The sequence below is a fragment of the Rhodococcus sp. NPDC059969 genome (assembly GCF_042738325.1).
Taxonomy (GTDB): domain Bacteria; phylum Actinomycetota; class Actinomycetes; order Mycobacteriales; family Mycobacteriaceae; genus Rhodococcus_F.
In genome coordinates this window covers 1-57,671 of sequence record NZ_JBHWUF010000004.1, presented here as the reverse complement: position 1 = coordinate 57,671, position 57,671 = coordinate 1, and the positions used below count along the sequence as shown (strand labels likewise).

Sequence of the window (57,671 nt, the reverse complement as noted above, 5' to 3'; positions counted from 1 at the left end):
CTGGGCGCAGAACGACTTTCGCTGCTCAGTGCGCGACGCGAGCCCGGAACAGTGGGCCGAAGCAGTAGTTCGGCTGAAGAAGTCGGAGGCCGTCGCGGTTCGTGACGCTGGTTTCACGGAAGTGGCACCAGGCTCCATGACAGTCATCGCGGTTCCGTAGAGACGTAACCGACCAGTCCAGTATCGGTAACTTGGCTATGGATGAACAGTCCAGTGGCCTTCAAGATGGTCGAGTGTTGATACGGAGATTCGCCTCGCTGTTCGTCGGTCTGTGGTTGTACGGCTTCTCGATGGCCATGATGATCACGGCCGGTCTTGGTTTGGATCCCTGGGACGTGTTTCATCAGGGTGTGGCCGAGCACGTTTCGCTCAGTTTCGGCGTGATCACTGCGATTACCGGTGCGGTGGTACTGCTGCTCTGGATTCCGATCCGCCAGCGGCCGGGATTCGGAACGGTCGCCAATGTCGTTGTAATTGCCATCTCGGTGGATACCTCACTGGCCTTCTTGCCCGTCTTTGATTCCATGCCAGTTCGAGCCGTGATCATGGTCGCGGGAATCCTCCTCAACGGACTGGCCAGCGTTCTCTACATCGGCGCGGGCATGGGGCCGGGCCCCCGCGACGGGTTGATGACCGGACTGGTGGCGCGCACCGGCTTGTCGGTCAGGCTCGTGCGTACCAGCATCGAAATCGCGGTCCTCTCTACCGGATGGCTTCTCGGTGGAACCGTCGGCGTCGGAACCGTGTTGTACGCCTTCGGAATCGGACCGACCATTCAATTCCTGATCAAGGTGCTGCCGGATTCCATGACAGCAGCGGTGACCGGCGGACGTGAAACCGAACGTAAGGCCAAGACCGTGGGTCCGGTCAACGAAATTTCGGTGCCGACGGAAACTTCCGCGGTCGAGGCAGGCTCTCCGGTGGGTGACGCCGAATCGAACGATGCAGTCAAGGTGCCGTCGAACCATTCCGGAGTTCCGACGGTGACTTGAGTCGGTCCGCCGGAATGCAGGATCAGGAGCCAACTGTCGTCACCGAGAGGACGCCCGGTCCGCGTGTGAGACCGAACGTCGGCGCCGTCGATCCAGGCCTGCAGGGTTCGGTGAGCCTCGTCGTACCACGCGGTGTCGTCGAACTCGATGCCGGCAGCGTCGAACCAGACGAGGTCCGGGTGGTCCAGTCTTCTTCTGCCTTCGAAGAATTCGGGCTGACGCAACGCCGGTGCCGCTCGGCGTAGTCCGAGAGCTCGGGAGACGAATCGCACCAACGACTGATCGGCGCTCGTCCAGTCCAGTGCCCACGACTGTGCAGGGGAGGCGAGAGCGGGAACACAGTACGCGTTGTTGTTCCCGCCCAGGCTGTGGCCGAACTCATCACCGGCGGTGAGCATCGGTGTACCTGTCGACAGCATGAGCGTGGCGAGCAGCGCCCGTACGTGGCGCGCCCTGGCGTCCTGAATTTCGGGATCGGTGCTCGGACCTTCGATTCCGTGGTTGAACGAATCGTTGTGATCGGCGCCGTCACGATTGTCTTCACCGTTGGCCTCGTTGTGCTTGTGGTCGTATGTCACTAGATCGGCGGCCGTGAACCCATCGTGCGCGGTGACGAAGTTGATCGATGCCCAGGGGCGACGGCCGCTGCCGGCAAAGATGTCCTCGGAACCGGCGAGGCGCGACGCGACCTTCCGGACGCTGGAGCCGCCGTTCCAGAACTGGCGAATGGTGCTGCGGTACTTGTCGTTCCATTCGGACCACTGGAGTCCGAAGTTTCCGACCTGGTATCCGTCGGCAGTCGCATCCCAGGGTTCGGCGATGAGCTTGCACCGAGTCAGTACCGGATCGGAGGAGATAGCCGACAGGATTGACGCGCGCTGGTCGAAGCCGCCGCCGCGCGGCCGACCCAACGCGCTCGCGAGATCGAATCGGAAGCCGTCGACACCCATTTCGGTGGCCCAGTAACGGAGGCTGTCGGTGATCATGCGGACGGCGATGGGGGAGCAGGCGTCGACCGTGTTGCCGCACCCGGTCAGATCGATGTCGCGGCCGTCTGTGTCGAGAAGGTAGTAGCCGGGACCGTCCAAACCTCGCCAGCTGACACTGATTCCGTCGACGCTCTGCTCGCAGGTGTGGTTGTAGACGACGTCGAGGATGACCTCGATGCCTGCCGCGTGAAGTGCGTCGACCATGATCCGGAACTCGGTGACTTCGCCGCCCGGAGTTGCCGCGTATCCGGGATGCGGGGCGAAGTACGACGCCGTCGAGTATCCCCAGTGGTTGCGCATCCCTCGCTCGCGGACGCTCTGTTCGGTCAGAAACGCCTGTACGGGAAGCAGTTCCACGGCGGTGACGCCGAGTGAGACGAGGTGATCGATCACGGCCGGTGCCGTCAGGCCGAGGTACGTTCCGCGGTGGGCGGCGGGTACTCCTGGATGACTGGCGGTGTACGAGCCCACATGCAGCTCGTAGATCACGCTTTCCTCCCACGGCGTCTCGAGGCGGGCGGCGGCGGGCACGAGGCCTGGAGTCACCACGGACAGTGGCACGTGGCCGAGCGAGTCGAGCGTCGACGGGTCGCCGAAGGGATCGTCGGCGTACGACAGCAGGGCACGGTGATCACCGAGTTCCCCCTCGATGCGGCGCGCCCACGGATCGACGAGCAGCTTGTGTGGATTCAGTCTCAGCCCGGCTCGCGGATTCCACGGACCGCTCGCCCGAATTCCGTATCGCTGCCCCGCACCGACCCCGGCGATGATTCCGTGCCAGATTCCGTACGTGTGTTGCCGAAGTTCGACGCGATCTTCGTTTCCGGCCTGGTCGATCAGGCAGATGTGGACGCTCGACGCGGCCGGGGCGTGGACCGCGAACTGGGTTCCGGAGTCCACGATGTGGGCGCCGAGGGGGAACGGAGACCCGGGCGTCGGGGTGTGAGTTTCGATGAGAGGCGACACGCAAGATGATCCTGCCGTGAACGGCCGGAGAATGTGCGGGAAGATGTTCGGGTGCCGCTACCTGATCCAGATCTGCTCATCGATTTCGACAATGTACTCATCCGCCGGGGAGGGTCCACTCTCGTGGGTCCCGTCACCTGGAAAGTGGAGCTCGACGAGCGATGGGTGGTGCTCGGACCCAACGGCGCCGGCAAGACGTCGCTGCTGCGCATCGCGGCCGGCGAGACCTTCCCGACCAGTGGTTCCGCCCACCTCCTCGGTGAAGTTCTCGGCAAGGTCGACGTCAACGAGTTGCGCCCGCGAATCGGTTTGTCTTCGTCGTCGTTGGCGAACCGCGTTCCCGGCGACGAGAAGGTCAGCGACCTCGTCGTGTCGGCGGGCTACGCCGTTCTCGGTCGGTGGCGCGAGGAGTACGAATCCATGGACACCTCGCGTGCTGTCGAGATGCTCGAAAGCCTCGGCGCCGAGCACCTGGCGGATCGTACGTACGGGACGCTTTCCGAAGGCGAGCGCAAGCGCGTCCTCATCGCGCGAGCCCTGATGACCGATCCCGAACTTCTTCTTCTGGACGAGCCCGCCGCCGGGCTCGACCTCGGTGGCCGTGAGGAACTTGTGGCCAGACTCGCCGAACTGGCTGCCGATCCGGACGCCCCGGCAACCGTTCTGATCACCCATCACGTCGAGGAAATCCCGCCGGGATTCACTCACGCACTCCTTCTCAAGGAAGGTGAGGTCGTCTCCCAGGGGCTTCTGGACGACGTCATCACCGCCGAAAATCTGAGCGCGGCATTCAGCCAGTCCATCAGCCTCGACAAGGCGGACGGCCGATACTTCGCGCGCCGTGCGAGGCCGTCCGGAGCTCATCGCGCGTGAGCTTCAGTGGGACCTGAAATGCGGCCCAGATCACAGATCGCGTAGGTTCGCGAAGCATGGCTAACGAGAATGCAAACGCTGTCCCCGACCCCAAGGATGCGTCCACCGTCATCTTGGTGCGCGATGCCGAATCCGGTATCGAGATCTTCCTGCTTCAACGAGTACAGGGGATGGCGTTTGCCGGGGGCATGACGGTCTTCCCCGGCGGCGGCGTCGACAAGTCCGACGCGACGGCCGAGGTCGAGTGGGCCGGCCCGTCGGTCGAGTGGTGGGCCGGGCGGTTCAGCACGGATGTGGCTCGGGCGAAGGCCCTCATCTTGGCTGCGGTTCGGGAAACGTTCGAGGAGTGCGGCGTCCTGCTCGCCGGACCGACCGCAGGCACCGTCGTGGCCGACACGGCCGGCTACGCGCAGGACCGGGTTGCCCTCGAAAAGCACGAGCTGTCGTTCAGTGATTTCCTGAAAAAGGAGAACCTGGTCCTGCGAACGGATCTGCTGCGGCCGTGGGCGAACTGGATCACGCCGGTGGGCGAGACCCGCCGCTACGACACACGCTTCTTCGTCGCGGCGTCACCGACCGGACAGATTGCGGACGGAGTCACCTCCGAGGCCGCTGAGGTTCGTTGGCAGAGCCCGCAGGACGCTCTTGCGCATTGGCGTGAGGGTGGCAGCATCCTGTTGCCGCCGACATGGAGTCAGCTGACCGAATTGGCCAAGTTCAGCTCGGTGGCGGAGATACTCGCAGCCGAGCCGGAGATCCCCGTCATCCTGCCTACGCTGATCACCGACGAGGAAACCCTGCGCGTGGAATTCCCGAACCAGGACGGCTACTACACCGCCGGACCGCATCCGTGGTCGATCAAGGCGGCAAAGTAGATTCTCGATCATGGCTGAATTTGTGACTCTCGAAGTTTCCGAAGGCATCGGCACCATCCGTCTGGCGCGCCCGCCCATGAACGCACTGAACCGTCAGGTGCAGGACGAGTTGGCAACTGCCGCACACGCTGCGACCGTCGACAAGACGGTCAAGGCCGTCATCGTCTACGGCGGGGAGAAGGTCTTCGCTGCCGGCGCCGACGTCAAGGAAATGGCCGAGATGGACTACGGCCAGATCCGTGACGCGATCGGTGGCATGCAGGCCGGGCTCGGCGCCGTGGCGTCCATCCCGAAGCCGACCGTTGCCGCGATCACCGGATACGCACTCGGTGGCGGACTCGAAGTTGCCCTTTCGGCCGATCGCCGGATTGTCGGAGACAACGCCAAGCTCGGAGTTCCGGAGATTCTGCTCGGAATCATTCCCGGTGGCGGCGGAACGCAGCGCCTCGCTCGCCTGATCGGGCCGGCCAAGGCCAAGGATCTGGTCTTCACCGGCCGTTTCGTCGGGGCTGACGAGGCGTTGGCCATCGGGTTGGTCGACGAGGTCGTCGCTCCTGACGATGTCTACACCGCAGCCCGTACGTGGGCCTCGCAGTTCGTCGGAGGTGCGTCGCGCGCGTTGGCTGCTGCCAAGGCGGCCATCGACGAGGGTCTGAACACCGACCTGGAATCCGGCCTCAAGATCGAGCAGCATCTGTTCGCCGGATTGTTCGCGACCAAGGATCAGACGATCGGCATGGAGTCGTTCATCGCCAACGGTCCGGGCAAGGCCGAGTTCACGGGCGAGTAGGCTCCCCTAAACTAGAACTTGTTCATCTCTTACCAGCGAGTAGGATAGCCGCCATGACAGCCAGCCCGAATGACGACGCAACCGTCACGCCGCCCGCCGCTACCGACACCTCGGTAGTCGACCCCGCGCCGCGGCCGCACGCCACGGCCGAAGAGGTCGAGGCCGCTCGTAAGGACACCAAGCTCGCCCAGGTGCTCTACCACGACTGGGAAGCCGAAACCTACGACGACAAGTGGTCCATCTCGTACGACGAGCGCTGCATCGACTACGCACGTGGTCGTTTCGACGCCGTCGCGGGCGACCAGCCGCTCCCGTACGAGCGCGCCCTCGAACTGGGTTGCGGCACCGGATTCTTCCTCCTCAACCTGATGCAGGGTGGAGTCGCCAAAACCGGCTCGGTCACCGACCTCTCGCCCGGCATGGTCAAGGTCGCGCTGCGCAATGCCGAGAGCCTCGGCCTGCCGGTCGACGGCCGTGTCGCCGACGCCGAGACCATTCCGTACGAGGACAACACCTTCGACCTGGTTGTCGGCCACGCCGTGCTGCACCACATTCCGGACGTGGAGAAGTCGCTGCGTGAGGTCCTTCGTGTCCTCAAGCCCGGCGGACGTTTCGTCTTCGCCGGTGAGCCCACCACTGTCGGCAACTTCTACGCTCGCTGGCTCGGCCGCGCGACGTGGGAAGCAACCACACGCGTGACCAAGCTGCCGTTCCTCGCAGACTGGCGTCGCCCGCAGGAAGAGCTCGACGAGTCCTCCCGCGCAGCAGCTCTCGAAGCTGTCGTCGACATCCACACGTTCGACCCCACGGACCTCGAGAACATGGCGAAGTCCGCCGGCGCCGATCAGGTCCACGCTGCCACCGAGGAGTTCGCCGCGGCTCTTCTCGGCTGGCCTGTCCGCACCTTCGAGGCGGCTGTTCCGCCGGAGAAGCTCGGTTGGGGCTGGGGGCGTTTCGCTTTCGGTGGTTGGAAGACGCTCAGCTGGGTCGACGAGAAGGTACTCCGCCACGTCGTTCCTCGCGGATTCTTCTACAACGTCATGATCACCGGCGTGAAGCCCGGCAACTGAATTGGGCTATGACTTCACCCTCGGCGACGTCGACTATCTCGGAAGTGATTCCGGCGTAGCGGCCTTGGCCGAAGTGGATCAGCTCGAACTGTCCACGCGTACGCGTCTGGCCGACATCGGCCGGGCGCGTACGCGTTTCGGTGATCACATGCCCGCGCTCGTGGACACCGTCCTACTTCGGCGCAAGGCGGCCGCCAAACTGCCGGGCAGTGAGCAGTGGTTGTTCACGGACGACGCGATGCAACAATCCACTCCTGGCGTTGTCGCGGCCCACCGGGCGCAGCGTCTGATCGGGCGCGACGTCCATGACGTGACGTGCTCCATCGGCGCCGAACTGCACGCATTGACCGGCGTTGCGCATCGCGTGATCGGCAGCGACATCGATTCCGTTCGGCTGGCGATGGCGCAGCGCAATGTGCCGAGTGCAGCATTGTTGCGCGCCGACGCTCTCCGCCCTACGAGCCGCGAAACCGTCGTACTGGCAGATCCCGCAAGGCGATCGGGCGGTCGCCGCACTCATGATCCCGCAGCGCTGATGCCGCCGTTACCAGACCTCATCGAGGCGTACTCCGGGCGAGATCTCGCCGTGAAGTGCGCTCCCGGACTCGATTTCGGCAATCTCGGTTGGGCGGGCGAAGTCGAGGTCGTCTCGCTCGACGGCGGTGTCAAGGAAGCCTGCCTGTGGTCTTCGGGGCTGGCCGAGTCCGGCGTTACGCGTCGAGCTTCGGTGCTTCGCTCCGACGGGACCGGTTGGGCGATCACCGACTCCGAGGACGACGTCATCCCGGAGCAGGCACCGGGGAAGTGGATCATCGACCCGGACGGGGCGGTAGTGCGCGCGGGCCTCGTGCGCCACTACGCGGCCAGACACGGCCTGTGGCAACTGGATCCGCGGATCGCCTATCTGACCGGTGACAGTGTCCCTGAGGGCGTTCGCGGATTCCGGATCCTCGAGCAGATCAAGTACTCGGAGAAACTGCTCAAGCAGACGCTGGCCAAGCGGGACTGCGGTGTCGCCGAAATCTTGGTGCGGGGAGTCGACGTCGATCCGGCAGTGCTGCGTCCGCGGCTCAAGCTGAAAGGCTCGCTCGCGCTGAGCGTCGTGATCGTTCGGATCGGACGATCGGCGTCGGCCTTCATCTGTGAGGCATCCCGCTAGATCACTTGAAGACGAACAGCTCACCGATTGCGCTGGGCGTCAACACTTCGCCCTTGGGGCCGATGGAAGTGCCGACGGTGAAGCCGACCGCGCCCGGCAACGTGTCCTGATCCACCGTCTCGCCGGTTTCGGTGTCGAAGGTGATCAGGCTCAGTCCGTTCTCGCCCTCACGTACGACGGTGTATCCGGTGTTTCCGGCGGTCTGTGCCGGAACACCCAGCTGCAGAAGGTCTTTACGCTCCCAGACGAGTTCGGCGTGATCCCCCTCGTCGCGCACGGCAAGGAGATGCCCCTTGTCGCCGCCGGCGGGGATGATCAGGCCGTCGTCGGACGTCGAGGCGCTGCCCGCCGAGTTGAAGCCGATGTCGTAACTCCACCGCGGGTCACCGGTTTCGGCGTCCACCGCCCAGAGTGATCCGTTGTTGTCGGTGGCGTACACGGTCTTGCCGTCCTTCGACAGGTCCGGGCTCGACGCAGTCCCACCGGGAAGCGCGTCGGTGGACCACTCACGAGTGATGGACGGGTTGTTGCCGCCCGTGTACTTCATGGCGACCAGATCGGCTGCCTGCGAACTGGGTCCGTAGAAGGTGAAGTAGAACTTGCCGGTGCCCAGGTCGACTGCCGGCGTATTGGCCACCGGGCAACCGGACGTGCCGAGGAAGCACTCGTTCAAACCCTTGTTGTCGGGAATGAGTTCTGCATTCGCGCCCTGGTCGATCGTCGGCGGCGGGATCAGGTCGAACGACGGAAGAACCTTTGCGCCGGTCTGCGGATCGAGCACGTTGATCTGGCCCAGTTGCGTGATGAAGAGCAGGTTCCCGTCGCCGGTGAACTGCGACGAGAGCGGGGTGCCGACAACAAGAGTGCGCCAACGTAATTGGCCGGTCTCAGTGAACGACATCATCGCGCCGCTCTCGCCGACGTAGACATTGGTGGCCGTGTCGACGATGGGCGTCGAGGCGACTACGCCGTCGTTGAGTCGAGCGCACCACTTCTTGCGACCCGAATCCATCTGGAACGAAAAGAGATTGCAGCCGTTCTCGGTGCGGGCGGTGACGAAGCTCTGACCGTTCGCGGCGACCGAGGCGTAGGCGGCAACAGGACCGCCGAGGGGCCGTGACCACGCGAACTCGATATCGCGTGATCCGGTGACCGGACTCGTGTCGCTGTTGCGTGCGTCGGCATGCATGGCCGGCCAACCCGCCGACGCGTACCGGTCCACCCGGCCGTCGTCGCTGCCGCAACCGGCGATCAGGACCGCAGCGATCGCCGTCGACACCATCACGGACGACCGTAGGACCCGCCGCATCACAATCTCCCTGCCTTCACTTCGTCAAGAGCCTTCGACAACTGCACAAGCCCGGACCAGAGACTATCCCGACCGGGGCAACGTGACGGGGCACACCCCGAGGGTCGGTGAGTCGGCCCCACGTAGGCTGAACACTCATGACGAGCATGTGGGGCGCACCGTTGCGCACTCGATGGCGGGGATCACGCCGAGGCGACAGCGATCAGGCCAAGTTCTTGACGGTCGATTCCCTCAAATGGGTTCTGGCGAACAAGGCGTACACACCCTGGTACCTGGTGCGGTACTACCGTCTCGCCAAGTTCAAGATGGCCAACCCGCACGTGATCCTGCGCGGCATGGTGTTTCTCGGCAAGAACGTCGAAATCCATTCCACCCCCGACCTCTCCCGCCTCGAGATCGGGCGCTGGGTGCACATCGGTGACGGCAATGCGATCCGGTGCCACGAAGGCTCGCTGCGCATCGGCGACAAGGTCGTCTTCGGCAAGGACAACGTCGTCAACACCTACCTCGACATCGAAATCGGTGCTTCGACGCTCGTAGCCGACTGGTGCTACATCTGCGACTTCGACCACCGCATGGACGACATCAACACACCTATCAAGGACCAGGGCATCGTCAAGGGCCCCGTCCGTATCGGCCCGGACACCTGGGTTGCCGCCAAGGTCACCGTGCTGCGGAACACCCGCGTCGGACGTGGTTGTGTCCTCGGGGCCCACGCCGTCGTCAAGGGAGACATCCCGGACTACAGCATCGCCGTCGGCTCGCCCGCGAAGGCGGTCAAGAACCGCAAGTCCGATTGGGAAGCCGGCGCTGCCGATCGCGCGAAGTACGTCGCCGCGCTCGAGGACATCGCGCGCAAGAAGGCTGCCGCAGACGCTGCCGACGCGTCGTCGACGTCGTAAGCCACTTTTCGACAGATCCCGCGATTACTTTCGGCGCCGCCACCGGTCTGTATCGGTATCGGCGCCGAAAGTCTGCGCCGGTGAAAGGAGTGCCGACATGAGCGAACAGACACCCGAATGGGTCGTGGCGCAGCGCCGCGAACTGGTGGGATTTCTCGAAGTCCTGAGCGCAGCGCAGTGGAACGCGCCGACCCTGTGCGACGGGTGGCGCGTCCGCGAAGTGATCGCGCACATCACCATGCCGTACCGATACTCGGCGCCGCGATTCGTCGTGGAGATGGTCAAGTCACGCGGAAATTTCAACAAGATGTCGAATCGGCGAGCGCTCGCCGACGCGTCGGAAGTTGGTGAGCAACAACTGCTCGCCTCGCTTCGTGACAACGTTGCACATCCGTGGAAGCCGCCGGGCGGCGGCTTCGAGGGCGCGCTTTCGCACGACGTGATCCACGGTCAGGACATTCGCGTGGCACTCGGTGACGATTACGTGGTGCCGGAAGACCGGCTCAGCCGCGTCCTCGGCGGCCTCTCACCCAAAACGGTGAAGTATTTCGGGACGGACCTCGACGGCGCGCGGCTGCGCGCCGACGACCGGGACTGGGAATACGGTGCGGGCGCCGAGGTCCACGGAGCGGCGCAGGATCTGCTGCTGGTGGTGTGCGGCCGGATGTTGCCGCCAGGCCATCTGCTCGGGGATGCGAGTTCTCGCTTCACCGCGCCGCTCCCGACTCCTTGAGGTCAGCGCCCAGGTAGCGGACGCTCGGGTATCTGCGGACGTGCCAGCGGCTGCCGGACCCGACGCTTTGCGCCCGCGTAGACGTGCGCAGTCTCCTCGGCGACCTGATGCCAGTCGAAGTCCGACGTCAGGCGTGCCCGGGCAGCCACGGCCCGCTCCTGTGCCCCGGCGGGATCGTCGAGAACCTCGCGAACTGCCGAGGTGAGGCCGGCGATGTCGCCTGGTTGGAAGGACATGCCTGTCACGCCGTCGACGACGGCCTCGCCCAGTCCGCCTGCGGTGGACGTGATCAGCGGTGTGCCGGCTGCCGCCGCTTCGAGTGCGATGATCCCGAACGGCTCATAGCGCGACGGCAGGACGATGGCATCCGCGCCGTGCAGCCAGCTGAGCAGTTCGGTGTGATCGAGGTTGCCGAGAAAGTCGACGGCCCGCGCGACGCGATGCGTGCGTGCCTGTTGGTAGAGCCAGGTGAACTGGGTACCTTCGCCTGCGATCGCGAGGGTCGTGCCGGGGTGGCTACGACGGATACGGGGGAGTGCCGCGATGGCGTCCTGTACGCCCTTCTCGTATTCCAGGCGGCCGACGAAGAGGAGTTTCGGCGGTCCGGATCGCGGTCCTCGTTCGCGAAAGTTCCACGTGGTCACGTCGATTCCGTTGCGGATGACGGTGATCGGTGGAAGCGTCGGGCCGTAGAGCTCGGTCACTTCTTCCTGCATTGACGCCGAACAGGTTATGAGAGAGTCGGATTCGTTTGCAAGCCACCATTCGACGGAGTGGACCTGACGGTTGATTCGGCCGGAGATCCAACCGCTGTGTCGACCGGCTTCGGTGGCATGAAGCGTGGAAACCAGTGGTACGTCGTAGAATTCGGCCAAAGCGATCGCCGGATGTGCTACCAACCAGTCGTGCGCGTGCACCACATCCGGTTGCCAACCTTCGCCGACGCCCGGCTTGTGCAGCGCCATTCCGGCACGGACCATCGCATGGCCCATGGCCAGGGTCCACGCGAGCATGTCCTCACCGAAGACGAAGTGCGCCGGGTCCTCGGCCACCGCGACGACGAGAACGCCCTCGGAAATGTGCGTGACTGTCGGGTGGGTCGATGAATCGGTGCCGGACGGGCGGCGTGAGAGCACCACGACCTCGTGGCCCGCCGCTGCCAATTCGGTGGCGAGATGGTGGACGTGTCGACCGAGCCCGCCGACGACGACCGGTGGGTACTCCCACGAGACGATGAGAATTTTCACGACGGACTCAGTTCTGTGTCAGGTAGACGGCGAGCATCCAGTCCCGGGAACAACCCGTCGGCGCGATTCCAGCCTTCGGCGAGTCGCACGGCGACGGCATCGCGGCCGGATACCAGCGCTTCGGAGATTTCCCTGGTCGCATGGGCGTGCTTGTGCGCACGTTCGCGGGCGTATCCCGCGGCCGAATCCTTGCTCACCATGAATGCCCAATCGCTCGAAACTGTCATCAGTGTCTCGCGAAGTACCTGATCGTTGACGCGGTTTCGCAGTTCCGGTCGTCCGGGTGCGTTGTCGCGTCCGCGAGACTTGTCCACGGTGCCGAGCGCGGTCTCCACCACTTCGGAGTTCAGTTGCACCAGGTCGGATACCTGATCACCGGCCCACACGCGCCAGTCCTTACCCGATCCCCAGGACGAGTCCTCGAGCTGAACGGGTTCGCCGACGTATCCCGATGCCTTGGCGTCGGCGAGGGTGCCGACGCGGATTCCGGCTTCGGGGAGCGCGCGCAGGAGTTTCTCGAGCCACTGCGGACCTTCGTGCCACCAGTGCCCGAACAGTTCGGTGTCGAAAGCGGCGACCACGAGGGCGTCGCGGCCGATGCGGGCGGATTCACTGCGCAGACGCGCCCGAACGGTGTCGACGAAGTCGGCGACATGCTTGTCGACGGCGGCAGCGGCGAGTTCGGGGTCGTACGGCAACTTGTCGGCGGAGTCGACGGTCCGTCCGGTGACCCGCGACGGCTTGAGGCCCGTCGCGTGGTCGTAGGTGTGGAAGTCGCGGTAGGCAGCGTGGCCCGGGTATCCGGACTTGGGGGACCAGACACGGTAGCTGACCTGCAGGTCGCGACCGAAAGCGACGACGTCGGATTCTCGAACCGGTCGGCCGAGGGACGTGTCGCCGCGCAGGGCGGGGCCGTCGACCATGAAGTGAGTGACGCCGGCTTCGGCGTAACCGCGCTCCATGCCCGGGGTGTACCCGCACTCGGGTCCCCAGATCCCGGTAGGGGTGTGGTTCCACCGGGCATGCGCGTCGGCGAGACCTTCGCGGAGGGAGAAGGCTCGCAAGCGGGGATCGAGCAGTGGTTGGAACGGATGGGCCAGCGGCCCGCCGAGAAGCTCGAATGCCTCCCGATCGATGAGGTCGCGAAATACCGGCGAGGCACCGTGCTGCCAGTGAGTCTCGAAATCTTCGAGAGCGGCTGCTGACGCCCGGTGTTCGCGCGCTCCGAGTTCGCGGTGCGCTGCGTCCGGCATGCCGGCGGCCTCGTGGGCGCGGATCTGCCAGTTGCCGAGCCAGTGATGCATTCCGGCGAGGCAGTGGGGATCGTCCAACTGGGCTGCGAGTACCGGCGTGATTCCCAGCGTCAGCAAGTGCGATCGGCCCTCGTCGGCCAGGCGTCGTAGTGCGGCGGCGAGCGGAATGTACGACGCAGCCCAGGACTGGTAGATCCATTCCTCGCCGACGGGCCATCTGCCGTGGTTGGCGAGCCACGGCAGATGGGAGTGCAGAACCAGGGCGAACATCCCCGGTTCGGTGACGGGTGTTGCGTTACTCACTCGCCGGTTTCCTTCACGGCAATAGCGACGAGGTCGAGGCTGTCGTCGATGTCGGGTTCGCTGATGCTGAAATCGTCGACGGTGATGCCCTCGACGTCGCGGGTGAGATCTTCCGGCCAGGGCTCACCGGCCAGCGCGCGGTCGATCTGCGCATTGATGAACGATCCGCCGTGCTTGGCGTCGAGTTCCTTCAGACGCGAACCGTGGTGCACACCGGTCATCAACTGAACGCGGAATCCGGCGTCTTCGAGCAATTCGGTCATTTCGGCGGCGTTGAGCTCACGAGTGTGGAAAGGGTTGAGCGGCGTGTCGCGGCCGGGGGAGAAGGTGATCCGGTTGGGGGTGCTGATCAGAAGTTCACCGCCGGGAGCGAGAACTCGGAAGCACTCGCGCAGGAACTGACCCTGATCCCACAGGTGCTCGATCACCTGGAAATTGACGACGACGTCTACGGAGTTGTCGGCCAGTGGAAGCTCGGCGAGGTTGCCGTGAAGCATCTCGACGCGGGGGTAGCGAGCACGGACGTGTTCGACCGCGGAGATGTCGTAGTCGAGGCCGGTAACCTTCGTTGCGACGTCGGCAATCATGTTGGCGCCGTAGCCTTCTCCGGATCCGGCTTCGAGGACTCGGCGATCCGTGCAGCGCTCCAGAAGTGCGCGGTACACCACTTCGTGGCGTCGGAACCAGTAGTTCTCCTCGGGGATTCCTGGCACCGTTCGTTCGCCCGTCAGGGGCAGGGGTGCGTCCTCGTGGTTGCTGACACTCGTTTCACTCACCCGTGCGAGATTAGTGCCATCCGAGTAGAACGTGTTCGCCGTGGTCCAGATCACTGCTGTCAATTCCTGTTCGTGCCGTTATGGTGGACGAGGTTCCACGTTAAGTTACCCACCGGTAACTTAACGTGGGGTAATCTAACGCACAGCCGACGTGAACCGAGAAATCCGCCCGTAGGGAGACCTGTCGGACTCTCTTTTCGGACGCTCGGACTGCGCGAGCACCACAGACGATTTATCAGGTGAATTACACACAGGAGGTCGACGAAGACCCATGACGAATATCGTTGTTTTGATCAAGCAGGTCCCCGACACATGGTCCGAGCGCAAGCTGACCGACGGCGACTACACGCTTGACCGTGAAGCCGCCGACGCAGTCCTCGACGAGATCAACGAGCGCTCCGTCGAAGAAGCACTCCTCATCAAGGAAGCTCAGGGCGGTGAGGTAACGGTGCTGTCCGCAGGTCCCGACCGCGCCACCGACGCTATCCGCAAGGCTCTGTCGATGGGCGCCGACAAGGCTGTCCACATCAACGACCCGGCACTGCACGGCTCCGACGCGATCCAGACCGCATGGACCCTCGCTGCTGCTCTCGGACAGATCACCTTCGAGAACGACGAGCCTGCCGACCTGATCATCGCCGGCAACGAGGCCACCGACGGCCGCGTCGGCGCTGTCCCGGCCATCATCGCCGAGTACCTGGGCATCCCGCAGCTCACGCAGCTGCGCAAGGTCGTCGTCGCCGACGGCAAGATCACCGGTGAGCGCGAGACCGACGAGGGCGTCTTCGGCCTCGAGGCTTCGCTGCCCGCGATCGTCTCGGTCACCGAGAAGATCAACGAGCCGCGCTTCCCGTCCTTCAAGGGCATCATGGCCGCGAAGAAGAAGGAAGTTCTCGTCTACACGCTGGCCGACCTCGGAGTCGACCCGGAGACCGTCGGAGTTGCCAACGCCGGCACCACCGTGACGTCCTCCACCCCGAAGCCCCCCCGTACCGCTGGTGAGCGCATCGTCGACGAGGGAGACGGTGGCACCAAGATTGCCGCTTACCTCGTCAGCAACAAGGTCATCTGATCGCGCCCTTCTAGACATCCAGCAGAAGAACTCAGGGAGAGTTAAGTCATGGCAGAAGTACTTGTGCTCGTAGAGCACGCAGAGGGTGCGCTGAAGAAGGTCAGCACCGAACTCATCACCGCTGCACGCGCACTCGGTGAGCCGTCGGCAGTTGTCGCCGGCCCCGCGGGCACCGCAGCAAAGCTCGCCGACGCGCTGGCAGCAGCCGGCGCCGAGAAGATCTACGTCGCCGAGTCCGACGACATCGACGGCTACCTCGTCACCCCCAAGGTCGACGTTCTCGCCGCTCTGGTCGAGTCCACCAGCCCGGCAGCAGTCATCACCGCAGCCGGCACCGAGGGCAAAGAGGTTGCCGGTCGTCTGGCCGCACGTCTGGGCTCCGGACTGCTGACCGACGTCATCGAGATCAAGGCTGACGGCACCGGCGTCCACTCCATCTTCGGTGGCGCGTTCACCGTCGAGGCCAAGGCCAACGGCGACGTTCCCGTCTACTCGGTTCGTCCGGGTGCCGTCGAGGCTGCTCCGCAGGCCGGCGCAGGCGAGCAGATCACCGTCGAGGTTCCGGCTCAGGACGAGAGTGCCGTCAAGGTCACCTCGCGTGAGCCCATCGTCGGCGGCGACCGCCCCGAGCTCACCGAGGCGTCGGTTGTCGTCTCCGGTGGACGTGGCGTCGGCAGCGCGGACAAGTTCTCCGTCGTCGAAGAGCTGGCCGATTCCCTCGGCGCTGCAGTCGGTGCTTCGCGTGCCGCTGTGGACTCGGGCTACTACCCCGGACAGTTCCAGGTCGGTCAGACCGGTAAGACGGTCTCCCCGCAGCTGTACATCGCGCTCGGCATTTCCGGTGCCATCCAGCACCGCGCCGGCATGCAGACGTCCAAGACCATCGTCGCGGTCAACAAGGACGAAGAGGCACCCATCTTCGAGATCGCCGACTTCGGCATCGTGGGCGACCTGTTCAACGTCGCACCGCAGCTCACCGAAGCTGTGAAGTCCCACAAGGGCTAAAAAGCACAATCTGCTGTGCGCCTTTATCAACCCCCCGCGGTTGATAAAGGCGCACAGTGCTTTATTCACCCGGCCTGCATCGGTATGTCACTTCGTCGATACCGGGATGCCGTTCGCGCTCGATAAACCTTGCGCATGACAATTACGTCAGTCCTTCGCTCCGCGAGTGACAATCTCGGCCGTGAGGTCGCCCAGCCGAGATATTCCCTGATCGTCTCCTCCGACCGCGAGCATCGTGTCGCTGCGCAGCGTCTTCGATACCGAGTGTTCGCCTCCGAGCCAGGCTTCTCCCTCCCGGCAACGGCTGGGGTGTTCGAACTCGACGCCGACGCCTTCGACGAATTCTGTGATCATCTTCTCGTTCGTGACAACATCACCGAGGAGTACGTCGGCTGCTACCGAATGCTGCCGCCGGATTCCGCTGCGGCGGCCGGCGGGTATTACACCGCAACGGAATTCGACATCTCCGCGCTCGACCCGGTGGCGAACAGGATCGTCGAGATGGGTCGCGCGTGCGTCGATCCCGCTCACCGCACCGGATCCGTCCTGAGCCTGATGTGGTCGGGCATCCTGCACTACCTCGAACTGACCGGATACGAGTGGGTGATGGGTTGCGTCTCCGTGCCCATCCTGCCGCGCCCCGATGCCATCGCCGGCGCAGATGTCCGCGGCGTGCGTGACTTCGTGATGAACAAGCACGCCAGCCCGGTTGCGCGACGGGTGACACCTCGAAACCCGGTGGTCCTCGGCGGCCGGACGCTCGACGAGATTGCCGCACCGGAACGCCTCACGATGCCACCCTTGCTCCGCGGCTACCTACGGATGGGCGCGACAATTTGCGGGGAGCCTGCTCACGATCCCGAGTTCGGCGTGGCTGATTTTGTTGCGCTGCAAGGCCTTCACTCCGCAAACAAGCGTTATCTCGAACGGCTGCGATCGGCGGCCGCCGCACACGAGTCGGGGATCGGCTGATGACCGCGGCGGCGCCGTACTGGGTACCTACGAGCCCCTGCGGCGACGGGTGTCTACCCGCGGACGAACCCGGTGTGTCGAGTATCACCGTGATTGCCCGCGGGGTCATGGTCGGTGCCGCCCTGGTGACAGCGCCGGTGCTGTCGGCCGGCTGGCTGCTCCCACGCACCTGGCGCACTGAGATGCAACGCGGATACTCGCGGGCGTTGCTGCGCTGTCTGGGGATGAAGCTCACGGTCGACGATCAACGGTTGGGGCGCGCCGAACCGGCGGGCGTGATGGTTGTCGCCGGTCACGTGTCCTGGACCGATGTACTGGTCGCGAGCGCCGTCGCTCCGGCCAACTTCGTCGCCCGCGCCGACCTGCTCGACTGGGCAGTGCTCGGCGGTCTCGCTCGGCGGATGCGCGTCGTACCCATCGATCGAGCACGACTGCGGGACCTCCCCGGAACCGTCGACGTCGTGCGCGAACGCCTGCAGCGCGGTGTCCGCGTGATGGTTTTTCCCGAGGGGACGACCTGGTGCGGCCGAGCGTACGGCGGTTTCCGCCCGGCGATGTTCCAAGCTGCCGTCGACGCCGAATGCCCGGTTCAACCGATGGCGATCCGATACGAGAACGCCGACGGTTCCCTGTGCACCGGACCGTGCTTTGTCGGCACCGAAACGATCGGTCAGTCCATCCGTCGGATCCTGCGTCAGAAGAACGTCGAGGTGAAGGTCAGGCTGGCTCCGCTCGAGGAGGCAGGGGAGTGCCGAGCCGATCTCGCGCAGCGATGCGAGAGAGCCGTACGCGGCGTCGACGTCATCGATCTGGCAGCTCACGACATCTTCGACCCCGCACCGGAACTCGTGACACAAGCCGTGGGACAAATCGATCCCTCCCCGGCGATGAGCGCTTAGCCTGCTGAGCGAGGCTGGGCGAGCTCTCGTGCTGGGCTATCCTTGTCAAGCCATGACTCTGCCTGCACACAGTGCCCACGCCGGATTTCCGGTGTACCTCGATCATGCCGCCACGACTCCGATGTCGGCAGCCGCTATCGAGGCGATGACCGATACCTTCAAAACCGTGGGCAACGCGTCCTCGCTGCACGGCTCCGGCCGGGCGGCCCGGCGCCGCGTCGAGGAATCGCGCGAATCGATCGCCGCCAGCCTGGGCGCGCGGCCGTCGGAGGTCATCTTCACCTCCGGGGGAACCGAGAGCGACAACCTCGCGGTCAAGGGCATCTACTGGGCTCGCCGTGACGCCGATCCACGACGCACTCGCATTCTGGCCAGCTCCGTCGAGCATCATGCTGTGCTCGACGCCGTCGAGTGGCTCGAGCAGCACGAGGGCGCGCGCGTGACGTGGTTGCCGGTCGACGAGAACGGTGTGGTCGATCCGCAGACGTTGCGCGACGAACTGTCCGTCCACGCCGACGAAGTAGCACTGGTGACGGTGATGTGGGCCAACAACGAGGTCGGCTCGATCATGCCGATCGTGGAGTTGGCGGAGATTTCGGCCGAGTTCGAGATTCCGATGCACAGCGACGCGGTCCAGGCCGTTGCTCAATTGCCCGTCGACTTCGCAGCGAGCAAGTTGTCCGCGCTGAGCATCGCGGCACATAAATTCGGTGGTCCCCACGGCGTCGGTGCACTCTTGCTCGGACGCCAGGTTCCCTGTGTGCCGCTCCTTCACGGCGGTGGGCACGAACGTGATCTGCGTTCGGGCACTCCGGATACCGCGGGAGTTGTCGGAATGGCTGCGGCGCTGCGCGCAAACGTCGAGAACTTCGATTCCAGCACAAGGGAATTGGCGCAGCTGCGTGACCGTTTGATCGAGGGAGTCCTGGAGATCCTTCCCGAGTCGGTGCTCAACGGCCCGACCGGTTCCGATCGGCTTCCCGGTAACGCACACTTCACCTTTCCCGGCTGCGAGGGCGATTCGTTGCTGATGCTCCTCGACGCAGCAGGTATCGAATGTTCCACCGGTTCGGCCTGCACTGCCGGTGTGGCCCGGGCCAGTCACGTGTTGATCGCGATGGGCGTCGAATCGCCCGTAGCGCGTGGCTCACTGAGATTTTCGCTCGGACATACGTCGAGTGTCACCGATGTGGATGCGCTGCTCGCAGCGCTTCCACAAGTAGTAGAGCGCGCTCGGGCCGCCGGTCTTGCCGGTGCCGGTTCGCGTGGAGGGGATCGCTGATGCGAGTACTCGCAGCCATGAGCGGAGGTGTCGACTCCGCTGTCGCCGCCGCCCGCGCTGTTGCCGCCGGACATGACGTCGTCGGCGTTCATCTTGCGCTGTCCACGGCGCCGGGCGCATTGCGTACGGGTTCGCGGGGTTGCTGCTCGAAGGAAGATGCCGGCGACGCCAGGCGCGCCGCCGACGTCCTCGGAATCCCCTTTTACGTCTGGGATTTCGCCGATCGCTTCAAGGAAGACGTGATCGACGACTTCGTGGCGTCCTACGCGGCAGGTGAGACCCCCAACCCCTGCCTGCGTTGCAACGAGAAGATCAAGTTCACCGCACTCGCCGATCGTGCGGTCGCTCTCGGCTTCGACGCCGTGGCGACCGGTCACTACGCACGCCTCGAAGACGGCGTGCTGCGCCGGGCGGTCGACGCGGACAAGGATCAGTCGTACGTCCTCGGTGTGCTGACGGCAGAGCAGCTTTCACGCGCGATGTTCCCGATCGGTGACACCCCGAAGGAACAGATCCGCGAGGAAGCGGCCGAGCGCGGCCTCGCTGTGGCGAACAAGCCTGACAGCCACGACATCTGCTTCATCCCGACCGGTGACACACGAGCATTCCTGGGTGCGCGCATCGGCGTTCGTCCCGGAAGCGTTGTCGACGCCGATTCCGGTGAAGTCCTCGCCGCGCACGACGGCGTCCACGGCTTCACGATCGGACAGCGCAAGGGTCTCGGCGTCGAAGGTCCGGCGGGTGACGGCCGCCCGCGGTACGTGACCGCGATCGAGCCCGAAACCGGAACGGTCCGAGTGGGTTCGGCCAAGAACCTCGACGTCTGGGCCATCTCGGCGCAGCGTGCGGTCTGGACTTCGGGCCAGGCGCCGGAAGGCCCCGTCGAATGCATGGTGCAGGTTCGTGCGCACGGCGGACTGGCACAGGCCGTCGCGGAGGCCGTCGATGACGGTACTTCGAGCGGCGGTATCTCGATTTCGTTGCGCGAACCACTGACCGGCGTCGCAAAGGGTCAAGCTGTCGTGTTGTATCGCCCCGACAGCGAGCTGGGCGACCAGGTTCTCGGCAGTGGCACCATCTCGGGCACCGAATCCGAGCCGAACACACTGTGACGCAGCAGGTTTCCATCGGTGGCCTCGTCACCGGAATCGGATCCTGGCCGGGCACGGATGCCCGCGAAAGTGCCGCAACCATCCTCGGAGAGCTTGGCGGTTTCCCACATCTGGTGGAGCTGCCGAGCCGGGGTCTCGGCGCAGACATGGTCGGCCGGGCAGGCGCCATTTTGGTCGACATCAACCTCGACGCCTCGACACGTGCCTATCGCGTCGTGCCTCGGCGGGGCAACGTCGCGAAGCGGGCCGAGGACTTCCTGAATCAGGATCTCGACGCACTCGAGGAAGCCTGGGAGTCGGCTCGCTTGGTCGGCGGAGATCACGTGATCAAGCTTCAAGCTGCCGGCCCGTTGACGCTCGGCGCCGAGATCGAGGTCGCGAACGGCTCACGAGTTCTCGTCGACCGCGGGGCGCTCCGCGACATCGCCGAATCACTCGGTGAGGGTCTCGCGCGTCATGCGGCCGAGGTCACTCGCCGGACCGGCGCCGCAGTGGTGATCCAGTTGGACGAGCCTCAGATCGCGGCCGTACTGGCCGGTTCGCTGCCAGGGCGCACCAAGATGGAGAGCGTTCCGGCTTTGCCCGAACCCGAGGCGCTCGCCGTTCTCGACTCGACGATCAGCGGTTGCGGGCTGCCCACGATCGTCCACAGCTGCGGCGCCGACATGCCGTGGGATCTATTGAGGCGAAGTCAGGCGTTCGGCGTGAGCTTCGACATGTCGCTCATCGGCTCACGCGATCTCGACGGTATCGGCCAGTTGTTCGACGCCGGCAAGGAATTGGCGCTCGGTCTGGTTCCGTCCGTGGAGCCGGAAAAGCCGGTGACGTGGAAAGAGTGCGCGATTCCCGCCGTCACGCTGATCGATCGTCTCGGATTCTCGCGTGAACTCCTGCAGAACCAGGTCGCGGTCACTCCGCGTTGTGGTCTTGCGGGTGCGAGCCTGGAGTGGGCTCGTGCCGCTCTTCGACTGAGCACAGACGTCGGCAAGGCATTGGTGGACGATCCGTCGGCGTTCTGATGCGTGGAGTCATGTGGTGTGTCGGTGTGACCCGATAATCTTCTAGCTGTGACTGAAACCGCGGATGCAATGCAGCCAGCGCCCAACGAGGCGCGCGAGCAGTGGACGGAGCTGGCCGAAGAGGTACGCCAGCATCAGTTCCGCTACTACGTTCGTGATGCGCCCGTCATTTCGGACGGTGCATTCGACACATTGCTCGGGCAGCTCAATGCTCTCGAAGAGCGGTATCCGGATCTGCGGACTGCCGACTCTCCGACGCAACTGGTCGGCGGCGGATTCGCGACGGACTTCACCTCCGTCGATCACCTCGAGCGGATGCTCAGCCTCGACAACGTCTTCGACGAGTCCGAACTGCGTGGATGGATCGCCAAGGTAGAGCAGGAAACCGGGCCCGAACTGCACTATCTGTGCGAAGTGAAGATCGACGGTGTTGCACTCAACCTTGTCTACGAGAACGGCAAACTCGTGCGCGCCGCTACCCGCGGCGACGGTCGCACCGGCGAGCTGGTCACACTCAACGCCCTGACGATCAACGACATCCCGGAGCGGCTCACCGCCACGGACGAGTACCCGATTCCGAGCCTGCTCGAGGTGCGCGGTGAGGTGTTCTTCCGCCTCGAGGACTTCGCTGCACTCAATGCCTCGCTGGTGGAGGAGGGCAAAGCGCCGTTCGCCAATCCGCGCAACTCCGCGGCGGGCTCCCTGCGTCAGAAGAATCCGGCCGTCACCGCGCGTCGTCGCCTCGGCATGATCTGCCACGGGTTCGGACGCATGGAAGGTTTCGATCCGGCTTCGCAGTACGACGCCTACGTGGCCCTCGCCGCCTGGGGTCTGCCGGTGTCCACGCACACCTCGCGGGTGGTCGGCGCCGACGCCGTGGTCGAGAAGATGAAGTACTGGGGAGAACATCGCCACGACGTCGAGCACGAGATCGACGGCCTGGTGGTCAAGGTCGACGAGATGTCGTTGCATCGACGTCTGGGCACCACGTCTCGCGCACCGCGGTGGGCGATCGCGTACAAGTACCCGCCGGAAGAGGTCACGACCAAGCTCCTCGACATCCGGGTCAGCGTCGGGCGCACGGGACGCGTGACGCCGTTCGCGTACATGGAACCCGTCACGGTGGCAGGTTCCACTGTGTCCTTGGCCACGCTGCACAACGGATCCGAGGTCAAGCGCAAGGGTGTGCTGATCGGCGACACCGTGGTGTTGCGTAAGGCCGGAGACGTCATCCCCGAGGTCCTCGGGCCCGTGGCAGACGTGCGCGACGGTACCGAGCGCGAGTTCGTCATGCCGACGCACTGTCCCGAGTGCGGCACGTTGTTGGCACCGGCAAAAGAGGGCGACGTCGACGTGCGATGCCCCAATCAGCAGTACTGCCCGGCGCAGTTGCGCGAGCGCGTGTTCCACGTTGCCGGTCGCGGGGCGTTCGACATCGAGGTGCTCGGATACGAGGCCGCGACCGGTCTGCTGGAAGCGAAGGTCATCGGCGACGAGGGTGATCTCTTCTCCCTCGACGCCGAGAAACTGATCGATGTTCCTATCTTCCGTACCAATGCGGGAGCACTGTCCGCCAACGGAAAACGCTTGCTGGCCAATCTTGATTCGGCCAAGGACAAGCCGCTGTGGAGAGTGCTTGTGGCACTGTCGATTCGGCACGTCGGCCCTACTGCCGCCAGGGCGTTGGCCGGCGAATTCGGTTCGTTGCAACGCATTCGGGAAGCGTCAGTCGACGAGTTGGCTGCAGTGGACGGCGTCGGATCCACGATCGCGGCGGCGGTCGTGGAGTGGTTCTCCGTCGACTGGCACCAGCAGATCGTCGACAAGTGGGCTTCGGCCGGAGTACGCATGGAGGACGAACGAGACGATTCGATTCCGCGCAATCTCGAGGGCCTCTCGATCGTTGTCACCGGTTCGCTCGAGACGTACTCGCGAGATCAGGCAAAGGAAGCGATTCTGGTGCGCGGGGGCAAGGCGGCAGGTTCGGTGTCGAAGAAGACAGCCTTCGTCGTCGTTGGTGAAGCGCCCGGTTCCAAGCACGACAAGGCCGTCGAATTGGGTGTGCCGGTGCTCGACGAGGACGGCTTCCGGCGGTTGCTCGAAGATGGCCCGGATGCAGTCGCTCCCACCGAATTGGACGCAGCAGAGTGACTTTGTCCGATTTCTGAGATTGACGTGTGGGGTGCCATAGTGACGCCATGATCGAGATTCGTGAAGTTCTGCCGGCTGAGTTCGAGACCGTCGGTGAGCTGACTGTGCAGTCGTACGTGGGCGGCGGATTTGTCGCCGACGGATCCCCGTACGCGGAGCGCCTGCGCGACACCGCAACTCGGGTGGAGCAGGGGCGGGTGCTGGTTGCCGTCCTCGGCGATCAGGTCGTGGGTTCGTTGACGATTGCCGAGCCCGGTACGCCCTTCGCCGACGTTGCGCAGAAGGGTGAACTCGAATTCCGCATGCTCGCGGTCTCTCCGCAAGCTCGAGGATCGGGCGCCGGAACCGCATTGGTTCGCGCAGTGATCGCCGACGCATACGATCGCGGCGATCACTCGGTGGTCATTTCGACGCAGCCCGAGATGGTCGATGCGCGTCGTATCTACGACCGAAACGGTTTTGTCCCCGATCCCGAGCGCGCGTGGGAGCCCATTCGCGGCATGGAACTGACCGTCATGGTTCGCGGTCTGGCCTGACTATCCAGCCTGGCTAACCCAGCACCGTCGCTACGATTCCTGCAAGGTAGCCGAGGCGGGCTATCTCCGAGGGGCGGAATTCGGGTCCACCGGGGCGGCCGAGCATGAGGACTCGATTGCCGGAACCGAGAGGTGCGGCAGCGAGGCTGGTGTTCATGTCGCGCCATACGTCCGGAACCCAATCCGCCTCGCCGTCGAGGGCGGTGGGCTTGTCCAGCGGCATCCACGGAATATCGGTCGCATGAGTTTCCGGAGCGCCTGCGCTACCGACGACACGGTAAGCCCCGTGCTTGCCGATGTCCGCGATGACGCACCAGCCGACACGGAGGACACGCGGCGCGCCGTCGACGAGAACCTGTAGTCGATCGTTTTTGGCGGTGGCGACGGAGTCGATCAGCTCGAGTTCGCGGTGAGTGTCGAGAATCCCGGCGTAGGGGCGGATCGAATCGACCAGCACGTCGGGCAGATGCTCCGCAGCGGTGATCAAAGTGTCGGGCAGTGCGCCGGGTTCGACGTCGACCACGAGGTCGTCGATGGCAAATCCGTCGCCCCGTTCCACGACGTCGAGAGAGAGGATGTCTGCGCCGACGGAACCGAGTGCCACGGCGAGAGCGCCGAGGCTACCGGGTCGGTCGGGCAGTTGGACGCGAAGCAGGTACGACACGTGCGTGCCTTTCGCTGATCGGTTCTCGCCCGGATCACGTCGACCCGGGCCACACCCATCTTTGCACTTGCTCAGCACCCGTTGGTGGGCGCCGCGGCGGGGTCACACCGGGTGCACATGCTTGTCACACGAGCGAAACACGAGGTGGATTCGACGTGGCGGTGGACACAGTGGGCGCGCATACCGGTCGACACAGCAGGCGTGCTTACAGGTCTGTGTCGGTGAGGAACTAGGCTGGACCGGCAATGTTCACGTCCTCTTCCGAAAGGGGCCCCGCGGTGCCTGCCATCTCCCGTGACGAGGTCGCGCACCTCGCGCGGCTGTCCAGACTCGCCCTGTCCGATGCCGAACTCGACGAGTTCGCCGGTCAGTTGGATTCGATTCTCAACCACGTCAAGGTGGTCACCGAGGTTGCGGCCGACGACGTCCCGCCCATGGCGAACCCCAATGCCGTCACCAACGTGACGCGCCCCGACGTGATCGTGCCCGGGTTGACCCCCGAGCAGGCATTGTCCGGAGCACCCGCAGTCGAACAGGATCGCTTTGCGGTTCCGCAGATCCTTGGAGAGGGCGAATGACCGATCTGACCACGCTGGACGCCGCTGAGCTGGCCGGCAAGATCCACTCGCGTGAGGTGTCCTCGGTAGAGGTCACGCAGGCGCATCTCGACCGCATCGCTGCCGTCGACACCGAGTACCACGCATTCCTGCACGTCGCCGGCGAGCAGGCTCTCGAAGCCGCCGCAGCAGTGGACAACTCGCTCGCAGGCGGAAACGAACCCGCTTCGGCACTCGCCGGCGTTCCGATCGCGTTGAAGGACATCTTCACCACGACGGACATGCCGACCACCTGTGCGTCGAAGATTCTCGAAGGCTGGGTTGCGCCGTACGACGCGACCCTGACGTCCAAGCTGCGCGCTGCCGGCATCCCGATTCTCGGCAAGACGAACCTCGACGAATTTGCGATGGGCTCCTCGACGGAGAACTCCGCCTACGGTCCGACACGCAACCCGTGGGACGTCACCCGCATCCCCGGCGGATCCGGAGGCGGTAGCGCGGCAGCACTCGCATCCCGTCAGGCTCCACTGGCGATCGGTACCGACACCGGCGGATCGATCCGTCAGCCGGCTGCGGTCACCGCGACGGTCGGAACCAAGCCGACGTACGGAACCGTCTCACGCTTCGGACTCGTCGCGTGCGCGTCCTCGCTCGATCAGGGCGGCCCCTGTGGTCGCACCGTGCTCGACACCGCACTGCTGCACGAGGTCATCGCCGGACACGATCCGCGTGACTCCACCTCCATCGACGCCCCCGTGCGTCCGGTGGTTGCCGCAGCACGTGAAGGTGCAAACGGCGACCTTCGCGGCGTGAAGGTCGGTGTTGTCAAGGAACTGCACTCCGACAGCTACCAGCCCGGCGTCATCGCCTCCTTCGACGCCGCAGTCGAGCAGCTCAAGGCTCTCGGCGCCGAGGTTGTCGAGGTCTCGTGCCCGAGCTTCGAGCACGCGCTCGCGTCGTACTACCTGGTGCTGCCGAGTGAGGTGTCGTCCAACCTGGCTCGCTTCGACGCCATGCGCTACGGACTGCGTGTCGACGAAGGCAACATGAGCGCCGACCAGGTCATGGCCGCAACTCGTGCCGCCGGTTTCGGCCCGGAGGTCAAGCGTCGCATCATGATCGGTACCTACGCACTGTCCTCGGGCTACTACGACGCCTACTACGGCTCGGCGCTCAAGGTCCGTACGCTCATCGCGCGCGATTTCGACAAGGCCTACGAGAAGGTAGACGTATTGGTGTCGCCGACCAGCCCGTTCACCCCCTGGAAGTTGGGCGAGAAGGTCGGCGATCCGCTGGCCATGTACCTCTCCGACCTGTGCACGCTGCCGACCAACCTGGCCGGACACTGCGCGATGTCGGTGCCCTCGGGTCTGTCCGCGGACGACAACTTGCCGGTGGGCCTGCAGATCATGGCGCCCGCCATGGCTGACGAGCGCCTTTACCGTGTCGGTGCCGCCTACGAAGCTGCACGCGGCCCGATCGCGACTGCAGTCTGACCTGTTTGCTGTGCGCCTTTATTAACCCCCCGCGGTTGATAAAGGCGCACAGCAGTTTCAGGAGCAAGTTCTCAGGGCCGTCCCCTGATCAGTTCCGTAGCGATGGCCGTGGCCGGCGGGAACACCGAGCGAACCGAGCATGTCTGCGGTCGTCTGCAAGAACGTGACGCCTGGAATCCACTGCGGGATCGGGGCATCCTGGACGGCGCGGCTCAGGTCCGGCTTCTGCGTCGCGAGGGCGGGGGACCACCACACCACCGGGTCGGACGTGTTCGCGAGAACGGTTGCGCCCTCCGTCCGCGTCGCGCCCGCCGGGGGACCGGCCCACAACACGTCGCACGCGGTGGTGGGGCTTTTCTCCATCAACGCAGCACTGCCCCCGACGGCGCCCAGGCTCTGTCCGTAGAGGAACAGGTCCGGTCGCTCTTCGGTCGGCATCGAGGCGATGTGTGTACCGATCGCAGTAAACAGAGCGGTGGCTGAATCTTCGGCTTCGTCCCGGCTGAACAGGAACGTCGCCCAGCTGGGTGCGTCGGAGTATTGCTGGCCGACTATCGCGACGTCGCCGCCGAACCGTTGCTCGATACCGTCGACTGCGTGCGTGTCGATCCACCCCGAGCCGGTCGGAACCGCCACCACGACGCTGTTGCGGGCAAACCCACCGACGCGATCGAGTTCACTCACGGCGAGAGCGGCACGCGATGCGGCATCGGGTGCGGAATCCAAACCGGCGTAGACGCGCACCGAGTCTTCGCCTGCTGCGACGAATTTGCGTCCCTCCGCCCCCATCGACGTCCAGGAGATAAGAGATTCGGGGCTGCCTGACACGGAGGCCGAAAGTGGCTGCGTCAGAGCAGTGTCGATGTACGCGTTGGACTTGTCGAACGAATCGGCGAGGCCGTTCCACACGACGGGACCGACGACCAACTGCACTCCGAGAACACCCATGACCAGTGCGCCGACGCTCCGCGCGAAACCCATCCACCGCAGCGCCTTCGAAATTCCGACCCCGATGCCCCAGAGACCAAGTGCGGTCAGTGCTGCAATGCAACCCGCCTCCGCCCAGTGGAGAAGTCCGGCAGACGGTGCGCCCATCGCCGCTCGCAACGAGTTCTGCCAACTGGAGGCGGCGAAGACAGCAATCGCGGCGGCGGCCGTCGACAACCCCAACGCGCTGATGCGCCAATGATGTTCGTCGAATCGGGCCTTCACGCGATCAGAGACGAGCCGACGCGCAACCGCGGAGAACGCCCACATCGCCAGTAGTCCGGCCGCGACGAGCAGACCGCTGAACACACCCTGGAGCACGGCTGATCTCGGCAGCAGTCCGGGAGCAAGTGAGATGGCGGACATCGCTGCCACGGCGACGCTCGTCGACACTCGGGGGAGTGCGGGCGCCCCGACTCGGGCGAGGGCAGGGGTCCGTGACGCATTCAGAACGCTCATGCTGCAACCGCTTTCGGAGAGGAGGAGAACCCGTTCGACGGATCGAGACGCCGCGACCGCACGAGGGTGAAGCCGAGGGCGGAGACAGCGAAGACTCCGGCCGCGCCGTAACCGAAGCCTGATTCAGCGACCGGTGTCAGATAGCTTTGGCGCCAGGAATTTCCGTTCACGGCTGTGACGGCTACATCGGCCATCGCGAAGCAATACCCTCGTGAGACAAAAGACGTCCGCTCTTCACACGCGGCATGCATTCGCTCGTCGAGCTGACCGTCGAGGACCTGACGTGCCCACGGCCCCAGTTCAGTTCCGTGCGAATGCGCGTAGCGGAGCAGGTCGTAGCCGAGATCGTGCGCTTTGCAGGCCGAGTCGAATTCGTCGGGAAGTGGGACCGGCGACGAGCAGTCGCCGTGAGGATTGGCGAGATATCCATCGACGACGGTGGGGGTGTAGCCCGCGAATGCCGCAAAGTCTGCCGGGATGGTGGTCACAGCGTCAGAGGCATCCGCGGTAGTCACGGCGGCGATCGCCCTGGATGCGTTCGAGTTCTCGGTGCGCGGCGGCTCGGCGCCGCTCGATCCGGCAGTGACGATGATTGCCGCCGTTGCCGCCAAGGCCATGGCAGCCCAGGTGCCGCCGCTTCGAGAGAGGTCTTTCACTCGTGTGATCCGCATGCCGTTCACGCTATGAACGGACAATCCTGGCGGTCATCGCTCTGTGGAGGGGTTCTCCGACGCCGATTCGGGTGAGAATTCCCTCCCCTGTGATACCTCGGAGGTAGGGGGATCTCACACTGCAGTATGAGGACTTTCGGGGTTCGCCTTCATAGGCTTGACGGGTGATCAAGGTCCGAAGGAAGAACAGGGGCGCACCGGATGCGCCCGCACCGACATTCGCCACTGCCGGGTCGATGCTGTCCGGCCTCGACGGGGCGGTAGTGCATTCGGAGAAAGTGCGCCGCGCAACCCGTTTCGTGGCCCACGGTCAGTTCTGGAACTTCGTCATAGTCGCGGTCACCTTGATCCTCTACGCGATCGCGTGGCCGACACTGCAACTGACGCATCATGTTTCGCCGCCGATCATGCCGTTCGTCGCCGCGTTGGCCGCCTTTCCGTTTGTCCTGATCCGGATCAACGCACCGTTGGGGTGGGCGGTGTCGGCGGTGTCGGCACTGATCATTCCGTTGGTGTTCGACAACACGCCCGGTTACGACTATCCGTGGCAGGTCGTCCACATCATCGTGCTGATGTGTTTGCTCGCCGCGGTGAGTCTGCGAGCGCCCATTCAGGTTGTCGGTGTCGCCTGGATCGCCACGGTGCTGCTCTTCCTCGGCAACGCCCCGGGAAGCGACGGAGCGGGTTGGGCTGTCGGGCTGAGTGCCCTGGTGGTCTTCTGCCTGTTGATCCGCTGGTTGGTTCTCTCGCGCCGCCAGTTGGCCAAGCAGGAGGAAGTCAGTGAACTCGAACGCACTCGGCGAACGATCCTCGAGGAGAAGGCGCGGATCGCCCGCGACTTGCACGACATCGTGGCCCACCACATGTCGATGGTGGTCGTGCAAGCGCAGAGTGCGCCGTACCGACTCGATGCCGTCACTCCGGAGATCCGGACCGAATTCGAATCGATAAGTGAGACAGGGCGAGCCGCGCTCAACGAGATTCGTGGTCTCCTCGGAGTGCTGCGCAGCGATGGTGACTCTGTGGTGACGGCCCCGCAACCGGGCGTCGACCAGTTGGACGAACTGCTGCTCGGCAGTACACGTGCCGGACTTCCGGTGTCGTGGCGAGTCGACGGAGATCGAGCGTCGGTCTCGGAATCCACGGGACTTGCGCTGTACCGGATCATTCAGGAGTCGATCACCAATGCGGCCAGGCATTCACCTGGCGGACCCATCGAAGTCGCTGTGGCGTTCGGCCCGCAATCGGTGAGCGCGCTCGTGAACAACGGACCTTCGCCACTGGGTGGCAATCAGCACTCGGTGTCGGAAACCACTGGTGGCAATGGAATACGCGGAATGCGTGAGCGGGCTTCGGCCGTGGGTGGCATGCTGTTGGCAAACCGGCGCGAGGACGGAGGGTTCGAGGTCCGGGCCGAGTTGCCGTCGATGCCCGCCTAGGCTGTCCGAGTGCCCATCACAGTATTCATCGCAGACGACCAGGCGATGGTTCGACAAGGGTTCGGAGCCCTACTCTCCGCCCAGCCCGACATCAGCGTGATCGGCGATGCGCCGGACGGCAAGATCGCCGTCGCCGAGGTCGCGCGATTGCGTCCGGATGTGGTGTTGATGGATGTTCGCATGCCCGAGATGAACGGACTCGACGCTGCCCGCCAGATTCTGTCCGCCGGATGGGAACCGCCGGTGCGAGTCCTCATGCTCACCACTTTCGACATCGACGACTACGTCTACGAGGCACTGAGCGTCGGGGCGAGTGGGTTCATGCTCAAGGATGCACCGGCCGAGGAACTGATTCGGGCGGTACGCGTGGTCGCCGAAGGGCAGGCCTTGCTGGCGCCGACGGTGACGCGTCGGCTGATTGCCGATGTGACCAGCCGGCGGGCGGCCCCGCGCGCACGGCCCGCAGCGCTCGACGCCCTGACCCCGCGTGAGCGCGAGGTCCTCGAACTGATCGCCCGCGGATTGTCCAACATCGAGATCGCCGAGCGGCTGTTCGTCGCCGAGCAGACCGTCAAGACCCATGTCGGGAAGGTGCTGTCGAAGCTCGATCTGCGAGATCGCGCCCAGGCAGTCGTGTTGGCGTACGAAAGCGGGCTCGTCACGCCAGGTTAGCGATCCCGTACGGCGCGGCGTTGCGGCTCGGCAACGCCGCTATCCTGCGGCAATACGGTGACTGGGGGAAGATGGACACCAAGATCCACAATCCGGTCACGAGAGGTGCTGCACTATGCGAATCGGAATCCTCACGGGCGGCGGCGACTGCCCGGGCTTGAACGCGGTCATCCGCGCCGTCGTACGTACGTCGGCCGGTCGTTACGGCAGTACCGTGGTCGGATTCCGGGACGGCTGGCGAGGACTTCTCGAGGACCGCAAGGTCCCTCTCGATGCGGACGATCGCATCAACCGCATCCTCACTCGCGGCGGCACGATCCTCGGCACCGCTCGCGTGAACCCCGACAAACTGCGCGCGGGTCTCGATCAGATCAAGCAGACCCTCGACGACAACGGGATCGACGTCCTGATCCCGATCGGCGGCGAAGGCACACTCACTGCGGCCAGTTGGCTTTCCGAGAGTGGCGTGCCCGTGATCGGCGTGCCCAAGACGATCGACAACGACATCGACTGCACCGACGTGACTTTCGGTTTCGACACCGCCTTGGCCGTCGCCACCGACGCCATCGACAGACTCCACACCACGGCCGAATCACACCAGCGGGTCATGCTCGTCGAGGTCATGGGCCGGCACGCGGGCTGGATCGCGCTGCAAGCCGGACTGGCGTCGGGGGCACACCTGACGCTGGTTCCGGAACAACCGTTCGACGTCGACGAGGTGTGCGCGATGGTCAAGAAGCGCTTTCAGCGCGGTGACTCCCACTTCATCTGCGTCGTCGCCGAAGGCGCGATGCCCGATCCCGCGTCGATGACTCTGCGCGAGGGTGGCATCGACGAGTTCGGTCACAAGATCTTCACCGGAGTCGCGCAGCAGCTCGGTAACGAGATCGAGCGTCGGATCGGCAAGGAAGTTCGCACCACCGTCCTCGGACACATTCAACGCGGCGGCACCCCGACGCCGCACGATCGCATCCTCGCCACCCGCTTCGGCGTACATGCCACCGACGCAGCTCACCGCGGAGATTTCGGTCAGATGGTCGCCTTGCACGGAACGTCCATCGACCTCGTTCCGCTCGCCGAGGCGACCCGCAAACTCAAGACGGTGCCCAAGGAGCGCTACGAGGAGGCAGCCGCATTCTTCGGCTGAGCCGCAGACGCATAAACTGATCACCATGACTGCTGTCGATGCGCCCGACATCCTCGATTACGACGAAGTACTGACCAAGTACGAGCCTGTGATGGGTATGGAGGTGCACGTAGAACTCGGCACCGCGACCAAGATGTTCTGCCCGTGCCCCACCGAGTTCGGTGCCGAACCCAATACCCAGGTGTGCCCGGTCTGTCTGGGCATGCCCGGTTCGTTGCCGGTGGTGAACGCAGCTGCTGTCGAATCCGCGATCCGGATCGGCCTTGCGCTCAACTGCTCCATCACACCGTGGGGTCGATTCGCGCGTAAGAACTACTTCTACCCGGATCAGCCGAAGAACTACCAGATCTCCCAGTACGACGAGCCGATCGCGACCGAGGGCTACCTCGACGTGATCCTCGACGACGGCACGACGTGGCGTGTCGACATCGAGCGCGCGCACATGGAAGAGGACACCGGAAAGTCCTTGCACGTGGGCGGTGCTACCGGCCGTATCCACGGCGCAAGCCACTCACTACTCGACTACAACCGTGCCGGTGTGCCGTTGGTCGAGATCGTCACCAAGACCATCCACGGTGCCGGCGAGCGCGCTCCCGAGGTTGCCCGTGCCTACGTGACGGCGCTTCGTGATCTGCTGAAGTCCCTCGACGTCTCCGACGTGCGGATGGATCAGGGATCGATGCGTTGCGACGCCAACATTTCGCTGATGCCGATCGGCGCCGAGGAACTCGGAACGCGTACCGAGACCAAGAACGTCAACTCCCTCAAAAGTGTCGAGGTCGCGGTTCGCTACGAAATGCGCCGTCAGGCAGCAGTTCTCGACGCCGGCGGTGAGGTCATCCAGGAGACCCGCCACTTCCAGGAAGCCGACGGCACCACCGCCGCCGGACGCCGTAAGGAAACGGCCGAGGACTACCGCTACTTCCCGGAGCCCGATCTCGAGCCTGTTGCCCCGAGCGCCGAGTGGGTGGAAGAACTGCGCGGCACCTTGCCGGAGCTTCCCTGGATTCGCCGCGCGCGGATCCAGAAGGACTGGGGAATCTCCGACGAGGTCATGCGCGACCTCGTCAATGCCGGTGCCATCGATCTGGTGATCGCGACCACCGAGGCCGGTGCGTCGCCCGAGGCAGCGCGGTCGTGGTGGCTGTCCTACCTGTCACAGCAGGCCAACACCCGTGGCGTCGAACTCGGTGCTCTGCCGATCACCCCGGCGCAGGTTGCGCAGGTCGTCGCTCTCATCGACAGCGGCAAGCTCAACAACAAGGTCGCTCGCCAGGTCGTCGATCACGTCCTCGACGGCGAAGGTGATCCGGAGCAGGTTGTCGCGGCGCACCCGGAGTTGGTCGTCGAACGTGACGAAACCAAGCTCAAGGCAGCCGTCGACGAAGCGCTCGCAGCCAACCCCGACATCGCGGACAAGATCCGCAGTGGCAAGGTGCAGGCCGCCGGAAAGATCGTCGGCGACGTCATGAAGGCCACCCGTGGGCAGGCAGACGCGGCTCGTGTGAAGGAACTTGTCATCGAGGCGTGCAGCTAATCCTCGGTAGCGAACGCTGATGCCCGGCCGAATCGAATTCGGCCGGGCATCAGTGTTTTACCGCTGTCGATCTGGATACTGTCGATCTACAGACCAGGGACCACAACCGCGCGGCCGCTGAGCGTTCCGGCGGCCAGTCGTCGATACGCTTCGGCTCCGTTGTCGAGGCTGAAGGTCTCCACCGCTATGTCGAAGATGCCGGCGTGGGCGAGGTCGATCAATTCGATCAATTCGTTGCGGGCACCCCAGTAAGGAACGGTCACCGAAGCCTCGTAAGGACTTTGGAAGAACCCGACCTTGGCATGCGCCTGCCCATCGCCGATCCCGACGATGGTGACGTCGGATCCGACGCCGGCGACAGCCATCGCGGTGTCGATGGTGGGCTGGTAGCCGACGAAGTCGAGAACCAGTGCGGCGCCCTGACTTCCGGTGATCTTGCGGACGTTCTCGGCCGCATCCTTGTCGGAGAGCACCACTTCGTGGGCGCCGACCTTGGTTGCCAGTTCGAGCTTGTCCGCGCTCACGTCGAGTGCGATGACCGTGGCTGCCGAGAGGTGGCGGAGGAGCTGAATGGCGACGTGGCCGAGACCACCGGTGCCGATGACAACCGCGTACGAGCCTCCGCGAAGTTTCGGCAGAGAACGCTTTATCGCGTGATAGGGCGTCAGGCCGGCGTCGGTCAGTGGCACTGTCTTGATCGGGTCGAGGTCGCCGATCGGGACGAGATGGCGAGGTGAGTCGACGATCATGAACTCGGCCAACGCGCCGGGGGCGCCGAGACCGGGAGGATTGATGCCGAGTTCTTTTGCGCGAGAACAGTAGTTCTCCAGTCCCTGCGAGCAGTGCCAGCAGTTGCCGCAACCCCAAGGCCCGTAGACGACGACATTGGTTCCGATGTCGAGTCCCTCGACACCCTCGCCGACGGCGGCGACCCGGCCGGCGCCTTCGTGACCGAGAGTAAGCGGAAGGCCGTAGGTGTACTGCTCTTCGGGCAGGCTCATGATGAAGTCGTCCGAGTGGCAGACGCCGGCCGCCGTGACTTCCAGGAGCACTTCACCGGGACCGGGCGCGGGTTTGGGAATCTCCGTGAGTTCGGGCTCTGCGCCGATTCTCGTGTACTGGATTGCCTTCATTCCGACTCCTTTGTCGTGGTTGGCCAACCGGTCCTGGAAGTGCGTATGGAAATCAGAGGCTCAGTCGATCCCGCCACTGCCACTCGGCATGGGGATCTTGACCACCTTGTCGTCGTTCGGCCCCGGCTCGCCCGCAGTCTTGTTGATCGTGCTCGCCCACATCAAACCGTCGGATCCGAGTGCCAAACCGCCCAGTTGGCCGTACGTGTCTTTCGCCACTGCCGACGGCGCGGTCGTGACGGCACCTGTTCCTGGATCTGCGGCCAGCGCCGAGATCGCTTTGCCGGCCCCCAGCGCGACAGCTACCACTCCCTGCGCCGCAATGCACCCTCCGACGCCGGGTCGGTCAGGCCACGTCCAAGCGGGGGACGTCACCGTTCCGTCGGAGCCGACACGTTGGAGGCGATCCTCGAGAGTGGTTCGGTCGGTCACCCACGTCGCGATACCCGGATCCACACAGACGCCGCCGCCGTTCCCGATTCCGGACAGAACAACTTCCGGGCGAGGCGGCGCTGCGGTGGGCGTCAACGATCGGACTCGCAACAATTTCCCCGCCAACGAGCCGGGATCCTGAGCAACCGCAGGGTTTCCGGTATCGCCCGTCAGGACCATGAGCTGGTCCGGGGCCGCGAACTCCAGTGACCCGCCGTTGCCACTCGCGCCGCGTGGAATTCCACCGAGGACTTCCTTTGCGGTGTCGCCCGGAGCGATGCGGACCACCCGGTTGTCGGTACCGGTGGTGACGTAGGCATAGATCAGATTGTCTTCGACAAATGTGGGGGAGAGGGCGATGTCGAGCAGTCCGCCGTCGCCGCTACCGTCGACGTCGATCTTGGCAACCTCGACGGGCGTCGTGTTGGGCGCTACCTGCATGATTCGACCGGTCCGACGTTCGGCGACCAACCCCGAGTTCCCGTCCGGGAGTGTGACGAGCCCACCCGTGGTGTCGAGACAGGTTGCGATCACGGCAGTGTCGGCGTCCTGACAGGGGCCGAGAGGGCCGGTACGTGGCGCCGGCGGCGTGGTCGAGGGCGGCGGATTCTCGGGCTGCACTTCGGCGCTGGCCTGGTTGGTCGGCTCGGGTGTGAACGGCGAGGCAGTCGATTCGTCGAAGTCGGCGCAACCTGCGAGCAACGATGTCCCGAGCACCAGAGCCAGTGCGCCCAGCGCTGCATGCCTACCCGTAGTCATGCCCAAGACGTTACGTAACCCACGGCCGATGCCGCCACGCCGGACCAAGGTTCCCCGTCGAGTTCGTGAATCGGTCATAGGCTCACCTACGTGACTGACGAGCGAAAAGATCCCAGCGAGTTGTCGGATGCGGACAAGCCGACGGGCAATGTGTCCAGTCCGTATGATTCGCCCACCGAACAATTTCCGACGGTGAGCGCCAAAAACCCGTTGCCGCGTACCGACGACGATCTTGACTTCGGTTCCACGAACGCCAACTCCCTCACCGAACAGATACCGACGTATCGCGCACCGGGCGCGGATCAACCGACGGTGGCTCTCGAGCGTGAGACGGCGTACGACGCTCCGATCGCCGCTGTCCCCACCGCCGAAGCGGTGGCAGGTACAACGGAGGCTCCGCGGAGTCGAGGCACTCTCGACCTCGGCTTGCTTGCCTTGCGGTTGGCCGTCGGTGGAACTGCGTTGGTGCACGGTCTGCAGAAGTTGACCGGTATCTGGAACGGGCCGGGTCTGGGCGGGTTCGAGACGATGCTGGCGGATGCCGGGTTCCAGCAGGCGAAGTGGATGGCGATACTCGGCGCCGTCGGTGAGGTCGCGGGTGGCGCGCTCCTCATCCTCGGGTTGCTGACTCCCGTTGCGGCAGCGTCGGTTCTGGCCGTGATGATCAACGCGTGGGCGCTGCGTCAGGCGAGCGCCCCGGGTCTCGAGTACTTCGCCCCGGCCGGTACCGAATACGAGATGCTGCTGGGAATCTGCGCCGGCGTCATCATCTTGACGGGTCCTGGCCGAATCGCACTGGATGGTCGTCGGGGCTGGGCCACCCGCCCGTTTGTCGGGTCACTCGTGGTCTTGATTCTCGGCATCGCTGCCGGCGTCTGCACTTGGATCTTCCTGAACGGTGCCAATCCGCTCATCTGAAATTCGCACAACCAAAACGAACCGCCGCCTTCCGAATCGGAAGGCGGCGGTTCGTTTGTGACAGATCAGTCCTTGACGAGTACCGGATCGGCATTCGCAGACGGGATGGCCGTTCCGTCCTTGAGCTTGCGACCGAGGACCGACTTGCGGTGTCCGTACGCGAAGTACACGAGCACACCGATGGCCATCCAGACGAGGAAGCGGATCCAGGTCTCGACCGAGAGGTTGAGCATCAGCCAACCGCAGGCGAGCACGGCGACGATCGGAACGAACGGAACCAGCGGGACGCGGAATCCGCGCGGCAGGTCGGGGCGGGTGCGGCGCAGGACGATAACGCCGACGCAGACCAGGACGAACGCGAAGAGCGTGCCGATGTTGACCATTTCTTCGAGCGTGCCCATGGGGAAGAAGGCTGCCAGGACGGCGACGATGCCGCCGACGATCAGCGTGATGCGCAGTGGGATGCCCTTGGCGTTGGTCTTGGCCAGGCTGCGCGGCATGAGGCCGTCACGGGACATGGCGAACAGGACGCGGGTCTGGCCGAGCATCATGACCATGACGACTGTTGTCAGGCCGGCCAGGCCACCGAAGTTGATGGCCGTCTGTGCCCAACCGATTCCGTTTGCCTCGAATGCGGTGGCAAGGGTGGCGCTGGAATCGCCGACCAGCGGGCTGCCGTCCTTGAGTTCGGTGTACTTGACCATGCCGGTGAGGACGAGTGTGACGGCAACGTAGAGCACGGTGACGATGGCGAGCGAGCCGAAGATTCCGCGCGGCAACGACTTCTGCGGGTTCTTGGTTTCCTCGGCCGTGGTCGCAACCACGTCGAATCCGATGAATGCGAAGAACACCAGGCTGGCGGCGGCGAGCAATCCGTATGCGCCGTAGCTGCTTCCACCGGCGCCGGTCAGCCAGGAGAACAATGTCTGGTGGATTCCGCTGGCAGAGCTCTCGGCCCCCTCGGACGGCGGGATGAAGGGGGAGTAGTTCTCCTTTTTGATGTAGAACGCGCCGACGACGATGACGAGCAGTACTACCGCGATCTTGATTGCGGTGATGACTGCGGAGACTCGCGAGGAAACCTTGGTGCCGATCGCGAGGATCAGCGTGATCGCTCCGATGATGAGCAGTGCGCCCCAGTCGAAGCTGATCGATCCGATGTGCGCGGTGGTACTGCCGCTGGCACCGATGACGTTGCCGAGATAGAGCGACCAACCCTTGCCGACGACAGCGGAGGCGAGTGCGAACTCGAGGATGAGGTCCCAGCCGATGATCCAGGCCGCGAACTCACCGAACGTCGCGTAGGAGAACGTGTATGCGCTGCCGGCGACCGGAACAGTGGAGGCGAACTCCGCGTAACACAGTGCGGCAAGGCCACAGGCAATGGCAGCGAGAACGAATGCCAGTGAAATGGAGGGTCCTGCGACATTGCCTGCGGTTCGAGCAGTGAGCGTGAAGATGCCTGCGCCGATGACGACGGCGACTCCGAATACCGTGAGGTCCTTCGCGGTCAATTCCTTCTTGAGCTTTGTCTCAGGCTCGTCGGTGTCCGCGATCGATTGCTCGACGGATTTGGTGCGCCATATGCCGACTCCGGGCATGTATTGCTCCTTGGTTGTTTCCTCGTCGACCTTGTGGGTGACGGGCGGTGGCTGACTGTCGTCGTTGTGATGTGCGTCTCAGCGACCTGATGAGGGAACCACTGGTGAGCGCCGTGTGCAAGTCAGCTCGCTCGAACTGACCGAAATGATCACCTGACTGAAAGTCATCCCCCCTCATGTATCTGAATTGATCAGCTGGTGTCTGGAACCCTACGTCCAAGTGAATTCGCTCACGAGCCGGACGCGCGATTCGGTCTGAAATGTCTGATAGCTCATATCGTTCCGTTGGTGCTCCGCGTGTCGCCCGGTTATTCGGTACCTGTCGGTCGGTCTTGCTCTCGATGAGTTGCATCAACCCAACTGGTTTCACCTCGCCGGAGCAACACCGCGTACCTGGATGCACTCGAGCGTCAATCAGGTGTCGTGGCAGAGTGTGTCGGCGACGGGATGATCGGATTGGGTTGTGGTTCAGGCTCATACACCACCGAAGGGGTATGGCGTGTTCGGACGCGGTCGGTCCCGCGTTCTTCTCCGACAGCGTCAGGCGTGACATGGCGAACTCCGAGGCGAGATGAACCCGACTCTGTCGCGAGCCGCACGCACACTGACAGAAAAAATCCCCGGCCGAAAAGCGGCCGGGGATCTTTTCTCGATTCTTGGCAGAACTTACGGAACGTAGCGAACCGCGCCCTTGTCGGCGGACGTTGCCAGAGCGGCGTAGGCGCGCAGCGCTGTCGTCACGGTGCGCTGACGATCGACCGGCTGCCACGGGCGCTCCGAGGTCTCCATCTTGGCGCGTCGCTCGGCGAGGACGTCGTCCTCGACAAGGATCTCCAGCGTGCGAGAGGCGACGTCGATGCGAACCTGATCGCCGTTCTGGACGAGTCCGATGACTCCGCCTGCGGCAGCCTCGGGGGAGATGTGGCCGATGGACAGCCCGGAGGTTCCGCCCGAGAAACGACCGTCGGTGATCAGTGCGCATTCCTTACCGAGGCCCGCGCCCTTGAGGAAGGCGGTGGGATGCAGCATTTCCTGCATGCCGGGTCCGCCCTTGGGGCCCTCGTAGCGCACGACGAGAACGTCGCCGGCCTTGATCTTCTTCTGCAGGATGACCGAGACGGCTTCTTCCTGAGATTCGACGACCAGCGCCGGGCCCTGGAAGGAGAACAGTTCCTCGTCGATGCCGGCTGTCTTGAGGATTGCGCCGTCGAGTGCGATGTTGCCGCGCAGGACAACCAAGCCGCCTTCGACGGTGTAGGCGTTCGCGACGTCGCGGATGCAGCCGCCGGCCGCATCCGTGTCGAGGGCAGACCAACGGTTGTCCGTGGAGAACGGTTCGATGGTGCGCACGCCGCCGGGAGCCGCGTGGAACAGCTCGATGGCCTCGTCGGTTGCTTTGCCGGAGCGGATGTCCCAGTCGTCGAGCCACTGATCGAAGCTCTTGGTGTGCACGGTGGAGACGTCGGTTTCGAGGAGTCCGCCGCGGCGAAGCTCACCGAGCAGTGCGGGGATTCCGCCGGCGCGGTGGACGTCTTCCATGTGATAGTCCGAGTTGGGGGAGACCTTGGACAGGCACGGCACCTTGCGGCTGATCGTGTCGATGGTGTCGAGGTCGAAATCGACCTCGCCTTCCTGCGCCGCAGCCAGCGTGTGCAGGACGGTGTTGGTGGAACCGCCCATGGCGACGTCGAGAGCCATTGCGTTGCGGAACGCTGCCGGGGTCGCGATGTTGCGCGGCAGAACCGACTCGTCGCCGTCGCGGTAGTACTTGAGTGCAGCCTCGACCACTGTGGTGCCCGCACGAGAGAAGAGTGCGTGACGCGCTTTGTGAGTTGCCAGCGTGGAGCCGTTGCCCGGCAATGCGAGACCGAGGGCTTCGGTCAGGCAGTTCATGGAGTTGGCGGTGAACATGCCGGAGCAGGACCCGCACGTCGGGCACGCGCTGCGCTCGACCTCGTCGAGGCCTTCGTCGGACACGGCATCGTTGGCAGAGGCGGAGATCGCGGTGATGAGGTCGGTGGGGGCTTGGGCTACGCCGCCGACGACCACTGCCTTACCAGCCTCCATCGGACCGCCGGAGACGAAGACGGTCGGGATGTTCAGACGCATCGCGGCATTGAGCATGCCGGGAGTGATCTTGTCGCAGTTGGAGATACACACCAGTGCGTCGGCCGTGTGGGCGTTTGCCATGTACTCGACCGAGTCGGCGATGATCTCGCGGCTCGGGAGTGAGTAGAGCATTCCACCGTGGCCCATTGCGATGCCGTCGTCGACTGCGATGGTGTGGAACTCACGAGCGACGCCGCCGGCTGCACTGATGGCCTCGGCAACGATCTCGCCCACGTTCTTGAGATGCACGTGGCCGGGTACGAACTGGGTGTACGAGTTCGCTACGGCGACGATCGGCTTGCCGAAGTCGGAATCCGTCATTCCTGTGGCGCGCCACAGGGATCGGGCTCCGGCAGCATTACGTCCGATGGTGGTGGTGCGTGACCTCAACGGGGGCATGGGCGTGTTCCTTATGTGATCGTTGCTGGTCCACTCAAATAGAAGCGAGGGCCTTTCAACGCTACTCGCGTGCTATTGGCGCTTCTCTTCGGGCTGGACCGAACCGTTGTCGGCGTTGTCGGACTCGACCTCGGCTTCTGCTTCGGCTTCTGCCGCTGCGTCTTCCTCTTCGGCTTCCTTGGCGGCGAAGGCTTCTGCGGCCGATGCATAGGGATCAGTGATGCGGCCGCCGCTGGCGATCGCGATCTCGGGAAGCCTGACGAAGCTGACCGCAGGCAAGGTCACCTCGGTTCCGTCGGTGAGTTCTGCGCGCGCCCAGCTGCGCTTCGGGAAGCGGAAACCCTTGACGTCGTCCCAGGCGAGGGTGCGCTTGGAGAACGTCGAGCGGACCTCGAGACCGTCAGGGCTGACGGTGGTGCGCAGTCGCGCGACGAGATAGACGGCGATGATCGGAAGGATCAGCAACCAGCTGAAGGCGACGGGCCACCCGAAGATCGGGAAGCTGACCGCGAACAGAAGGAACGCGCACGCCATGTAAGCGAGCTGCGAAATGCGGATGACGTGCCGAAGTGGTTTCGGCGTGTGGGATGATTGAGCCGGTGGCACGGGCTGCTGCGAAGTTGACACCTCTACATCTTCGCATTGCAGCCGATGTATCTCAGATTCTGGGACGGTCGACTCACCAAGTTTGCCGTTCGCGACTAGCGCCTCTACTGTCGAGTGCGTGAAACAGAATGAGTTGCTCGTAATCGGCCGGCGCGTCGTCGCCTGAGTCGATTTTTCAACTCACCAGATAACGACGCGCCACCCTCGCTCAGCAGATGCTGACGGGGGTTTTTTGTTGCCCGGAGCCAAATCAGAGGATTTCCCAGTGAGCGCACCAACAGCACGGCCTCAACCAACGCCGCGCAAGTCAGGGACACCGAGCCCGACAACCGCGGCTGCCGCAACCCAGACGGCCAACCGTCGCCAGCTCCCGCCTGAGCGGGTAACCGGCGCGCAGTCTGTGGTTCGAGCCCTCGAAGAGCTCGAGGTCGACACGGTATTCGGTATTCCCGGCGGTGCCGTGCTCCCGGTTTACGACCCACTCTTCGATTCGGTCAAGGTCCGCCACGTGCTCGTGCGCCACGAGCAGGGTGCAGGCCACGCTGCCACCGGTTACGCCCAGGCGACCGGCAAGGTCGGCGTGTGCATGGCTACCTCGGGTCCCGGTGCGACCAACCTGGTCACGCCGCTGGCCGACGCGCAGATGGACTCCGTTCCGATCGTCGCGATCACCGGACAGGTGGCGCGCTCGCTGATCGGTACCGACGGCTTCCAGGAAGCCGACATCTCAGGCATCACGATGCCGGTCACCAAGCACAACTTCCTGATCACCGACGCGATCGACATCCCGCGAATCATGGCCGAGGCGTTCTACCTCGCGGCGAGTGGTCGCCCCGGCGCCGTCCTGGTCGATATCCCGAAGGACATCCTGCAGTCGCAGACCACGTTCTCGTGGCCGCCGGAGATGCGTCTGCCGGGATACCGCCCGGTCACCAAGCCGCACGGCAAGCAGGTACGTGAAGCTGCACGTCTGATCGCCGACGCCAAGTCACCGGTGCTGTACGTCGGTGGCGGCGTCATCAAGTCCGACTCCTCGCCGGAGCTGCTCGAATTGGCCGAGCTGACCGGAATCCCCGTCGTCACCACACTGATGGCCCGCGGCGCGTTCCCGGACAGCCACGACCTCAACTGCGGTATGCCCGGTATGCACGGCACCGTTGCCGCGGTCGCCGCTCTGCAGCGCAGCGATCTCCTGATCACCCTCGGCGCGCGTTTCGACGACCGCGTCACCGGTCAACTGAATTCCTTTGCGCCCGATGCCAAGGTCATCCACGCTGACATCGATCCGGCCGAGATCGGCAAGAACCGCTACGCGGACGTCCCGATCGTGGGCGACTGCAAAGAGGTCATCACCGAACTCATCGAGGCGATCCGTGCCGACATGGCCACGGGTACCACGTTCGACCTCACCGTGTGGTGGGCGTACCTGAACGACATCCGTCGTACGTACCCGCTGAGCTACGACCGCCCCACCGACGGTCAGCTGAGTCCGGAGTACGTCATCCAGACCGTCGGCAAGCTCGCCGGACCGGATGCCATCTACTGTGCCGGCGTCGGCCAGCACCAGATGTGGGCTGCGCAGTTCGTCGGTTACGAGAAGCCCCGCACGTGGCTCAACTCGGGTGGACTCGGCACCATGGGCTACGCGGTTCCCGCAGCCATGGGCGCCAAGATGGGCATGCCTGACACCGAGGTGTGGGCGATCGACGGTGACGGCTGCTTCCAGATGACCAATCAGGAACTCGCAACCTGCGCACTCGAAGGTATTCCGATCAAGGTTGCCCTGATCAACAACGGCAACCTCGGCATGGTGCGTCAGTGGCAGACACTCTTCTACGAAGAGCGCTACTCCAACACCAACCTCGGAACGCACGGCGCCATCCGCATCCCGGACTTCGTCAAGCTCGCAGAAGCATTGGGCTGCCACGGAATTCGTGTCGAGCGCGAAGAAGACGTCGAAGCTGCGATCCGTGAGGCGCAGTCCATCAACGACAAGCCTGTCGTGATCGACTTCATCGTCACCGCCGACGCACAGGTGTGGCCGATGGTCGCTGCCGGAACGAGCAACGACGAAATCATGGCGGCCCGGGGCATCCGGCCGCTGTTCGACGACGACGAGGCAGTTGCCGAGCCCGCCGTCATCCACGAAGCCATGTCACGCGAGCAAGCCGGACCCGCCGCGGGCACAGGGGAGGATCAGAAGTGAGCACCAGTCACACCCTCAGTGTTCTCGTCGAGGACAAGCCAGGCGTGCTGGCTCGCGTCTCCGCACTTTTCTCCCGCCGCGGATTCAACATCGAATCCCTTGCGGTGGGCGGAACCGAGATCCCCGAGATCTCACGTATGACCATCGTCGTCACGGTCGACGAGTTCCCTCTCGAGCAGGTGACGAAGCAGCTCAACAAGCTGATCAACGTCATCAAGATCGTCGAGCAGGACGGTGAAGCATCCGTCGCTCGCGAGCTCGTGCTCATCAAGGTGCGCGCAGATGCAAGCGTGCGCACGCAGGTCATCGAAACGGTGAACCTGTTCCGCGCCAAGGTGATCGACGTCTCCCCGGAGTCCGTCACCATCGAGGCGACCGGTACTCGGTCCAAGCTGGATGCACTGCTGCGGATGCTTGATCCGTACGGTATCCGGGAGATCGTTCAGTCCGGGGTCGTGGCAGTCGGTCGAGGGCCGAAGTCGATCACGGCCACCCGCTAGTACTTTTAGACACGTAAAAATCCAAGGAGAGGTTGAGAACTGTGGCAGTCGAGATGTTCTACGACGACGATGCCGATCTGTCGATCATTCAGGGCCGCAAGGTTGCTGTGATCGGCTACGGAAGCCAGGGCCACGCCCATTCGTTGAGCCTGCGTGACTCGGGCGTCGATGTGCGCATCGGCCTCAAGGAAGGCTCGAAGTCCCGTGAAAAGGCTGAAGAGCAGGGGCTGACGGTCGGTACGCCGGCCGAGGTTTCCGAGTGGGCCGACGTCATCATGGTGCTCGCACCTGACACCGCTCAGGCGAGCATTTTCACCAACGACATCGAGCCGAACCTCAAGGACGGCGACGCGCTGTTCTTCGGTCACGGCCTGAACATTCACTTCGACCTGATCAAGGCTCCGGAGTTCGTCACCGTCGGCATGGTCGCGCCCAAGGGACCCGGCCACCTGGTGCGTCGTCAGTTCGTCGACGGCAAGGGCGTTCCCGCGCTCATCGCCATCGACCAGGATCCCAAGGGTGAGGGCCAGGCTCTCGCTCTGTCCTACGCCAAGGGCATCGGTGGAACGCGCGCAGGCGTCATCAAGACCACGTTCAAGGAAGAGACCGAGACGGACCTCTTCGGCGAGCAGGCCGTGCTGTGCGGCGGCACCGAGGAACTGGTCAAGACCGGTTTCGAGGTCATGGTCGAGGCCGGCTACGCACCCGAGATGGCGTACTTCGAGGTTCTGCACGAGCTCAAGCTCATCGTCGACCTCATGTACGAGGGTGGCATCGCCCGCATGAACTACTCGGTGTCCGACACCGCTGAGTTCGGTGGATACCTCTCCGGCCCGCGCGTCATCGACGCCGACACCAAGGAGCGCATGAAGGCGATCCTGGCCGACATCCAGTCCGGCGAGTTCACCCGTCGTCTGGTTGCCAACGTCGAGAACGGCAACACCGAGCTCGAGGGCCTGCGCAAGGCCAACGCCGAGCACCCCATCGAGGTCACCGGCAAGAAGCTGCGCGACCTGATGAGCTGGGTCGATCGTCCGATCACCGAAACCGCGTAATTCGCAGTTTCACGCTCTACGTCTCCACTGGCCTGATGTCGCGCCGGTTCAATTCCGTTGAACCAGCACGGCATTGGGCCGGAGTCGTTTTCCGGGTCGGCTGAGTCCGGATTCATATTCCATCGAGAATTTGCCCGCGCAAGTGTCCACTATGTGGTATTGCCTACCGCGTTGTGGATTCGAAGTCAGCGCGCACTAAACTATCGGTGGTTAAACCACCTTCACACCCACCTAATCAGGGAGTTTGCACGTGAGCCAGCCTGGCCGTCCCGTTGTTCTGATCGCCGACAAGCTCGCGCCGTCCACAGTCGAGGCGCTCGGTGACGGTGTGGAGGTGCGTTGGGTCGACGGACCCGACCGCCCGGCGCTGCTCGCCGCGGTACCCGAGGCCGACGCGATTCTCGTCCGTTCCGCCACCACCGTCGACGCCGAGGTTCTGGCTGCCGGCACCAAGCTGAAGATCATCGGCCGCGCCGGTGTCGGCCTGGACAACGTCGAGATCCCCGCAGCCACCGAGCGCGGCGTGATGGTCGTCAACGCACCGACCTCCAACATTCACTCCGCTGCCGAGCACGCTGTCGCGCTCCTCATGTCGACCGCTCGCCAGATTCCCGCAGCAGACAAGACCCTGCGTGAGAACACCTGGAAGCGAAGCAAGTTCAACGGTGTCGAGATCCTCGGCAAGACCGTCGGTGTCGTCGGACTCGGCCGCATCGGCCAGCTCTTCGCGCAGCGTCTCGCTGCGTTCGAGACCACGATCATCGCGTACGACCCCTACCTGCCCGCAGCGCGCGCAGCGCAGCTCGGCATCGAACTGGTCACCATCGACGAGCTCGTCGAGCGCGCCGACTTCATCTCCGTGCACCTGCCCAAGACCAAGGAAACGGCCGGCCTGATCAACGCCGAGCGTCTCGCCAAGGCCAAGGACGGCGTCATCATCGTCAACGCCGCCCGCGGTGGTCTGATCGACGAAGATGCGCTCTACGACGCACTGGTCTCCGGCAAGGTTCGCGGCGCCGGTCTCGACGTGTTCAGCACCGAGCCGTGCACCGATTCCAAGCTGTTCGGTCTCGACAACGTCGTTGTCACCCCGCACCTCGGTGCATCGACGTCCGAGGCTCAGGACCGCGCAGGCATCGACGTCGCGAAGAGTGTTCTCCTCGCTCTGGCAGGCGAATTCGTTCCCGAGGCCGTCAACGTCTCCGGTGGCCCCGTCGGCGAAGAAGTTGCTCCGTGGCTCGAGCTCGTCCGCAAGCTGGGTCTCCTCGCTGCGACGCTGTCGCCCGAGGCAGTTCAGACCGTGCAGGTTGTCGCCACCGGCGAGCTGTCGGCCGAAACCGTCGACATCCTCGGCCTGGCTGCACTGCGCGGCGTGTTCTCCGCCAGCAGCGACGAGGCTGTCACGTTCGTCAACGCTCCGGCACTTGCCGAGCAGCGCGGCGTGACCGTGTCGGTCGAGAAGCACTCAGAGGCTCTTGCTCACCGCAGTGCGGTCGAGGTTCGTGCGGTTGCCGCCGACGGCACGGTCACGTCGGTCACGGGCGCACTCACCGGCCTGCAGCAGGTCGAGAAGATCGTCAACATCAACGGACGCAGCTTCGACCTGCGCGCCGAGGGCCACAACATCGTCGTTCACTACAGCGATCGTCCGGGCGTTCTCGGTGTGCTCGGCACGGTTCTCGGTAACGCGGGCGTCGATATTCTCGCCGCAGCGTTGAGCCAGGACGCCGAGGGCGAAGGCGCAACGGTCATCCTGCGCGTCGATCGCGTCGTCGGTGACACCGAGGTCGAGGCAATCGTCTCGCAGCTCGACGCTCGCGTCGCCCAGGTCGACCTTTCCTGATTTGTTTTTGCTGTGCGCCTTTATTAACCGCCCGCGGTTAATAAAGGCGCACAGTTCTACTGAGATGAGGACTCCATGAAGCTTGCGGTCATTCCGGGTGACGGAATCGGCGTCGAGGTCACAGCCGAAGCGCTCAAGGTGCTCGGCAAGTTGGTTCCGGATCTGGAAACCACCGAATACGATCTCGGTGCCCGTCGCTACAACGCCACCGGCGAGTTGCTTCCGGCCGACGAGCTGGACCAGATTCGTCAGCACGACGCAATCCTGTTGGGCGCCATCGGGGATCCGCGGATCGTCGCACCCGGCATCCTCGAGCGTGGACTGCTGCTGAACATGCGTTTCCAGCTCGATCATCACGTGAATCTTCGCCCCGCACAGCTGTATCCGGGTGCTTTGTCGCCGTTGGCGGCTCAGCCGGAGATCGATTTCGTCGTGGTTCGTGAAGGAACCGAGGGTCCGTACACCGGAAACGGTGGAGCGATCCGCGTCGGTACCGATCACGAGATCGCGACCGAGGTGTCGATCAACACCTGGTTCGGTGCCGAGCGCGTGGTGCGTTACGCATTTGCCTTGGCGCAGACCCGGTCCAAGCACCTCACCTTGATTCACAAGACCAACGTGCTCTCCAACGCGGGCGCGATCTGGACGCGTGCAATCGAGACCGTCGGCGCCGAGTTCCCGGACGTCGAAACCGCGTATTGCCACATCGACGCGGCCACGATCTACATGGTCACCGACCCCTCGCGCTTCGACGTGATCGTCACGGACAACCTCTTCGGTGACATCATCACCGACCTCGCCGGCGCGGTGACCGGTGGAATCGGTTTGGCCGCAAGCGGAAACATCGACGCGTCGGGTACCAATCCGTCGATGTTCGAGCCGGTGCACGGTAGTGCTCCCGATATTGCAGGCAAGGGGATCGCCGACCCCACTGCCGCGATCCTGTCCGCTGCACTGCTCCTTCGTCACCTCGGTCGCGAAGACGACGCCGCTCGGGTCGAGGCAGTAGTTGCCGCGGACCTGGCAACGCGAGGCGAAGGCCCCATCTCCACCACGGAGATCGGTGACCGGATCACCGCAGCACTGTAGGGATTCTTCCAACGAGACTGACGCGCGTAAGCCTTTCGGCTTGCGCGCGTCAGGCGTATCCGGCACCCGGATAGACTTGCGTTCATGCGTCTTGGTCGAATTGCCAGTCCCGATGGTGTTGCGTTCGTCAGTATCGAAGGTGAAGAGGATGCCCTCGTCGCCAAGGAGATCGCGGAGCACCCGTTCGGGAATCCCACATTTACCGGCCGAAGTTGGCCACTCGCCGATGTTCGCCTTCTCGCCCCGATTCTGGCGAGCAAGGTGATCTGCATCGGTAAGAACTACGCCGACCACATTGCCGAGATGGGCGGCGAAGCTCCCGCGGATCCCGTGATCTTCCTCAAGCCCAATACGTCCATCGTCGGTCCGGGTGCCCCGATCGTCTTGCCTCCCACCTCCAACGAGGTGCACTTCGAGGGTGAACTCGCGATAGTCATCGGTCAGCCGTGTAAGGACGTTCCCGCGGCGAAGGCGTTGAGCGTGGTCCTCGGCTACACGATCGCCAACGACGTGTCGGCGCGAGATCATCAGCGTCACGACGGGCAGTGGACGCGTGCGAAGGGGCACGACACGTTCTGCCCACTCGGACCCTGGATCGAAACCAGCCTCGACGCGTCCGACGTGGACATCAAGACCGAGGTGAACGGTCAGGTCAAGCAGGACAGCAGCACGGCTTTCCTCCTCCACGACATTCCGAAGATCATCGAGTGGATCTCGGCGGTGATGACCCTCCTGCCCGGCGACGTCATCCTCACCGGCACGCCCGCCGGAGTCGGCCCGATCGTCGACGGCGATTCCGTGTCGGTCACGGTCTCGGGGATCGGCACGCTCACGAACCCGGTGACCGCCAAGAGTTGATCTGACCCGATTCGTTCAGTCACACGAAGACGGAGGCCCCATCCTTACCGGATGGGGCCTCCGTCGTGCCGTGAGCTCGCGAGTTGTCCATCGAGAAAAGTTGCAAGATGGTAACTATCGGTTGGAGGGCGGTCTGGATTGCCGCCCCACTCCAGCCGATCGCACTCCGTGACTGACCTGCAGGTTTCATGAGTCAAGCAAAGCTTCGTTAGCTCTGCCCTGGCATTTTGACCGAAATTCCCGGATTGGAGGCCTTCGCCGCGAGGGTTTGCTGCCGCAACCGATATCAGACCAAATTCCCTGAAATGTAACGCTGAGCAGTAGGGTGGCCGATAACTGGATAGAAGCCGATGGGGCAATCGAGTGGATTGCGCAGAAACGTGGTGACAGATGACGACTTTCGCGGAAGCCTCCCGGACGGCGGCTGGGGACGCGCGGAACGGGCAGCGGCCGGTGTGGCGAGACAAGAAGCGCTACCTGTGGCCGTTGGGTTTGCTGGTGCCGCTCAGTCCCTTTGCTGCTTGGTTCCTGGTCGACAAATTCAGCCTGGGGCTCTTCTGGGCTATCGGGGCGTGGCTGATCGTCATCGTCATTCCTCTGATTGATCTTCTGGCAGGCGAGGACGGGAACAGTCCGCCGGACGAAGCGATTCCACATCTGCAGGAGGATCGTTTCTACCGCTGGTGCACATACTTGTTCCTGCCCCTTCAATACGTCGGTCTCGTGTTCGTCGCGTGGTGCTGGGTGAATGCGCCGATGGCTGCGGGGGAGAAGTTCGCTCTCGCGATGACTGCCGGCGTTGTTGCCGGTGTGGGAATCAATGCGGCACATGAACTAGGGCACAAGAGTGAGAAGCTCGAGAAGTGGCTCGCGAAAGTAGCGCTGGCGCAGTCCTTCTACGGTCATTTCTACGTCGAACACAACCATGGTCACCACGTCCGCGTCGCGACGCCGGAGGACCCGGCCAGCTCGCGCTACAAGGAGAACTTCTGGTTCTTCCTGCCTCGCAGTGTCATCGGCGGTCTGCGCTCGGGATGGCGGATCGAAAGCGCTCGACTGAAGCGTCAAGGACGGCGGACCTGGAGTTGGCGGAACAACATCCTGAACGCGTGGGCGATGAGCGTTGTTCTGTTCGGCAGCCTGATCGCGGTGTTCGGGTGGGAAATCGCACCGTGGCTGGCCGTTCAGGCGATTGCAGGATTCACGTTCCTCGAGACCGCAAACTATCTCGAGCATTACGGATTGCTTCGTGCAAAGAGGCCTGACGGCTCGTACGTCCGCTGCTCACCAGAGGACAGTTGGAACAGTGACCACGTGGTCAGCAACCTGTTCCTCTATCAGCTTCAACGCCACAGCGACCATCACGCGAATCCGCGTCTGCGGTACCAGAGCCTGCGCAGTGCGGCCGAAGCGCCGCAACTTCCTGCGGGTTACGCGGTCATGATCGTGTGCGCGTGGGTGCCACCGCTGTGGCGAAAGGTCATGGACAAGCGACTACTCGCCTACTACGACGGTGACATGACGAGAATCAACGTCCTGCCGGGTAGGTGATCGGGGGGATGGAGGAAGGGCTACCGGACTAACCTGTAGTACGACCATCCACCATCGCCGAGCCAAGTGAGCCATGACCAACAGCGAAGTACGCGTCCGTTTCTGCCCGTCACCCACCGGAACCCCGCACGTAGGTTTGGTGCGCACAGCCTTGTTCAACTGGGCATTCGCACGTCACCACGGCGGCACGTTCGTGTTCCGTATCGAAGACACCGATGCGCAGCGCGACAGTGAAGAGTCCTACCAGGCCATCCTCGACGCCCTCCGCTGGTTGGGGCTCAACTGGGACGAGGGCCCGGAGGTCGGCGGGCCGCACGCGCCGTATCGCCAGTCCGAGCGTCGTGACCTGCATCTCGACGTCGTAGCCAAGCTGCTTGCCGCGGGGGAGGCCTACGAGTCGTACTCGACCAACGAAGAAGTGGAAGCGCGGCACAAGGCTGCCGGCCGCGATCCGAAGCTCGGATACGACAATTTCGATCGCGACCTCAGCGAAGAGCAGCGCGCCGCCTACATTGCCGAGGGTCGCAAGCCCGTCGTCCGACTCCGGATGCCCGATCACGATCTGACGTGGAACGATCTGGTTCGCGGCGAGACCACGTTCAAAGCAGGCACCGTCCCGGACTTCGCGTTGACTCGCGGCAACGGTATTCCGCTGTACACGCTGGTCAACCCTGTCGACGACGCGTTGATGAAGATCACCCACGTACTGCGCGGCGAGGACCTGCTGTCCTCGACTCCGCGTCAGCTCGCGTTGTACGAGGCATTGATCCGCATCGGTATTGCCGATTTCACACCGTCGTTCGGGCACCTGCCGTTCGTGATGGGTCAGGGCAACAAGAAGCTTTCCAAGCGCGATCCCGAGTCCAACCTCTTCATTCACCGTGATCGGGGCTTCATCCCCGAGGGACTGCTGAATTATCTGGCTCTGCTCGGGTGGAGCATCGCCGACGATCACGACGTCTTCTCGCTCGACGAGATGGTGGCGGCCTTCGACGTCTCCAAGGTCAACTCCAACCCCGCGCGCTTCGACCAGAAGAAGGCCGACGCGATCAACGCCGAGCACATTCGCTTGCTCGAGCCGGCCGACTTCGCGGCCCGACTGAAGTCGTTCCTGGTGGAGCACGGCCACATCAGTGCCGACGTCGACGAAGCGACGTTCACTGTTGCTGCGGACCTCGTGCAGACGCGCATCGTCGTTCTGTCCGACGCGTGGGATCTGCTGAAGTTCCTGTTCGTCGACGAGGCGTCGTTTGCCCTCGATCCGGCTGCAGCGGCCAAGAACCTGAAGGAAGATGCGGGACCGGTTCTGGACGCATCGCTTGCTGCGCTCGACGCTGTCTCCGAGTGGACGGCGGCAAGCATCGAGGAAGCTCTCAAGAAAGCCCTCATCGAGGATCTGGAGCTCAAGCCGCGTAAGGCCTTCGCCCCGGTGCGAGTGGCGATCACGGGCTCTCACATCAGCCCTCCGCTCTACGAGTCGATGGAATTGCTCGGTCGCGACATCTCTCTCGCGCGGTTGCGAGCAGGTAGGGCAGCCGTAACCGCCTAGATCGGGCGGTCTTCCGGCCGAAAATGAAGCAAAAACCTCCCGTGACCATACGATTTGGTATTTGGGGCAGGGGTACTGGTAATCTTCTTTTCGGCCGGAGACGAGCCGCCGAGCACAACAGCGAAGCGGATCGGGCAAGGCTGGTGAGCAAGACCTTGGGGTATGGTGTAATTGGCAACACAGCGGTTTCTGGTACCGCCATTCTAGGTTCGAGTCCTGGTACCCCAGCGGAAATCCGGTCGATTTTGTGGCCGGACTCAGACAAGCTAAGCTTGCTGAGCATCCAAGAGCAAGACTGAAATACCACGTTTAAAAGCGTGTCCTGGCCCCGTCGTCTAGCGGCCTAGGACGCCGCCCTCTCAAGGCGGTAGCGCGGGTTCGAATCCCGTCGGGGCTACAAAGGAAAGACCCTCCGATCATTGATCGGAGGGTCTTTTCGTGTGTCCGGGAAACCTTCATCGGGTCGCGAAAAGCAATCACCCCCAATCGAATTCGACTGGGGGTGATCGTTATCTCACTCTGTTGTCCGGACTATCCGCTCTTACGACGGAACTCTCGCTTGTGATCGGCTGGGCCGTGCGTGTTGTGGACCTTGGACTGTCCGTCGCGATGGTCGGTCGATTTGGCGTTCTGATGATTCTTCCGTTCGAGGGCCTCACGGAACTTTCGTTTGGTCTCCTCCGATTGGGATTCGGGTTCGGACGGGGTGTTGCTGTCGAGATCGCTCATATGCTCACTCCTTGTTGTTGGGCCTGTTGGTGAAACTACGCCGGCCCGAATTCGAATGCTCGTGATTTATCGGCTCACGAATCTCGGGGCTGCGGCGGCGGTGCGGTAGAGCCGGAAAGAGGCATCGCAGGCATCCCGAGCTTGCCGTGGTCCCACGAACGAGTGCGATCGAGAACGAACCGTACCGCGACGCGTTTGTGGAGCATCGCGTCGACGGCGGGGCGGAGATCGTCGGTGTACGGGCCGGTGTATCGCTCCCAGACGCTGATTCCCACCGCGAAGAGGGCTTCCGGATCCTCGACGATCACTCCGGTGCCTTCCATCGAGACCCCTCGGAGCGTGTCGTACGTCAGGCCGTCTTCGATCAGCACGGACATACGGGCGTCCCGGCGAAGATTGACGGCCTTCTGCGACTTGGCTTTGGTCTCGAACCAGATTTCGCCGTCGACTATCGCGAACCACATCGCGATCAGGTGAGGCATTCCGTCAGCGCTCAACGTCGCCATCGTTGCCGTGCGGCTCTTTTCGACGAAGCTCGAAATTTCGGCCTCGGTCATCGTGATCTGACTACGCTGCTTTCCTGCCATGGTCGCGTCGTACTCCTGCGTGCTCGAGGATCTGAAGACCTTACTGTGTCACGAATTACAGACGCTTGTGGAGCGCTTCGGCAGCTGCGAGAAGGTCGGCCGCCCAGCGCGCTCCCGGTCGCCGACCCATCCGGTCGATGGGGCCGGAGACCGAAATCGCGGCAATGACAGCACCTGCGGAGTCGCGGACGGGAGCCGCGACGCTGGCGACACCAGGCTCACGTTCGGCAGCACTCTGCGCCCAGCCGCGCCGACGCACCTCGAGGAGTACTCGTTCGCCGAACGACGCATCGGCGAGAACGGTCCGTTGGGTTTGTGGATCTGCCCATGCGAGAAGGACCTTGGCGCCGGATCCGGCATTCATCGGGAGCCGAGCCCCGACGAGAACCGTGTCGCGCAAACCTGTCGGCGGCTCCATCGATGCGACGCAGATGCGTTGTGTGCCTTCCCGGCGGTACAGCTGGACGCTTTCGCCGGTGATTTCGCGAAGGCGGGGGAGGATGAGTCCGGCCGCCGCAATGAGTGGATCATTAGCGGTGGCAGCGAGTTCGGCGAGTCCGGGCCCTGGGCACCACTGACCGTCCGAGTCGCGGGTGAGGAGTCGATGGACTTCGAGGCCGACGGCGAGCCTATGGGCGGTTGCGCGCGGCAAACCGGTTCGTGCACAGAGTTCGGTGAGGCTGCACGGTTCCTCAGCTACTGCATGAAGCACGCCCATTGCTTTGTCCAGGACGCCGATGCCGCTATGCTGTCTCATAGGTCGATACCAGTTTCTCGCATAGTGGGATGCTACCGCATTTCCTGGTGAGCAAGCGCATTTCCTGGTGAGCTAGCGCATTTCTTGAAGGGCTAGTGCAGTTCTTGAAGGGCTAGTGCAGTTCCCAGGGGCAGCCTGCATCTCCTGTAGAAGCTGGGGACCTACTTCACGCGCGGCGGGCCAGCCCGTAGTCCGCCGACGCGAGGCTACGTACAGAGGTGGAAGACATGGCACAGAAAGCACGCACTCTCGCCGAGAAGGTGTGGGACGACCACGTTGTCGTGAAAGGGGAGGGGCAGGATCCCGACCTCATCTACATCGATCTCCACCTCGTTCACGAAGTGACGAGCCCGCAGGCATTCGACGGACTTCGCTTGGCCGGACGCCCGTTGCGCCGTCCTGACCTGACGATCGCCACCGAGGATCACAACGTCCCGACGATCGACATCGATAAGCCGATTGCCGATCCCGTGTCCAAGACTCAGGTCGACACCTTGCGCCGAAATTGTGAGGAGTTCGGAGTTCGCTTGCACCGCATGGGCGATCTCGATCAGGGCATCGTGCATGTGGTCGGACCGCAGCTGGGCCTGACTCAGCCCGGAACCACCGTGGTGTGCGGCGACAGTCATACGTCGACGCACGGCGCATTCGGTGCGCTCGCAATGGGAATCGGCACCAGCGAGGTCGAGCACGTGATGGCGACGCAGACATTGTCGTTGCGCCCCTTCAAGACCATGGCGATCACGGTCGACGGCGAGTTGCCTCCCGGTGTCACGAGCAAGGACTTGATCCTCGCCGTCATCGCCAAGATCGGCACCGGCGGCGGCCAGGGCTACGTACTGGAGTACCGCGGCGAGGCCATTCGCAAACTGTCGATGGAAGCTCGTATGACCATCTGCAACATGTCGATCGAAGCCGGAGCGCGCGCCGGCATGATCGCACCGGACGAGACCACTTACGAGTTCATCAAGGGTCGTCCGCACGCACCGTCCGGCGCAGAGTGGGACGAAGCGGTCGCCGCGTGGGAGCTGCTCAAGACCGACGAGGGCGCGGAATTCGACAACGAGGTCCACATCGACGCAAGCGCATTGACGCCTTTCGTCACCTGGGGAACCAATCCGGGACAGGGTGCGCCACTCGGTGACCGTGTGCCCGATCCAGAGCTGATCGTCGACGAGAGCGAGCGTCAGGCAGCTGAGAAGGCGCTCACCTACATGGGTCTCGACGCCGGGATGCCGCTTCGGGATGTTGCTGTCGACACCGTGTTCGTCGGTTCGTGCACCAACGGACGGATCGAAGATCTGCGCGCGGTGGCCGAGGTGCTCGAAGGTCGCCATGTGGCAGAGGGTGTTCGGATGCTCATCGTTCCCGGCTCGATGCGGGTGCGTGCTCAAGCCGAAAGTGAAGGTCTCGGTGAAATCTTCACAGCGGCAGGGGCGGAATGGCGCCAGGCCGGTTGTTCGATGTGCTTGGGAATGAACCCTGACCAGCTTGCTCCCGGCGAGCGTTCGGCATCGACGTCCAACCGGAATTTCGAAGGCCGACAGGGTAAAGGCGGTCGGACCCATCTGGTTTCCCCGCTCGTCGCGGCGGCCACGGCGGTCCGCGGAACGCTCTCGGCACCGGCCGATCTGGTCTGACCCACTTACCTTCTCGAGGAGAAATTCGATGGAATCCTTTACCACGCACAAGGGTATCGGCGTCCCGCTGCGACGCTCGAATGTCGATACCGATCAGATCATCCCTGCCGTGTACCTGAAACGGGTGACGCGCACGGGATTCGAGGACGGGCTGTTTGCAGGCTGGCGTGCCGACCCCAACTTCATTCTCAATCTGGCTCCGTACGACAAGGGAAGCGTTCTCGTTGCCGGTCCCGATTTCGGCACAGGCTCTTCGCGTGAGCATGCCGTGTGGGCTCTCTCCGACTTCGGATTTCGGGTTGTGATCGCTTCGCGGTTCGCCGACATCTTCCGTGGGAACGCCGGAAAAGCCGGTCTCGTAGCGGCACAGGTCGAGCAGAGCGACGTCGAATTGCTGTGGAAGTTGCTCGAAGAGCAGCCCGGACTCGAATTGACAGTAGATCTCGAGAATCGGACTGTGAGTGCCGGAACTACGGTGGTGCCGTTCAATATTGACGACTACACACGGTGGCGTCTGCTGGAGGGGCTGGACGACATCGGACTGACATTGCGGCAGGTAGAAGCGATTTCCGAGTTCGAAAAGTCAAGGCCTTCATGGAAACCGACTACCCTTCCGGCTCGAATTTCGCAGGGCTGAACCGAAATCCGCAACTCCGCGCGGGAAGAGAAATAGGTCACCATTTCGCAGTCACGTTGAATGAGAATTGGCGTGGCACATAGACTCTTGCCGTTATCAGGTTTACCGTGGTTCTCAGTCGGTCCGACGGTGGACCACAATTAGCGGAGGAATTTCAATGAACAAGGCAGAGCTCATCGATGTTCTGACTGAAAAGCTGGGTTCGGACAGGCGCACAGCGACCGACGCAGTGGAGCACGTCGTGGACACCATCGTCCGCGCCGTCCACCGTGGCGAGAGCGTGACCATCACCGGCTTCGGAGTCTTCGAGCAGCGTCGTCGTGCAGCACGTGTTGCACGCAACCCGCGTACGGGCGAGACCGTCAAGGTCAAGCCGACGTCGGTTCCGGCTTTCCGTCCGGGTGCGCAGTTCAAGGCTGTTATCGCTGGTGGACAGAAGCTTCCGGCCACCGGCCCGGCAGTCAAGCGTGGCGTAGCAGCACCGGCCACCAAGGCTGCAGCCAAGAAGGCTGCTGCCAAGAAGACCGCAGCCAAGAAGGCTCCGGCCAAGAAGGCTCCGGTCAAGACCGCAGCCAAGAAGACGGTTGCCGCCAAGGCTCCCGCCAAGAAGGCTCCGGCCAAGACCGCAGCCAAGAAGACGGTTGCCGCCAAGGCTCCCGCCAAGAAGGCTCCGGCCAAGACCGCAGCCAAGAAGACGGTTGCTACCAAGGCTCCCGCCAAGAAGGCTCCGGCCAAGACCGCAGCCAAGAAGACGGTTGCCGCCAAGGCTCCCGCCAAGAAGGCTCCGGCCAAGACCGCA

Annotated in this window: 51 protein-coding genes, 2 tRNA genes and 1 pseudogene (1 of these 54 running past the window's edge); 38 read left to right on the top strand and 16 right to left on the bottom strand. The window is 63.9% G+C overall.

The annotated features are described in order from the left end of the window. Together ACFWAD_RS14020 and ACFWAD_RS14015 are read left to right on the top strand one after the other, a co-directional pair. On the top strand, window positions 1-160 hold the 3' portion of the coding sequence (locus ACFWAD_RS14020) for a peptidyl-tRNA hydrolase (protein WP_378544701.1). Its footprint begins 626 nt before the window's first position; only the last 160 of its 786 coding nucleotides appear in the window; the start codon falls outside the window, past its left edge; the stop codon is at window positions 158-160. 37 nt (window positions 161-197) lie between these two features. Further along, entirely contained in the window at window positions 198-992 is a 795-nt protein-coding gene (locus ACFWAD_RS14015) for a YitT family protein (protein ID WP_378544698.1), read from the top strand. Here ACFWAD_RS14015 and glgX read toward each other — a convergent pair. Beyond that, window positions 905-2,947, bottom strand: a pseudogene (gene glgX, locus ACFWAD_RS14010) (glycogen debranching protein GlgX); the annotation flags it as partial. The gene ACFWAD_RS14015 and the pseudogene glgX overlap by 88 nt on opposite strands. 51 nt (window positions 2,948-2,998) lie before the next feature. Between glgX and ACFWAD_RS14005 the strand changes: the two are divergent. Genes ACFWAD_RS14005 through ACFWAD_RS13985 form a run of 5 tightly spaced genes read left to right on the top strand, consistent with a single transcriptional unit; the run spans window position 2,999 to window position 7,714 of the window. Then, on the top strand, window positions 2,999-3,820 hold the full coding sequence (locus tag ACFWAD_RS14005; RefSeq protein ID WP_003944728.1) for an ABC transporter ATP-binding protein: 822 nt from the start codon (window positions 2,999-3,001) through the stop codon (window positions 3,818-3,820). Window positions 3,821-3,876: 56 nt separating this feature from the next. Then, on the top strand, window positions 3,877-4,695 hold the full coding sequence (locus tag ACFWAD_RS14000; protein WP_378544695.1) for an NUDIX hydrolase: 819 nt from the start codon (window positions 3,877-3,879) through the stop codon (window positions 4,693-4,695). Window positions 4,696-4,705: 10 nt separating this feature from the next. Then, window positions 4,706-5,485: an enoyl-CoA hydratase/isomerase family protein gene (locus ACFWAD_RS13995; RefSeq protein WP_378544692.1), complete on the top strand. Its 780-nt coding sequence runs from the start codon at window positions 4,706-4,708 to the stop codon at window positions 5,483-5,485. A gap of 53 nt (window positions 5,486-5,538) precedes the next feature. Then, entirely contained in the window at window positions 5,539-6,555 is a 1,017-nt protein-coding gene (locus ACFWAD_RS13990; RefSeq protein WP_003944733.1) for a class I SAM-dependent methyltransferase, read from the top strand. 1 nt (window position 6,556) lies between these two features. Further along, complete coding sequence (locus ACFWAD_RS13985; protein WP_378544689.1) at window positions 6,557-7,714, top strand: class I SAM-dependent methyltransferase; 1,158 nt, start codon at window positions 6,557-6,559, stop codon at window positions 7,712-7,714. 1 nt (window position 7,715) lies between these two features. On the opposite strand, the gene ACFWAD_RS13980 is transcribed toward ACFWAD_RS13985, so the two are convergent. Next, entirely contained in the window at window positions 7,716-9,023 is a 1,308-nt protein-coding gene (locus ACFWAD_RS13980) for a PQQ-binding-like beta-propeller repeat protein (protein WP_378544686.1), read from the bottom strand. A gap of 137 nt (window positions 9,024-9,160) precedes the next feature. Here ACFWAD_RS13980 and ACFWAD_RS13975 point away from each other — a divergent pair, with 137 nt between their 5' ends. Beyond that, a complete protein-coding gene (locus ACFWAD_RS13975; RefSeq protein ID WP_283303684.1) occupies window positions 9,161-9,925 on the top strand; it encodes an acyltransferase in 765 nt (254 codons plus the stop codon). A 97-nt stretch (window positions 9,926-10,022) separates the two neighbouring features. Beyond that, the gene (locus ACFWAD_RS13970; RefSeq protein ID WP_378544684.1) at window positions 10,023-10,658 is read left to right on the top strand and encodes a maleylpyruvate isomerase family mycothiol-dependent enzyme; all 636 of its coding nucleotides are present in this window, start codon (window positions 10,023-10,025) and stop codon (window positions 10,656-10,658) included. 2 nt (window positions 10,659-10,660) lie between these two features. Here the strand turns inward: ACFWAD_RS13970 and ACFWAD_RS13965 are convergent, their stop codons facing one another. Genes ACFWAD_RS13965 through ACFWAD_RS13955 form a run of 3 tightly spaced genes read right to left on the bottom strand, consistent with a single transcriptional unit; the run spans window position 10,661 to window position 14,237 of the window. Beyond that, the gene (locus ACFWAD_RS13965; protein WP_283303686.1) at window positions 10,661-11,905 is read right to left on the bottom strand and encodes a glycosyltransferase family 4 protein; all 1,245 of its coding nucleotides are present in this window, start codon (window positions 11,903-11,905) and stop codon (window positions 10,661-10,663) included. After that, window positions 11,902-13,428 carry a 1,4-alpha-glucan branching protein domain-containing protein gene (locus ACFWAD_RS13960; protein WP_378545339.1) on the bottom strand — a complete coding sequence of 509 codons (1,527 nt, stop codon included), beginning with the start codon at window positions 13,426-13,428 and terminating at the stop codon, window positions 11,902-11,904. Before ACFWAD_RS13960 ends, ACFWAD_RS13965 begins: the two co-directional genes overlap by 4 nt. Window positions 13,429-13,457: 29 nt before the next feature. Next, the gene (locus ACFWAD_RS13955) at window positions 13,458-14,237 is read right to left on the bottom strand and encodes a bifunctional 2-polyprenyl-6-hydroxyphenol methylase/3-demethylubiquinol 3-O-methyltransferase UbiG (RefSeq protein WP_296555256.1); all 780 of its coding nucleotides are present in this window, start codon (window positions 14,235-14,237) and stop codon (window positions 13,458-13,460) included. Window positions 14,238-14,508: 271 nt separating this feature from the next. Between ACFWAD_RS13955 and ACFWAD_RS13950 the strand changes: the two genes are divergently transcribed. From ACFWAD_RS13950 to ACFWAD_RS13910, 9 genes are all read left to right on the top strand, one after another. Then, the gene (locus ACFWAD_RS13950) at window positions 14,509-15,309 is read left to right on the top strand and encodes an electron transfer flavoprotein subunit beta/FixA family protein (protein ID WP_003944754.1); all 801 of its coding nucleotides are present in this window, start codon (window positions 14,509-14,511) and stop codon (window positions 15,307-15,309) included. Between the two features lie 48 nt (window positions 15,310-15,357). After that, window positions 15,358-16,314 (top strand): electron transfer flavoprotein subunit alpha/FixB family protein, encoded by a 957-nt coding sequence (locus ACFWAD_RS13945; protein WP_003944698.1) that lies wholly within the window; start codon window positions 15,358-15,360, stop codon window positions 16,312-16,314. A 135-nt stretch (window positions 16,315-16,449) separates the two neighbouring features. Then, the gene (locus ACFWAD_RS13940; protein ID WP_378544680.1) at window positions 16,450-17,286 is read left to right on the top strand and encodes a GNAT family N-acetyltransferase; all 837 of its coding nucleotides are present in this window, start codon (window positions 16,450-16,452) and stop codon (window positions 17,284-17,286) included. Further along, complete coding sequence (locus tag ACFWAD_RS13935) at window positions 17,286-18,185, top strand: lysophospholipid acyltransferase family protein (RefSeq protein WP_378544677.1); 900 nt, start codon at window positions 17,286-17,288, stop codon at window positions 18,183-18,185. Before ACFWAD_RS13940 ends, ACFWAD_RS13935 begins: the two co-directional genes overlap by 1 nt. 52 nt (window positions 18,186-18,237) lie before the next feature. Then, window positions 18,238-19,467: a cysteine desulfurase family protein gene (locus ACFWAD_RS13930; RefSeq protein WP_378544674.1), complete on the top strand. Its 1,230-nt coding sequence runs from the start codon at window positions 18,238-18,240 to the stop codon at window positions 19,465-19,467. Beyond that, on the top strand, window positions 19,467-20,579 hold the full coding sequence (gene mnmA, locus ACFWAD_RS13925; protein WP_378544671.1) for a tRNA 2-thiouridine(34) synthase MnmA: 1,113 nt from the start codon (window positions 19,467-19,469) through the stop codon (window positions 20,577-20,579). Before ACFWAD_RS13930 ends, mnmA begins: the two co-directional genes overlap by 1 nt. Next, window positions 20,576-21,598: a methionine synthase gene (locus ACFWAD_RS13920; protein WP_378544668.1), complete on the top strand. Its 1,023-nt coding sequence runs from the start codon at window positions 20,576-20,578 to the stop codon at window positions 21,596-21,598. The genes mnmA and ACFWAD_RS13920 overlap by 4 nt, the downstream gene beginning before the upstream one ends. A gap of 69 nt (window positions 21,599-21,667) precedes the next feature. Continuing rightward, window positions 21,668-23,749, top strand: coding sequence for an NAD-dependent DNA ligase LigA (ligA, locus tag ACFWAD_RS13915; RefSeq protein WP_378545336.1), 2,082 nt, complete (start codon window positions 21,668-21,670; stop codon window positions 23,747-23,749). A 47-nt stretch (window positions 23,750-23,796) separates the two neighbouring features. Beyond that, complete coding sequence (locus ACFWAD_RS13910) at window positions 23,797-24,285, top strand: GNAT family N-acetyltransferase (RefSeq protein WP_230812805.1); 489 nt, start codon at window positions 23,797-23,799, stop codon at window positions 24,283-24,285. A gap of 13 nt (window positions 24,286-24,298) precedes the next feature. Here the strand turns inward: ACFWAD_RS13910 and ACFWAD_RS13905 are convergent, their stop codons facing one another. After that, a complete protein-coding gene (locus ACFWAD_RS13905; RefSeq protein WP_378544665.1) occupies window positions 24,299-24,949 on the bottom strand; it encodes an amino acid-binding protein in 651 nt (216 codons plus the stop codon). A 278-nt stretch (window positions 24,950-25,227) separates the two neighbouring features. On the opposite strand from ACFWAD_RS13905, the gene gatC reads away from it, so the two are divergent. Beyond that, window positions 25,228-25,527, top strand: a complete 300-nt coding sequence (gene gatC / locus ACFWAD_RS13900; protein ID WP_003944747.1) for an Asp-tRNA(Asn)/Glu-tRNA(Gln) amidotransferase subunit GatC — start codon at window positions 25,228-25,230, stop codon at window positions 25,525-25,527. Then, the gene (gene gatA / locus ACFWAD_RS13895) at window positions 25,524-27,002 is read left to right on the top strand and encodes an Asp-tRNA(Asn)/Glu-tRNA(Gln) amidotransferase subunit GatA (protein ID WP_283303696.1); all 1,479 of its coding nucleotides are present in this window, start codon (window positions 25,524-25,526) and stop codon (window positions 27,000-27,002) included. The genes gatC and gatA overlap by 4 nt, the downstream gene beginning before the upstream one ends. A gap of 57 nt (window positions 27,003-27,059) precedes the next feature. On the opposite strand, the gene ACFWAD_RS13890 is transcribed toward gatA, so the two are convergent. Beyond that, on the bottom strand, window positions 27,060-28,448 hold the full coding sequence (locus ACFWAD_RS13890) for an alpha/beta-hydrolase family protein (RefSeq protein WP_378544662.1): 1,389 nt from the start codon (window positions 28,446-28,448) through the stop codon (window positions 27,060-27,062). After that, window positions 28,445-29,119 carry a hypothetical protein gene (locus tag ACFWAD_RS13885; protein ID WP_378544659.1) on the bottom strand — a complete coding sequence of 225 codons (675 nt, stop codon included), beginning with the start codon at window positions 29,117-29,119 and terminating at the stop codon, window positions 28,445-28,447. Before ACFWAD_RS13885 ends, ACFWAD_RS13890 begins: the two co-directional genes overlap by 4 nt. A gap of 164 nt (window positions 29,120-29,283) precedes the next feature. On the opposite strand from ACFWAD_RS13885, the gene ACFWAD_RS13880 reads away from it, so the two are divergent. The 4 genes from ACFWAD_RS13880 (at window position 29,284) to gatB (ending at window position 33,914) form a co-directional block, all read left to right on the top strand. Further along, window positions 29,284-30,558: a sensor histidine kinase gene (locus ACFWAD_RS13880; RefSeq protein WP_378533856.1), complete on the top strand. Its 1,275-nt coding sequence runs from the start codon at window positions 29,284-29,286 to the stop codon at window positions 30,556-30,558. Window positions 30,559-30,567: 9 nt separating this feature from the next. Further along, the gene (locus ACFWAD_RS13875; RefSeq protein ID WP_378544656.1) at window positions 30,568-31,230 is read left to right on the top strand and encodes a response regulator; all 663 of its coding nucleotides are present in this window, start codon (window positions 30,568-30,570) and stop codon (window positions 31,228-31,230) included. A 115-nt stretch (window positions 31,231-31,345) separates the two neighbouring features. Further along, window positions 31,346-32,377 (top strand): ATP-dependent 6-phosphofructokinase, encoded by a 1,032-nt coding sequence (locus tag ACFWAD_RS13870; RefSeq protein ID WP_283303701.1) that lies wholly within the window; start codon window positions 31,346-31,348, stop codon window positions 32,375-32,377. Between the two features lie 25 nt (window positions 32,378-32,402). Next, the gene (gatB, locus tag ACFWAD_RS13865; protein ID WP_378533854.1) at window positions 32,403-33,914 is read left to right on the top strand and encodes an Asp-tRNA(Asn)/Glu-tRNA(Gln) amidotransferase subunit GatB; all 1,512 of its coding nucleotides are present in this window, start codon (window positions 32,403-32,405) and stop codon (window positions 33,912-33,914) included. Between the two features lie 86 nt (window positions 33,915-34,000). On the opposite strand, the gene ACFWAD_RS13860 is transcribed toward gatB, so the two are convergent. Both ACFWAD_RS13860 and ACFWAD_RS13855 read right to left on the bottom strand, forming a co-directional pair. After that, window positions 34,001-35,047 (bottom strand): NAD(P)-dependent alcohol dehydrogenase, encoded by a 1,047-nt coding sequence (locus tag ACFWAD_RS13860; protein WP_378544653.1) that lies wholly within the window; start codon window positions 35,045-35,047, stop codon window positions 34,001-34,003. A 60-nt stretch (window positions 35,048-35,107) separates the two neighbouring features. Then, window positions 35,108-36,238 carry a PQQ-dependent sugar dehydrogenase gene (locus ACFWAD_RS13855; RefSeq protein WP_378545333.1) on the bottom strand — a complete coding sequence of 377 codons (1,131 nt, stop codon included), beginning with the start codon at window positions 36,236-36,238 and terminating at the stop codon, window positions 35,108-35,110. Window positions 36,239-36,328: 90 nt separating this feature from the next. Between ACFWAD_RS13855 and ACFWAD_RS13850 the strand changes: the two genes are divergently transcribed. Further along, window positions 36,329-37,156 (top strand): DoxX family protein, encoded by an 828-nt coding sequence (locus ACFWAD_RS13850; protein ID WP_378544650.1) that lies wholly within the window; start codon window positions 36,329-36,331, stop codon window positions 37,154-37,156. A 65-nt stretch (window positions 37,157-37,221) separates the two neighbouring features. On the opposite strand, the gene ACFWAD_RS13845 is transcribed toward ACFWAD_RS13850, so the two are convergent. The 3 genes from ACFWAD_RS13845 to ACFWAD_RS13835 all read right to left on the bottom strand — a co-directional run bounded on the left by ACFWAD_RS13845 (window position 37,222) and on the right by ACFWAD_RS13835 (window position 41,871). Further along, window positions 37,222-38,757 carry an amino acid permease gene (locus ACFWAD_RS13845; RefSeq protein ID WP_378533850.1) on the bottom strand — a complete coding sequence of 512 codons (1,536 nt, stop codon included), beginning with the start codon at window positions 38,755-38,757 and terminating at the stop codon, window positions 37,222-37,224. A gap of 666 nt (window positions 38,758-39,423) precedes the next feature. Next, entirely contained in the window at window positions 39,424-41,265 is a 1,842-nt protein-coding gene (gene ilvD / locus ACFWAD_RS13840) for a dihydroxy-acid dehydratase (RefSeq protein WP_378544647.1), read from the bottom strand. Between the two features lie 72 nt (window positions 41,266-41,337). Then, a complete protein-coding gene (locus ACFWAD_RS13835) occupies window positions 41,338-41,871 on the bottom strand; it encodes a PH domain-containing protein (RefSeq protein WP_378450054.1) in 534 nt (177 codons plus the stop codon). A gap of 265 nt (window positions 41,872-42,136) precedes the next feature. Between ACFWAD_RS13835 and ACFWAD_RS13830 the strand changes: the two genes are divergently transcribed. The 10 genes from ACFWAD_RS13830 (at window position 42,137) to ACFWAD_RS13785 (ending at window position 52,919) form a co-directional block, all read left to right on the top strand. After that, complete coding sequence (locus ACFWAD_RS13830; RefSeq protein WP_378450048.1) at window positions 42,137-44,077, top strand: acetolactate synthase large subunit; 1,941 nt, start codon at window positions 42,137-42,139, stop codon at window positions 44,075-44,077. Beyond that, complete coding sequence (gene ilvN / locus ACFWAD_RS13825) at window positions 44,074-44,577, top strand: acetolactate synthase small subunit (RefSeq protein WP_003944718.1); 504 nt, start codon at window positions 44,074-44,076, stop codon at window positions 44,575-44,577. The genes ACFWAD_RS13830 and ilvN overlap by 4 nt, the downstream gene beginning before the upstream one ends. A 53-nt stretch (window positions 44,578-44,630) precedes the next feature. Further along, on the top strand, window positions 44,631-45,632 hold the full coding sequence (gene ilvC / locus ACFWAD_RS13820) for a ketol-acid reductoisomerase (protein WP_030535412.1): 1,002 nt from the start codon (window positions 44,631-44,633) through the stop codon (window positions 45,630-45,632). Window positions 45,633-45,882: 250 nt separating this feature from the next. After that, entirely contained in the window at window positions 45,883-47,475 is a 1,593-nt protein-coding gene (serA, locus tag ACFWAD_RS13815; protein WP_378450047.1) for a phosphoglycerate dehydrogenase, read from the top strand. A 75-nt stretch (window positions 47,476-47,550) separates the two neighbouring features. Next, entirely contained in the window at window positions 47,551-48,564 is a 1,014-nt protein-coding gene (locus ACFWAD_RS13810) for a 3-isopropylmalate dehydrogenase (RefSeq protein ID WP_003944691.1), read from the top strand. A gap of 84 nt (window positions 48,565-48,648) precedes the next feature. Beyond that, complete coding sequence (locus ACFWAD_RS13805) at window positions 48,649-49,422, top strand: fumarylacetoacetate hydrolase family protein (RefSeq protein ID WP_230812824.1); 774 nt, start codon at window positions 48,649-48,651, stop codon at window positions 49,420-49,422. Window positions 49,423-49,812: 390 nt separating this feature from the next. Then, on the top strand, window positions 49,813-50,973 hold the full coding sequence (locus tag ACFWAD_RS13800) for an alkane 1-monooxygenase (RefSeq protein ID WP_378450046.1): 1,161 nt from the start codon (window positions 49,813-49,815) through the stop codon (window positions 50,971-50,973). Window positions 50,974-51,046: 73 nt separating this feature from the next. After that, on the top strand, window positions 51,047-52,522 hold the full coding sequence (gene gltX / locus ACFWAD_RS13795; protein WP_378544644.1) for a glutamate--tRNA ligase: 1,476 nt from the start codon (window positions 51,047-51,049) through the stop codon (window positions 52,520-52,522). A 156-nt stretch (window positions 52,523-52,678) separates the two neighbouring features. After that, a tRNA-Gln gene (locus tag ACFWAD_RS13790) sits at window positions 52,679-52,750 on the top strand. 96 nt (window positions 52,751-52,846) lie between these two features. Then, window positions 52,847-52,919 (top strand) — tRNA-Glu (locus ACFWAD_RS13785). Window positions 52,920-53,053: 134 nt separating this feature from the next. On the opposite strand, the gene ACFWAD_RS13780 is transcribed toward ACFWAD_RS13785, so the two are convergent. The 3 genes from ACFWAD_RS13780 to ACFWAD_RS13770 all read right to left on the bottom strand — a co-directional run bounded on the left by ACFWAD_RS13780 (window position 53,054) and on the right by ACFWAD_RS13770 (window position 54,595). Beyond that, entirely contained in the window at window positions 53,054-53,251 is a 198-nt protein-coding gene (locus tag ACFWAD_RS13780) for a DUF5302 domain-containing protein (RefSeq protein WP_007729345.1), read from the bottom strand. 74 nt (window positions 53,252-53,325) lie between these two features. Beyond that, on the bottom strand, window positions 53,326-53,838 hold the full coding sequence (locus ACFWAD_RS13775) for a pyridoxamine 5'-phosphate oxidase family protein (protein WP_378544641.1): 513 nt from the start codon (window positions 53,836-53,838) through the stop codon (window positions 53,326-53,328). A gap of 55 nt (window positions 53,839-53,893) precedes the next feature. Next, window positions 53,894-54,595 (bottom strand): IclR family transcriptional regulator, encoded by a 702-nt coding sequence (locus ACFWAD_RS13770; protein ID WP_007729342.1) that lies wholly within the window; start codon window positions 54,593-54,595, stop codon window positions 53,894-53,896. A 218-nt stretch (window positions 54,596-54,813) separates the two neighbouring features. Here ACFWAD_RS13770 and leuC point away from each other — a divergent pair, with 218 nt between their 5' ends. The 3 genes from leuC to ACFWAD_RS13755 form a co-directional block, all read left to right on the top strand. Further along, a complete protein-coding gene (gene leuC / locus ACFWAD_RS13765) occupies window positions 54,814-56,235 on the top strand; it encodes a 3-isopropylmalate dehydratase large subunit (protein ID WP_317555338.1) in 1,422 nt (473 codons plus the stop codon). A gap of 28 nt (window positions 56,236-56,263) precedes the next feature. Beyond that, complete coding sequence (gene leuD, locus ACFWAD_RS13760) at window positions 56,264-56,872, top strand: 3-isopropylmalate dehydratase small subunit (RefSeq protein WP_230812838.1); 609 nt, start codon at window positions 56,264-56,266, stop codon at window positions 56,870-56,872. 157 nt (window positions 56,873-57,029) lie between these two features. Beyond that, window positions 57,030-57,671: HU family DNA-binding protein (locus ACFWAD_RS13755; RefSeq protein ID WP_378544638.1), on the top strand; the 642-nt coding region annotated here is incomplete at its 3' end.

Coding starts and splice junctions, on each gene's coding strand:
- ACFWAD_RS14015 (WP_378544698.1), top strand. CDS start 198: ATGGATGAACAGTCCAGTGGCCTTCAAGATGGTCGAGTGTTGATACGG.
- ACFWAD_RS14000 (WP_378544695.1), top strand. CDS start 3,877: ATGGCTAACGAGAATGCAAACGCTGTCCCCGACCCCAAGGATGCGTCC.
- ACFWAD_RS13995 (WP_378544692.1), top strand. CDS start 4,706: ATGGCTGAATTTGTGACTCTCGAAGTTTCCGAAGGCATCGGCACCATC.
- ACFWAD_RS13990 (WP_003944733.1), top strand. CDS start 5,539: ATGACAGCCAGCCCGAATGACGACGCAACCGTCACGCCGCCCGCCGCT.
- ACFWAD_RS13980 (WP_378544686.1), bottom strand. CDS start 9,023: ATGCGGCGGGTCCTACGGTCGTCCGTGATGGTGTCGACGGCGATCGCT.
- ACFWAD_RS13975 (WP_283303684.1), top strand. CDS start 9,161: ATGACGAGCATGTGGGGCGCACCGTTGCGCACTCGATGGCGGGGATCA.
- ACFWAD_RS13970 (WP_378544684.1), top strand. CDS start 10,023: ATGAGCGAACAGACACCCGAATGGGTCGTGGCGCAGCGCCGCGAACTG.
- ACFWAD_RS13960 (WP_378545339.1), bottom strand. CDS start 13,428: ATGTTCGCCCTGGTTCTGCACTCCCATCTGCCGTGGCTCGCCAACCAC.
- ACFWAD_RS13950 (WP_003944754.1), top strand. CDS start 14,509: ATGACGAATATCGTTGTTTTGATCAAGCAGGTCCCCGACACATGGTCC.
- ACFWAD_RS13945 (WP_003944698.1), top strand. CDS start 15,358: ATGGCAGAAGTACTTGTGCTCGTAGAGCACGCAGAGGGTGCGCTGAAG.
- ACFWAD_RS13940 (WP_378544680.1), top strand. CDS start 16,450: ATGACAATTACGTCAGTCCTTCGCTCCGCGAGTGACAATCTCGGCCGT.
- ACFWAD_RS13935 (WP_378544677.1), top strand. CDS start 17,286: ATGACCGCGGCGGCGCCGTACTGGGTACCTACGAGCCCCTGCGGCGAC.
- ACFWAD_RS13930 (WP_378544674.1), top strand. CDS start 18,238: ATGACTCTGCCTGCACACAGTGCCCACGCCGGATTTCCGGTGTACCTC.
- mnmA (WP_378544671.1), top strand. CDS start 19,467: ATGCGAGTACTCGCAGCCATGAGCGGAGGTGTCGACTCCGCTGTCGCC.
- ligA (WP_378545336.1), top strand. CDS start 21,668: ATGCAGCCAGCGCCCAACGAGGCGCGCGAGCAGTGGACGGAGCTGGCC.
- ACFWAD_RS13910 (WP_230812805.1), top strand. CDS start 23,797: ATGATCGAGATTCGTGAAGTTCTGCCGGCTGAGTTCGAGACCGTCGGT.
- gatA (WP_283303696.1), top strand. CDS start 25,524: ATGACCGATCTGACCACGCTGGACGCCGCTGAGCTGGCCGGCAAGATC.
- ACFWAD_RS13890 (WP_378544662.1), bottom strand. CDS start 28,448: ATGAGCGTTCTGAATGCGTCACGGACCCCTGCCCTCGCCCGAGTCGGG.
- ACFWAD_RS13885 (WP_378544659.1), bottom strand. CDS start 29,119: ATGCGGATCACACGAGTGAAAGACCTCTCTCGAAGCGGCGGCACCTGG.
- ACFWAD_RS13870 (WP_283303701.1), top strand. CDS start 31,346: ATGCGAATCGGAATCCTCACGGGCGGCGGCGACTGCCCGGGCTTGAAC.
- gatB (WP_378533854.1), top strand. CDS start 32,403: ATGACTGCTGTCGATGCGCCCGACATCCTCGATTACGACGAAGTACTG.
- ACFWAD_RS13860 (WP_378544653.1), bottom strand. CDS start 35,047: ATGAAGGCAATCCAGTACACGAGAATCGGCGCAGAGCCCGAACTCACG.
- ACFWAD_RS13855 (WP_378545333.1), bottom strand. CDS start 36,238: ATGACTACGGGTAGGCATGCAGCGCTGGGCGCACTGGCTCTGGTGCTC.
- ACFWAD_RS13845 (WP_378533850.1), bottom strand. CDS start 38,757: ATGCCCGGAGTCGGCATATGGCGCACCAAATCCGTCGAGCAATCGATC.
- ilvD (WP_378544647.1), bottom strand. CDS start 41,265: ATGCCCCCGTTGAGGTCACGCACCACCACCATCGGACGTAATGCTGCC.
- ilvC (WP_030535412.1), top strand. CDS start 44,631: ATGTTCTACGACGACGATGCCGATCTGTCGATCATTCAGGGCCGCAAG.
- ACFWAD_RS13810 (WP_003944691.1), top strand. CDS start 47,551: ATGAAGCTTGCGGTCATTCCGGGTGACGGAATCGGCGTCGAGGTCACA.
- ACFWAD_RS13805 (WP_230812824.1), top strand. CDS start 48,649: ATGCGTCTTGGTCGAATTGCCAGTCCCGATGGTGTTGCGTTCGTCAGT.
- ACFWAD_RS13800 (WP_378450046.1), top strand. CDS start 49,813: ATGACGACTTTCGCGGAAGCCTCCCGGACGGCGGCTGGGGACGCGCGG.
- gltX (WP_378544644.1), top strand. CDS start 51,047: ATGACCAACAGCGAAGTACGCGTCCGTTTCTGCCCGTCACCCACCGGA.
- ACFWAD_RS13780 (WP_007729345.1), bottom strand. CDS start 53,251: ATGAGCGATCTCGACAGCAACACCCCGTCCGAACCCGAATCCCAATCG.
- ACFWAD_RS13775 (WP_378544641.1), bottom strand. CDS start 53,838: ATGGCAGGAAAGCAGCGTAGTCAGATCACGATGACCGAGGCCGAAATT.
- ACFWAD_RS13770 (WP_007729342.1), bottom strand. CDS start 54,595: ATGAGACAGCATAGCGGCATCGGCGTCCTGGACAAAGCAATGGGCGTG.
- leuD (WP_230812838.1), top strand. CDS start 56,264: ATGGAATCCTTTACCACGCACAAGGGTATCGGCGTCCCGCTGCGACGC.